This window comes from Rhizobium sp. BK289 (assembly GCF_014193575.1).
Lineage (GTDB): Bacteria > Pseudomonadota > Alphaproteobacteria > Rhizobiales > Rhizobiaceae > Rhizobium > Rhizobium tropici_C.
Genome location: NZ_JACHZO010000005.1, coordinates 1 through 57312 on the forward strand (window position 1 = coordinate 1; position 57312 = coordinate 57312).

Annotated in this window: 55 protein-coding genes and 1 tRNA gene (1 of these 56 only partly in view); 28 read left to right on the plus strand and 28 right to left on the minus strand. The window is 60.7% G+C overall.

The window, feature by feature from the left end:
- Positions 1-232 precede the first annotated feature (232 nt).
- The 13 genes from FHT84_RS10810 to FHT84_RS10870 all read right to left on the minus strand — a co-directional run bounded on the left by FHT84_RS10810 (position 233) and on the right by FHT84_RS10870 (position 16393).
- Positions 233-1624, minus strand: a complete 1392-nt coding sequence (locus FHT84_RS10810; RefSeq protein WP_113250956.1) for an amidase — start codon at positions 1622-1624, stop codon at positions 233-235.
- 23 nt (positions 1625-1647) lie between these two features.
- On the minus strand, positions 1648-2514 hold the full coding sequence (locus FHT84_RS10815; RefSeq protein ID WP_113250957.1) for an ABC transporter permease: 867 nt from the start codon (positions 2512-2514) through the stop codon (positions 1648-1650).
- Positions 2511-3464, minus strand: a complete 954-nt coding sequence (locus tag FHT84_RS10820; protein WP_183762203.1) for an ABC transporter permease — start codon at positions 3462-3464, stop codon at positions 2511-2513. The genes FHT84_RS10815 and FHT84_RS10820 overlap by 4 nt, the downstream gene beginning before the upstream one ends.
- An 87-nt stretch (positions 3465-3551) precedes the next feature.
- Positions 3552-5081, minus strand: a complete 1530-nt coding sequence (locus FHT84_RS10825; protein WP_113250967.1) for an ABC transporter substrate-binding protein — start codon at positions 5079-5081, stop codon at positions 3552-3554.
- Positions 5082-5237: 156 nt separating this feature from the next.
- Positions 5238-6155 carry a LysR family transcriptional regulator gene (locus FHT84_RS10830; protein ID WP_112341891.1) on the minus strand — a complete coding sequence of 306 codons (918 nt, stop codon included), beginning with the start codon at positions 6153-6155 and terminating at the stop codon, positions 5238-5240.
- A gap of 14 nt (positions 6156-6169) precedes the next feature.
- On the minus strand, positions 6170-7168 hold the full coding sequence (locus tag FHT84_RS10835; RefSeq protein WP_113250968.1) for a P1 family peptidase: 999 nt from the start codon (positions 7166-7168) through the stop codon (positions 6170-6172).
- Between the two features lie 212 nt (positions 7169-7380).
- Positions 7381-7575, minus strand: a complete 195-nt coding sequence (locus FHT84_RS10840; protein ID WP_015338438.1) for a hypothetical protein — start codon at positions 7573-7575, stop codon at positions 7381-7383.
- A gap of 510 nt (positions 7576-8085) precedes the next feature.
- Entirely contained in the window at positions 8086-11013 is a 2928-nt protein-coding gene (locus FHT84_RS10845) for an aminotransferase (protein WP_112341892.1), read from the minus strand.
- Positions 11014-11148: 135 nt separating this feature from the next.
- Positions 11149-11700 (minus strand): hypothetical protein, encoded by a 552-nt coding sequence (locus FHT84_RS10850; protein WP_145644346.1) that lies wholly within the window; start codon positions 11698-11700, stop codon positions 11149-11151.
- A gap of 99 nt (positions 11701-11799) precedes the next feature.
- Entirely contained in the window at positions 11800-12684 is an 885-nt protein-coding gene (gene purU / locus FHT84_RS10855; protein ID WP_145644345.1) for a formyltetrahydrofolate deformylase, read from the minus strand.
- Between the two features lie 211 nt (positions 12685-12895).
- Positions 12896-13921, minus strand: coding sequence for an acyltransferase (locus FHT84_RS10860; protein ID WP_112343503.1), 1026 nt, complete (start codon positions 13919-13921; stop codon positions 12896-12898).
- Positions 13922-13959: 38 nt separating this feature from the next.
- Positions 13960-15204, minus strand: coding sequence for a hypothetical protein (locus FHT84_RS10865; RefSeq protein ID WP_183762206.1), 1245 nt, complete (start codon positions 15202-15204; stop codon positions 13960-13962).
- Between the two features lie 106 nt (positions 15205-15310).
- On the minus strand, positions 15311-16393 hold the full coding sequence (locus tag FHT84_RS10870) for a glycoside hydrolase family 5 protein (protein WP_183762208.1): 1083 nt from the start codon (positions 16391-16393) through the stop codon (positions 15311-15313).
- A gap of 192 nt (positions 16394-16585) precedes the next feature.
- Between FHT84_RS10870 and FHT84_RS10875 the strand changes: the two genes are divergently transcribed.
- Together FHT84_RS10875 and FHT84_RS10880 are read left to right on the plus strand one after the other, a co-directional pair.
- Positions 16586-18271: a GumC family protein gene (locus FHT84_RS10875; protein WP_183762211.1), complete on the plus strand. Its 1686-nt coding sequence runs from the start codon at positions 16586-16588 to the stop codon at positions 18269-18271.
- A gap of 214 nt (positions 18272-18485) precedes the next feature.
- Positions 18486-20468, plus strand: a complete 1983-nt coding sequence (locus tag FHT84_RS10880; protein ID WP_183762214.1) for a nucleoside-diphosphate sugar epimerase/dehydratase — start codon at positions 18486-18488, stop codon at positions 20466-20468.
- A gap of 40 nt (positions 20469-20508) precedes the next feature.
- Here the strand turns inward: FHT84_RS10880 and FHT84_RS10885 are convergent, their stop codons facing one another.
- Positions 20509-21375 carry a glycosyltransferase family 25 protein gene (locus FHT84_RS10885; protein WP_183762216.1) on the minus strand — a complete coding sequence of 289 codons (867 nt, stop codon included), beginning with the start codon at positions 21373-21375 and terminating at the stop codon, positions 20509-20511.
- Between the two features lie 257 nt (positions 21376-21632).
- Here FHT84_RS10885 and FHT84_RS10890 point away from each other — a divergent pair, with 257 nt between their 5' ends.
- From FHT84_RS10890 to ugpC, 6 genes are all read left to right on the plus strand, one after another.
- A complete protein-coding gene (locus FHT84_RS10890) occupies positions 21633-21965 on the plus strand; it encodes a hypothetical protein (RefSeq protein ID WP_183762219.1) in 333 nt (110 codons plus the stop codon).
- Positions 21966-22159: 194 nt separating this feature from the next.
- On the plus strand, positions 22160-23317 hold the full coding sequence (locus tag FHT84_RS10895; protein ID WP_113251041.1) for a Gfo/Idh/MocA family oxidoreductase: 1158 nt from the start codon (positions 22160-22162) through the stop codon (positions 23315-23317).
- Between the two features lie 13 nt (positions 23318-23330).
- Entirely contained in the window at positions 23331-24215 is an 885-nt protein-coding gene (locus tag FHT84_RS10900) for a sugar ABC transporter permease (RefSeq protein ID WP_112343510.1), read from the plus strand.
- Positions 24212-25069, plus strand: coding sequence for a carbohydrate ABC transporter permease (locus tag FHT84_RS10905; RefSeq protein WP_183762223.1), 858 nt, complete (start codon positions 24212-24214; stop codon positions 25067-25069). Before FHT84_RS10900 ends, FHT84_RS10905 begins: the two co-directional genes overlap by 4 nt.
- A 36-nt stretch (positions 25070-25105) precedes the next feature.
- Entirely contained in the window at positions 25106-26335 is a 1230-nt protein-coding gene (locus tag FHT84_RS10910; protein ID WP_112343512.1) for an extracellular solute-binding protein, read from the plus strand.
- Positions 26336-26420: 85 nt separating this feature from the next.
- On the plus strand, positions 26421-27554 hold the full coding sequence (gene ugpC, locus FHT84_RS10915) for a sn-glycerol-3-phosphate ABC transporter ATP-binding protein UgpC (RefSeq protein WP_183762225.1): 1134 nt from the start codon (positions 26421-26423) through the stop codon (positions 27552-27554).
- Positions 27555-27735: 181 nt separating this feature from the next.
- On the opposite strand, the gene FHT84_RS10920 is transcribed toward ugpC, so the two are convergent.
- The 3 genes from FHT84_RS10920 to FHT84_RS10930 are packed head-to-tail and all read right to left on the minus strand — an operon-like array spanning position 27736 to position 30825.
- A complete protein-coding gene (locus tag FHT84_RS10920; protein WP_183762228.1) occupies positions 27736-28851 on the minus strand; it encodes a D-TA family PLP-dependent enzyme in 1116 nt (371 codons plus the stop codon).
- Position 28852: 1 nt separating this feature from the next.
- Positions 28853-30328, minus strand: coding sequence for a M81 family metallopeptidase (locus FHT84_RS10925; protein ID WP_183762230.1), 1476 nt, complete (start codon positions 30326-30328; stop codon positions 28853-28855).
- A gap of 11 nt (positions 30329-30339) precedes the next feature.
- The gene (locus FHT84_RS10930; RefSeq protein WP_112343824.1) at positions 30340-30825 is read right to left on the minus strand and encodes a hypothetical protein; all 486 of its coding nucleotides are present in this window, start codon (positions 30823-30825) and stop codon (positions 30340-30342) included.
- A 274-nt stretch (positions 30826-31099) separates the two neighbouring features.
- Here FHT84_RS10930 and FHT84_RS10935 point away from each other — a divergent pair, with 274 nt between their 5' ends.
- From FHT84_RS10935 to FHT84_RS10945, 3 genes are all read left to right on the plus strand, one after another.
- The gene (locus tag FHT84_RS10935) at positions 31100-31963 is read left to right on the plus strand and encodes a MurR/RpiR family transcriptional regulator (RefSeq protein ID WP_112343515.1); all 864 of its coding nucleotides are present in this window, start codon (positions 31100-31102) and stop codon (positions 31961-31963) included.
- 72 nt (positions 31964-32035) lie between these two features.
- Positions 32036-32812, plus strand: a complete 777-nt coding sequence (locus FHT84_RS10940; protein ID WP_183762232.1) for an SDR family oxidoreductase — start codon at positions 32036-32038, stop codon at positions 32810-32812.
- 23 nt (positions 32813-32835) lie between these two features.
- On the plus strand, positions 32836-34758 hold the full coding sequence (locus tag FHT84_RS10945; protein WP_183762234.1) for a family 20 glycosylhydrolase: 1923 nt from the start codon (positions 32836-32838) through the stop codon (positions 34756-34758).
- A gap of 124 nt (positions 34759-34882) precedes the next feature.
- Here FHT84_RS10945 and FHT84_RS10950 read toward each other — a convergent pair whose 3' ends face one another.
- Complete coding sequence (locus FHT84_RS10950; protein WP_112343518.1) at positions 34883-35065, minus strand: hypothetical protein; 183 nt, start codon at positions 35063-35065, stop codon at positions 34883-34885.
- A 380-nt stretch (positions 35066-35445) separates the two neighbouring features.
- Between FHT84_RS10950 and FHT84_RS10955 the strand changes: the two genes are divergently transcribed.
- A complete protein-coding gene (locus FHT84_RS10955; protein ID WP_112343519.1) occupies positions 35446-35712 on the plus strand; it encodes a DUF982 domain-containing protein in 267 nt (88 codons plus the stop codon).
- Positions 35713-35762: 50 nt separating this feature from the next.
- Here the strand turns inward: FHT84_RS10955 and FHT84_RS31680 are convergent, their stop codons facing one another.
- Complete coding sequence (locus FHT84_RS31680) at positions 35763-35891, minus strand: hypothetical protein (RefSeq protein WP_281024030.1); 129 nt, start codon at positions 35889-35891, stop codon at positions 35763-35765.
- A 206-nt stretch (positions 35892-36097) separates the two neighbouring features.
- On the opposite strand from FHT84_RS31680, the gene FHT84_RS10960 reads away from it, so the two are divergent.
- Complete coding sequence (locus FHT84_RS10960; RefSeq protein ID WP_246781522.1) at positions 36098-37099, plus strand: phosphatase PAP2 family protein; 1002 nt, start codon at positions 36098-36100, stop codon at positions 37097-37099.
- A 371-nt stretch (positions 37100-37470) separates the two neighbouring features.
- Here the strand turns inward: FHT84_RS10960 and FHT84_RS10965 are convergent.
- Both FHT84_RS10965 and FHT84_RS10970 read right to left on the minus strand, forming a co-directional pair.
- Positions 37471-37555, minus strand: a tRNA-Leu gene (locus FHT84_RS10965).
- 92 nt (positions 37556-37647) lie between these two features.
- Positions 37648-39078, minus strand: a complete 1431-nt coding sequence (locus tag FHT84_RS10970; RefSeq protein WP_183762238.1) for a phosphomannomutase — start codon at positions 39076-39078, stop codon at positions 37648-37650.
- A 181-nt stretch (positions 39079-39259) separates the two neighbouring features.
- Here FHT84_RS10970 and FHT84_RS10975 point away from each other — a divergent pair, with 181 nt between their 5' ends.
- Positions 39260-39688 (plus strand): BA14K family protein, encoded by a 429-nt coding sequence (locus FHT84_RS10975; RefSeq protein ID WP_183762240.1) that lies wholly within the window; start codon positions 39260-39262, stop codon positions 39686-39688.
- Between the two features lie 21 nt (positions 39689-39709).
- On the opposite strand, the gene FHT84_RS10980 is transcribed toward FHT84_RS10975, so the two are convergent.
- A complete protein-coding gene (locus FHT84_RS10980; protein ID WP_034514177.1) occupies positions 39710-40003 on the minus strand; it encodes a SelT/SelW/SelH family protein in 294 nt (97 codons plus the stop codon).
- Positions 40004-40229: 226 nt separating this feature from the next.
- Between FHT84_RS10980 and FHT84_RS10985 the strand changes: the two genes are divergently transcribed.
- The gene (locus FHT84_RS10985; protein WP_112343523.1) at positions 40230-40964 is read left to right on the plus strand and encodes a type 1 glutamine amidotransferase; all 735 of its coding nucleotides are present in this window, start codon (positions 40230-40232) and stop codon (positions 40962-40964) included.
- An 85-nt stretch (positions 40965-41049) separates the two neighbouring features.
- Complete coding sequence (locus FHT84_RS10990; protein WP_183762243.1) at positions 41050-41505, plus strand: GFA family protein; 456 nt, start codon at positions 41050-41052, stop codon at positions 41503-41505.
- Positions 41506-41514: 9 nt separating this feature from the next.
- Here FHT84_RS10990 and lepA read toward each other — a convergent pair whose 3' ends face one another.
- The gene (gene lepA / locus FHT84_RS10995) at positions 41515-43347 is read right to left on the minus strand and encodes a translation elongation factor 4 (RefSeq protein ID WP_112343525.1); all 1833 of its coding nucleotides are present in this window, start codon (positions 43345-43347) and stop codon (positions 41515-41517) included.
- A gap of 171 nt (positions 43348-43518) precedes the next feature.
- Here lepA and FHT84_RS11000 point away from each other — a divergent pair, with 171 nt between their 5' ends.
- Both FHT84_RS11000 and FHT84_RS11005 read left to right on the plus strand, forming a co-directional pair.
- Positions 43519-44091, plus strand: coding sequence for an XRE family transcriptional regulator (locus FHT84_RS11000; protein WP_112343526.1), 573 nt, complete (start codon positions 43519-43521; stop codon positions 44089-44091).
- A 17-nt stretch (positions 44092-44108) separates the two neighbouring features.
- Positions 44109-44630 (plus strand): GNAT family N-acetyltransferase, encoded by a 522-nt coding sequence (locus FHT84_RS11005; protein WP_112343527.1) that lies wholly within the window; start codon positions 44109-44111, stop codon positions 44628-44630.
- 9 nt (positions 44631-44639) lie between these two features.
- Here the strand turns inward: FHT84_RS11005 and FHT84_RS11010 are convergent, their stop codons facing one another.
- A complete protein-coding gene (locus tag FHT84_RS11010) occupies positions 44640-45245 on the minus strand; it encodes an HAD-IA family hydrolase (protein WP_183762245.1) in 606 nt (201 codons plus the stop codon).
- A gap of 137 nt (positions 45246-45382) precedes the next feature.
- Between FHT84_RS11010 and FHT84_RS11015 the strand changes: the two genes are divergently transcribed.
- Both FHT84_RS11015 and FHT84_RS11020 read left to right on the plus strand, forming a co-directional pair.
- Complete coding sequence (locus FHT84_RS11015; RefSeq protein ID WP_183762248.1) at positions 45383-46408, plus strand: histone deacetylase family protein; 1026 nt, start codon at positions 45383-45385, stop codon at positions 46406-46408.
- 98 nt (positions 46409-46506) lie between these two features.
- Complete coding sequence (locus FHT84_RS11020) at positions 46507-47421, plus strand: EamA family transporter (protein ID WP_183762251.1); 915 nt, start codon at positions 46507-46509, stop codon at positions 47419-47421.
- 96 nt (positions 47422-47517) lie between these two features.
- Here the strand turns inward: FHT84_RS11020 and FHT84_RS11025 are convergent, their stop codons facing one another.
- A complete protein-coding gene (locus FHT84_RS11025; RefSeq protein WP_112343531.1) occupies positions 47518-48276 on the minus strand; it encodes a CDP-diacylglycerol diphosphatase in 759 nt (252 codons plus the stop codon).
- A 201-nt stretch (positions 48277-48477) separates the two neighbouring features.
- Complete coding sequence (locus tag FHT84_RS11030) at positions 48478-48945, minus strand: truncated hemoglobin (RefSeq protein WP_112343532.1); 468 nt, start codon at positions 48943-48945, stop codon at positions 48478-48480.
- 256 nt (positions 48946-49201) lie between these two features.
- Between FHT84_RS11030 and mbfA the strand changes: the two genes are divergently transcribed.
- The gene (mbfA, locus tag FHT84_RS11035) at positions 49202-50185 is read left to right on the plus strand and encodes an iron exporter MbfA (RefSeq protein ID WP_112343533.1); all 984 of its coding nucleotides are present in this window, start codon (positions 49202-49204) and stop codon (positions 50183-50185) included.
- A gap of 191 nt (positions 50186-50376) precedes the next feature.
- A complete protein-coding gene (locus FHT84_RS11040; RefSeq protein WP_112343534.1) occupies positions 50377-50562 on the plus strand; it encodes a hypothetical protein in 186 nt (61 codons plus the stop codon).
- Positions 50563-50683: 121 nt separating this feature from the next.
- On the opposite strand, the gene FHT84_RS11045 is transcribed toward FHT84_RS11040, so the two are convergent.
- Both FHT84_RS11045 and FHT84_RS11050 read right to left on the minus strand, forming a co-directional pair.
- A complete protein-coding gene (locus FHT84_RS11045) occupies positions 50684-51283 on the minus strand; it encodes a transglutaminase-like cysteine peptidase (RefSeq protein WP_112343535.1) in 600 nt (199 codons plus the stop codon).
- Positions 51284-51517: 234 nt separating this feature from the next.
- On the minus strand, positions 51518-52330 hold the full coding sequence (locus FHT84_RS11050; protein ID WP_113251299.1) for an alpha/beta hydrolase: 813 nt from the start codon (positions 52328-52330) through the stop codon (positions 51518-51520).
- A 277-nt stretch (positions 52331-52607) separates the two neighbouring features.
- Here FHT84_RS11050 and infC point away from each other — a divergent pair, with 277 nt between their 5' ends.
- The 6 genes from infC to pheT form a co-directional block, all read left to right on the plus strand.
- Complete coding sequence (gene infC / locus FHT84_RS11055) at positions 52608-53144, plus strand: translation initiation factor IF-3 (protein ID WP_037149235.1); 537 nt, start codon at positions 52608-52610, stop codon at positions 53142-53144.
- A 320-nt stretch (positions 53145-53464) separates the two neighbouring features.
- On the plus strand, positions 53465-53668 hold the full coding sequence (rpmI, locus tag FHT84_RS11060; RefSeq protein ID WP_012759782.1) for a 50S ribosomal protein L35: 204 nt from the start codon (positions 53465-53467) through the stop codon (positions 53666-53668).
- Positions 53669-53705: 37 nt separating this feature from the next.
- The gene (gene rplT / locus FHT84_RS11065) at positions 53706-54110 is read left to right on the plus strand and encodes a 50S ribosomal protein L20 (protein ID WP_112343537.1); all 405 of its coding nucleotides are present in this window, start codon (positions 53706-53708) and stop codon (positions 54108-54110) included.
- A gap of 408 nt (positions 54111-54518) precedes the next feature.
- Positions 54519-55181, plus strand: coding sequence for a serine/threonine protein phosphatase (locus tag FHT84_RS11070; protein ID WP_113251300.1), 663 nt, complete (start codon positions 54519-54521; stop codon positions 55179-55181).
- Between the two features lie 35 nt (positions 55182-55216).
- Positions 55217-56299: a phenylalanine--tRNA ligase subunit alpha gene (gene pheS, locus FHT84_RS11075; protein WP_113251301.1), complete on the plus strand. Its 1083-nt coding sequence runs from the start codon at positions 55217-55219 to the stop codon at positions 56297-56299.
- Between the two features lie 16 nt (positions 56300-56315).
- On the plus strand, positions 56316-57312 hold the start of the coding sequence (gene pheT, locus FHT84_RS11080; protein WP_183762253.1) for a phenylalanine--tRNA ligase subunit beta. The gene runs 1427 nt beyond the window's last position; 997 of the gene's 2424 nt are visible here — the first part of the coding sequence; the start codon lies at positions 56316-56318; its stop codon lies off the right edge, out of view.

Sequence of the window (57312 nt, forward strand, 5' to 3'; positions counted from 1 at the left end):
CGACATATCTGCCGACCTCCATCGGCAGATAGTTTGAATCAGAATGTGAGCGATTTGAAAAGCAACTCGATTCAGTCAGTCAGGGAAACGCTCTAAAGCGTGATACCGAAAAGTGTAGGCGGTTTTCGGACGACATCACGCTCTAATTCTTTGATTCTATGGCGGCTTCAGATTTGAGGTCGACTCGACCTAAAATCATCCGGCTCTAGCCGGCTGTCCGCATGGCACTTGCTCATCCCGGTCGCTTCGGCCAGTTCGTCACGCCGCCGCTCCAATCCTCGAAGGCTTTGGAGAGACGAAGCACCAGCATGTCGGCGAAACGCGGACCGACGATCTGCAGGCCGATGGGCATGCCGGAGCGGGAGAAGCCGCAATTGATCGACGAGGCCGGCTGCTCCGACATGTTCCATGGAACCGTGAAGGCGATGTGTTCGAAGGGCAGCGCGGGATCGTTGGTGGGCGAGGCCCATTCGGCTGGATAGGAGACGATCGGATTGGTCGGCGAAAGCACGGCGTCGACTTCGGTGAAGAGCCTGCCGCAGCTCTTGCGCATCTCGATCGTCTGGTTGAAGCCGCGAACGGCATCGACGCCGCTGACATCGGCGCCGCCCTTCGCCCAGCTATGGATATAGGGCAGGATCGAGTTGCGGCGTTCCTCGCTCAACCCCATGATGTCGCCCCAGAAACGCGCCCGCCAGAAAACATCGAGTCCGTCGAGCATCTGACGGGTCAGCACCGGTGCAACGTCGATGATGATCGCGCCCGCTTCCTCGAAGCGTCTGGCGGCGGCAAGGACCGCGTCGCGTACCTCGTCCTCTACGGCCAGGCCGCATCCAGCATCCAGCATCAGGCCGATCTTCATTCCGCTGACGTCGACGCCGAGATCCATCCAATCGATCTCGTTCGGCGGCAGGCTGGTGCCGTCGCGCCAATCCGGACGCGACAGCGTCGCCATCGAGAAGGCGGCATCCTCGACCGTGCGGGTCATCGGCCCGGCGCATCGCCCGACATAATAGGGATCGACGGGAATGCGGCCATGGCTCGGCTTGAAGCCGAAAATGCCTGTCCAACCCGCGGGAAGCCGCACCGAGCCACCGATGTCGGTGCCGATATGCAGCGGCCCATAGCCGGCTGCTGCGGCAGCGGCCGCGCCGGCGCTGGAGCCGCCCGGATTTTGGCTGGGATTCCACGGATTGCGGCTGAGTTTGTGAAAGCTGGAGAGGCCGGAGGAAAGCATGCCGTAATCGGGACAGGTGGTCTTTGCGAAGATCACTGCGCCGTCCTCGCGCAGCCGGGCGGCGATCGGCGCATCCTCGGCTGCGGGAACAAGTTCGACGGCAGCCGTGCCGAGCGGCACGGGCTGGCCCTTGGTGGCGATCAGTTCTTTCAGCGTCACCGGAATGCCGTCCAGCGTCCCAAGCGGCGCGCCCTTTGCCCAGCGCTCCGTGGAGGCGGCCGCCTGCCTGCGTGCATCGTCAGGATCATAGGCATAGAGAGCAGCGATTGTCGGCTCCCACGCCTCGATATGTTCTTCAAGCGCCAGCCAGTATTCGCTGGGGGACAGGCTCTTGTCGGCAAATTTGCGCCGGAGGTCTTGGATGGAAAGATCGGTCGGTTCGGTCATGATCTATACTCTTCATGTCTCAATCAGCGCGTCGCCTCGCGGGGGTCGAGGAGATCGCGCAGCCCGTCGCCGAGCAGGTTGAAGCCGAGGACGGTGAGCGCGATGGCAAGGCCCGGCAGTAGGGCCAGCCAGGGCGCGACGTGGAAATAGGTCTGTGCGTCGGCCAGCATGCGGCCCCAGGTCGGCGCCGGTGGCGGCACGCTCAAGCCCAGGAAGGCAAGCCCGGCCTCGGTCAGGATCGCAAGGCCGAGCTGGATCGTCGCCTGAACGATGATGCTGCCCATGATGTTCGGCAGGACGTGACGCAGCGTGATGGCAAGCTGCGTATTGCCGATGGCGCGCGCCGCCAGCACATAGTCCCGGCTCCAGGCCTGCAGGGCCGAACCGAGCGCGACGCGGGCAAAGACAGGCACCATGAAGACCGCGATGGCGATAATGGCCGTGGAGCGACCCGTCCCAAGGAATGCACCGAGGATCATGGCCGAAAGGATCGGTGGCAGGGCAAAGATCACGTCGCAGGCGCGCATGATCAGCGCCTCGAACAGGCCGCGTTGCGCGGCCGCCGAAACACCGATGATCGTTCCGATCGTCCCGCCGATCGCGACGGCCGATACGGAGATGGATAGCGAATTCCAGCAGCCGGCCATCAGCATCGACAGGACATCGTGGCCGAGCTGATCGGTGCCGAGAAGGCCGAAGCCGAAGGGTGGCTGCAGCTTGTGGGTGATCTGCATCTTCGCCGGCGGCACCGGCGTCCAGAACAGCGAGACGATGGCGATGCAGACAAGCGCGAGGATGATTGGCGCGCCAACCATGAGATTAGTCCGCCGCAGTGCCCGAAAACGGCGGCGGGAGAGCTGAGAGGCCGGTCTGGCCTGGACCGTTGTCACCGCGCACCTCCCGCCCGCAGTCGGGGATCGATGGCAAGATAGGAAAGATCCACCAGGAAATTCACGACGATGACGAGCCCGGCAAAGAACAGCACGACATCCTGCAGCACGATGATATCGCGCTGGCTGAGCGCCTGATAGGCGAGGCGGCCGAGGCCGGGCAGGGTGAAGACATTTTCGATCAGCACGGCGCCGGCAACCAGAAAGGTGAATTGCAGTCCGAGAATGGTCAGCACCGGCACCAGCGCATTCGGCACCACATGCCCCCAGAGCACGCGGCTGCGCGATAGGCCTTTGGCGGTCGCGGTGCGGGCAAAATCCTCATGCAGCGTGTCGAGCACGGCCGAGCGCGCGACCCTTGTCAGCACCGCCGCTTGCGGCAGGGCCAAGGCGATGGCGGGCAGCACGAGCGATTTCAGGGCTGGCCACGCGCCGCTACTCCAGCCGGGAAAGCCGCCGGCCGGCATCCAGCCGAGCGAAGTGGCAAACAAAAGCACCAGCAGCAGGCCGATCCAGAAGCCTGGCACGGCAATGCCGATCTGCGAAAGCAGCGTTGCGACGATATCGAAGACGCCGCCGCGTTTGGCGGCAGCCGCGACGCCAAGCGGCATGGCGACGAGGACGGAGAGCAGGATGGCAAGGGCGGCGAGCGGTAGGGTGATGGCAAGCCGCTCGGCAATCAGGCCGGCAACCGGTACGCCATATGTATAGGATCTGCCGAGATCGCCCGTCAGCGCACCGGCAAGCCACTGCCCGTAGCGGATGATCAGCGGCTGGTCGAGGCCCATCTCATGCCGAAGCGCCGCAAGCGTTTCCGGTGTGGCGGAGGTGCCGAGCGTGATGGCGGCGGGGTCGCCCGGCAGCAGCGCCATGACGGCAAAGACCAGCAGCGAGATCGCGATCAGCGTCAGGATCAGTCCGAAAATCCGGCGGGTGAGCAATAAGATCATAGCATGTCCGTGGCCGATCAAGCCGGCATCGAAATGATTTGCGGCGGGCGAAGCAATCCGCCCATCCGCGCCTGCAGGCAAAAGAGCTCAATCTTCCCAGGAAACGTTGGTCAGCACGTTGGACGGGATCGGTTCGTTCTCCCAGAGACCCTTCAGCTTCTTGTCCCAGACGCCGAGCTTCGGCATGACGAACAGGAAGAGCGCCGGCACATCCTCGGCAAGAATGCTCTGCGCCTCGCCATAGAGCTTGTTCTGCTCGGCGGGATCGGTGGTGAGCTGAAGCTTCTTCATCAGCTCGTTGAAGACGGGATTCTTGTAGTTGAAGTAATAGGGATCGCGCGAATAGATATCGATATCGAGCGGCTCGGCATGCGCGACGATGGTCATGTCGTAGTTGCGGCCGCTGAAGACGTCCTGCACCCATTTGGCCGGGAATTCCGTCGGCTCGATATTCATCGTCACGCCGATATCGGCAAACATGGCCTGCATCACCTGCGCGCTGCGCGGCGCATAGGCCATTTGCGGCGTCTTGATCGTGAAGGTAAAGCCGTTTGGGTAGCCGGCTTCTGCAAGCAGCGCCTTGGCTTTGGCGGTATCGTAGGGCAGCGTGCCGGTCAGGTCCTTGTAGCCGGGATCGTTCGGCGTGTAGTGGCTGCCGATCGCGGTGCCTAAGCCGGACCATGCGCCTTCGATGATCGTCTTGCGGTCGAGCGCCATCATCAGTGCCTGGCGCACGCGCTTGTCGTCGAACGGCTTGCGCGTGTTGTTCATGCCGGCCACGACCTTCAGCTCGGTATTGCCGATCTTGGTCGTCAGCCTGGCATCGCCCTCGAAGGAACTCATAAGCTCCGGCGCGGCGAATTCCGGAAAGGCATCGACATCGCCGGCCTTGAGTGCGGCGGCCTCCGCCTGCGGGTCGGCGATGAAGCGGAAGGTTGCCTTCTCAAGCTTCACGTCGACAGACTTGTTCCAGTAGTCCGGGTTCTTGACGAGGTCGACATGGTCGCCCTTCGTCCAGGAGGAGAATTTGAACGGACCGGTGCCGACAGGTGATGTCTTGTCGTTGGCCGTGGATTTCGGCCCGACCATGACGGAGCTCGGCCAGCCGAGCCAATAGAGCAGGCTGCCGGTCGGCGAGGACAGATGCAGCACCAGCGTTTCCGCATCCGGCGTGTCGATCGAGGCGATAGTTGCAAAGAAGCGCTTCTGCGGATTGACGGATTGGGCGCCGCGGGCGCGATCGAGCGTGAACTTGGCCGCGGTCGAATCGAAGACCTGGCCGTCATGGAATTTCACGCCGGTCTGCAGCTTGAACGTATAGGTGAGGCCATCGGGCGAAATCTCCCAGCTCTTGGCGAGCTGCGGCACAATCTTGCCGTTTTGGTCGATGGCAACCAGCCCTTCGAAGATATTCTGCCAGGTGACCTGACCGATCGCGACAGGCGCGGCGATCGTCGGATCGAGCCCTGTCGGCTCGACGCTCATGCCGAGATTGAGTGTCGTCTTCGCAGCCTCGGCCTGTGTCAGGCCCATCATCAGCAGGCCGGTAGAAAGTGCCGCGCCAAAGGCAAGCCGGCGCGCGACGACGCCCAGGCTCGGGCGTGAAAACTTGGTCATGTCGGTTCCCTTGCTTTTTGCCCGCATGTCCGGCTTCCCTCCGGCCTGCGGTCTTTTTCAGGATAGTGTCATCTCATAGGCGCACACACAATTCCGAAAATGTGTGCTCGGTGTAGCCGAAACCGCTACACCGATTTATCTTCTACAGTGTTGGGTTCAATCCTGCCTCCCCTTGGCGGAAAGTTGCTGGCGCATGAAGCGTTCGATGAAATCGAGCAATTTGCCGGCCGCAAACGAGAGCTGGCGATCGGGCGCGACACAGAGATCGACCGGCGTCCGCACCCCTTTGCCACCCGCAACGGGCCGTGCGACGAGCTGCCCCGCCTCGATCTCTCTTTGAACGGTGAGTGCCGGCAGCATGGTAATCGCCGCGCCGCGCAGCACCAGCTCCTTCTGCATTTCCAGCGAGCCTGTCTCAAAAACGGGATCGAGCCTCAGCCCCTCACGTTCGAACAGCGCGTCGAAGGCCTGCCTTGCGCCGAAGGAGCGATCGGGGACGGCAAGCGCGTGTGACGCGATTTCGTCTAGTGTGATCTCGCTGGCGGCAGCAAGCGGATGGGAGGAAGCGGCGATCACCTCATAGGTCAGTTCGGAACGCAGGCGCACCTTTGTGCCGGAAAGCGGCGGGGCAAACAGCGTCACCGCAATATCGGCCTCGGCATTGTTGACGGCTTCGATGGCGCCGCGAGCACTTGTGATGGTCACGTCGAATCGCAGCCGCGGATAGCGCAGGCTGAACTCGGCCAGCGCCGGAGCAAGGATGTTGGCGACGGACGCGCCGTTGGCATAGATGCTGACGGTTCCGCGCTGCAGGCCTTTCAGGTCTTCGATCAACTGGTGAACATGGTCGAGCTCGCGCAGCGTCCGGCCGGCGCGTTCCGCCAGCAATTCGCCGGCAGCCGTCAATTTGATGCCGCGGGCACTGCGCTCGACCAGCTGCGTGCCGAAATGATATTCGAGGTTCTCGATCTGGCGGCTGATGGCCGTCGGCGCCACGTTCAGGTTTTCGGCTGCCTGGCGCATCGAGTTGGTGCGCACCAGCTCGTCGAAATAGATCAGCGCGCGGATCTGCATGCGCGGATCTCCGGTTAAACGGCGGACTTGGCGAAACGATCCCGCCACGCCGCTTGCCCACCTTCGACCGGCAGCGCCGTCGCCTCATAGACGCCGCGGGCGATGGCGCGCGTCATGACAATCGTGGCGAGGTGGCAGAGCTCCATGAAACCAGGCATATCGTCGCGCGCATGCCTGCCGGTGGAAGCGGCAAATACGGTATCGCCGTCGAGCGGCAGATGCGTCGGCAAGAGCGCACGTGCAAAGCCGTCGTGAGCGCAGATGGAGAGGCGATGCGCCTCCGCCTTGGTCAGCTGGGCGTCGGTGATGACGGCACCGATGGTCGTGGCGGTAATGTTGGTGCCCTTTAAACGCAGGCGCGAATCGACCGCTTGCGGCATCCCAAGGCCGCCAAATTCGCCATTTTCCTCAAAGGAAGCCGCCCAGAAATGTGGGCCGTCGCCGATGGTGGCGGAACCGAGTGCATTGACGGCGACGATGGCGGCGACCGTGTATCCCCTGCTGCTGACGGCGCTTGCCGAGCCGAGCCCGCCCTTGACCGTTGCCGTCGTGGCGCCCGTTCCCGCGCCGACGGTACCGAGCGCGAAGGAGCCCTTGCTCGCGGCCTTGAAGGCAGCATAGCCGAGATCGCGATAGGGCGAGTGCAGCCCCCAATCCTTGTTGCCGCCGTTGATGAGATCGAACAGGATTGCCTGCGGCACGATAGGCACCAGCGCATCGCCGACCTTCAGGCCGCGGCCGATTTCCCTCAAGCCCGCCTGCACGCCACCGGCAGCATCGAGCCCGAAAGCCGAGCCACCCGAAAGCACGAGCCCATCCACGGCGCCCACCGTCATCGCGGGATCCAGCAATGCCGTGTCCCGCCCGCCCGGCGCGCCGCCGAGGACGGTGGAGGATGCGACCGCCGGCTCATCGAAGATGATGGCGGTGACACCGGAACCGAGCACAAGATCGGTGGCGTGACCGACGGCGACGCCTTCGACATCGGTCAGAAGATTGAGATGATCGGCCAATGAAAAATCCTTCGCCATTCAACGCGCGAGGTCGTCATGGCGATAGGATCGTAAAGAGAGGGAAAAGACAAGATAGGCGGTTAAGGTTGGTTCGAAAGCCGAGACGGCATTCGTTCATCAACCGCGGTGAAAAAGATTAGCCCTCACCCTGAACTTGTCGAAGGGCGAGGGCGGGTGATGGGGATGAGAAAAATTGAAAGCGAGCCGATCCATCAAACATGGATCGGCTTGGCCTGTTGGCGGGAGAGGAGATCGCGGATCGCAAGCTTCACTTCGTCCGCGTTTCTGAAATGCTGCTCGTCCAGATCATGGACATGGTATTTGACAGCGATGAACTTGAGCCGATCCTGGTCGGGAACGACGATACCGACGGGAACGCCGGCGTATTCGATAACTTGCTTCTTCATAAATAGACTCCCACTGCGCTTACGGCGCAGATATGGCGAATTGACTGTTTGATTCCGGTAGGGAGGACGAACGTCACATTCGACAGCGCGGGCGGGAGAGTGCGCCCGAGCGGTCATTGCCAAGCACGGACCGCCGAAGGATCGAAGCGATGACTTTGGTATTCAGCATGTCACTTCCTCAGTTGGCGTTGTACTTGCTGGAGCTCCGACAACGGAGCGCCACGGTGCGGTGAACTATTATCTAGTATATTAGTAGATAATAGCGATTTCATCTTCAGAAACATATTCCGAAAGATGTCAAAATATCGACGATCGGGAAAATAAAATTCCGAGCCTGGCGGGTTGCGGAGAAGGTTGTGTTAAATGCCTTCGCATTGCTACCCGTGCGGCACGGCTCGCCGATCACCGACAGACAGATAGGAACTGGCGCGAGATTCGACAATGCCCCCGCGGCATTAATATGCGCGCGCCGCTAAAACACCTCAATGGTTAACGGCGCTCGAGAGCCCATCAAAAACCGTCTTCGAGCGCCGTCTCCAGGGCTTTCACGAAGAAATCGGCGCTTTCCGGCGCGAGGCAGAGCGGCGGTTTGATCTTCAACACATTCAGGTGATCGCCGGTCGGCTGCATGATGATCCCAAGGTCGAGCAGGCGTTCGCAGATTGCAGTCGTCTCTTCCGTAGCCGGCGCAAGCGTCTCCCGGTCGCGGACGAATTCCACGCCGAGATAAAGTCCCGTGCCATGGACGGCGCCGATCAGCGGGAAGCGATCCATCAAAGCGATCAGCCCTGCCTTCAGCCGGTCGCCGACGACGCGGGCATTTTCCTGCAGCTTCTCGTCCTTGAGGACATCGAGAACGGTCAGGCCGACGACGCAACTGACCGGACTGCCGCCGGCGGAGGAGAAGAAATAGCCTTCCTTTTCCAGCGAATCGGCAATCTCGCGACGGGTGATGACGGCGCCGAGTGGGTGGCCGTTGCCCATGCCCTTGGCGATGGTGATGATATCGGGCACGACGCCTTGCGTTTCGAAGCCCCAGAAGTGCTCGCCGAGCCGCCCGTAGCCAACCTGCACTTCATCGGCGATGCAAAGGCCACCGCGCTGCCGGACGGCATCGTAGACGCCAGCAAGATAGCCATGCGGCAATGCGATACCGCCGGCATTGCCATAGACCGGTTCCGCAATGAAGCCGGCGAGGCCATCGCCCTTGTCGTCGATGGCTTTCAGTTTCGCTTCGACGTCGTCGAGGTAACCTCCAGCAGAATCGGGGCCGCGGAATGGTCCGCGATAGGTATTGGGCGACAGGACGGGATGCACCCAGTCCGGTCGCGTCGTCAGCGCCTGTGGATTATCGGCAATCGAGGTGGATACGGCGTCGCTGGCGACAGTCCAGCCGTGATAGGCCTCCAGCAGGCAGAGCATGTTCCTCCTGCCCGTGTGCGCCCAGGCAAGGCGGATCGCGAGATCGTTTGCTTCCGAGCCGCTATTGACGAGGAAGATGCTCTCCAGTCCCTCAGGCGCCAGTGTCGCCAGCCGCTCGGAAAATTCCGCGACGGCGGCATAATGGAAACGGGAGTTGGTATTGAGCCGCGACCACTGCTGCGCGATCGCCGCCGTCAACCGAGGATGAGCATGGCCGAGTGTCGTCACATTGTTGACCATGTCGAGGTAGCAGCGTCCCTGCGTGTCGAACAGGAATTCGCGCCAGCCGCGCTCGATCTGCGGCGGCAGCTCGTAATAGTGCTTCTGCGGCTTGGCGAAGCGCGCATTGCGCAATGACAGCAGCGTGGATGCATCTGGTCTCGGCGCTTCGCAGGCGGCGTTGAGAAGAGCGACGGGCGAGGGGCAGATAGCCGACCAGCCGTCTACCTGATCCGCGGCCGCAAAGAGCGGCGGCATAAGATTGGCCACGCGGCAAAGCTGCACGCGCAATCCTCCGATCGCCGAACCCTCGCTGCCGATCGTGCCGACTGTCGCGCCCTGTTCGATGGCAGCTCCATCCTCGAGAGCGCTCTCGACGCCGTCCAGATGAAGGCTTATCTCTTCGCCGGCGAGCACGAGGTGCTGCCCCTGCCGTTGCAGAAGGCCGGAGAAGGGAGCCGCAACCGTGGCGCCGGCCGGCAGGCAGATATCGCAATGCAGGGCGAAATTCTGCGGCGGCGCCATGTTGAGCGGAGCGGCGAGGGACAGGCGGAATTCGCCGTAGCGGGTTGCCGCCGCGCCTGATGTCATCGCCGTCTGGGCGAGCAGCCGCCAATCCATGTCGGGCTTTTGCCAGTTGCCGTCGGCGAAATCCGGGCCGGTGACGGAAAGATCGATTGCGGCGATCTGCGAGGAATCGATATCGGGCAGCAGCGGCGACCAGCTTTCCATGGCGATCGGAGCGATGTCGAAGCCGATTGCCCGCAGGATTGCGGCCTCCATCACATCCGGTTGCGCGCCGGTCGCCACATCGAAGATCTCGCGCTCGAAATCGAGATTGCCGCGCACATAGTCATTGTCCGGGTCGATCGCGAGCTGCTGTTCGGTACTGGCGGTCAGAATGACGGCGCGCGCGACGATCAACGGCCACAGCGCCTTGGCCTCGACCTCTTCCAGCGGATAGATGGCATGATAGGCCTTGATGGCGGGAAGGATACGGAAGGGATTGCCTTCCGCATGATGCAGCAGCGATGCGCAGGTAACGGCAAGATCGCCCACCAGCCAACCCTGAATGATGTCGCCGAAATCGATGACGCCATCGGGCACCAGCTGCCCACGTGCGTCGGGATGGCTGACGACATTGTCGTCGGTGACGTCATGATGCACGGGCTGTATGCGTAGATCGCCTGCAAGCGGCTGGATGCGTTTGACGGCGGCCACCATCGCCTTGGCGATGCGGTCGCGCGCTTCATGGTCCGTGATGGCCGACAGGAGCTGAACCGCCACGGGTCCCGCGCGGCGCAGATCCCACTGCAGGCTTCGGTGAAGGCCGGGATGATCGAAATCGGCGAGATTGCGGGCAAGCCGGGCCGACAGCGCGCCGAGCCCGGCGGCTGAAGCCGGCGGCAGATGCTTGCGCCGTGTCAGCGTCTGGCCGGGGAGAAAGCCGAGCAGCCGGACGAGGTAATCCTGCTCCCGCAAGGTGATGGTCAGGATGTCGCGGCCGTTCAGCGCCGGCACGATCTCGGGCACGCGCGGAGAATCCGGTTTGGCATGCAGGTGGCGGATAGCGGCATTCTGTGCCTCGAATTCGACCAGCTCATATTCGGCCCGGCAAATCTTCAGCACATAGGCATTCTCGCCGGCATCGATGCGGTAGTTGCGATCCTGCTGGCTGCCGAGCTCCGTCAGTGCCCCGCTCAAGCCGTAATGCGCATACAGTATCTCCGCTGCTTCCTCCGGCGTCACGTCCGGTCTTGGCAGTTGCATACGATTCACAAGCGCGGCGTCGGCCATGGCATCCCCCCGGAAGGTTCATTTGCATCGACACTAAACCATTCCATCCTAAAGAAAATTACCCAAAACAGATAGGGTGGTCGCGCAATGAGCGGAAAGATAGGCCGCCGCATGCAGCCGGCGAGGCATGATCGCCTACTCGACCTCGATGGAATAGCTGCAACCGGCGAGCGTCTTGCCCGGATGAGCCTCATCGGTCGAGACATTCAATGAGATACGGGTGTGAAGTACGGTGTCGGAATTTTCCTGCTGGTCCTTGCGCGACAGGATTTCCTTTTCACCGAGGAACTTGTTTGGCCGGTCGACCGCAGCCGTTACGCCAAGCTGTTTCGCCAGGGAATGCGGGTCGGCTTCGTCGAGCACGGCGAGCGGCCCGGTAGAGGCGAAGGCAACTCTGTTCGTCTGCCGTCCGAAAACCGTCAAGGGTGCTGAAAGCTGGAATTCCCGCAGAAAGGGATTGTCTGACGACAGTTCGCTGATACCGAACAGCTTCATGGCCTTGGCGCTTTCCGGCCCGGTCAGCCACATGGCGAATTCGTTGTAGCTCGGCACGTCATAGGTCGTGCATTCGATCAGCTTGGCGAAATCGATCTTGGAGGGGTCCTGCGCTTCGGTCACGCCACGAGATGCCGGAGCCCACAGGAGGAACGCCGCCAGCAGCAGCGTTCCATTGCGATAGAATGACATATCCCCTCCTTGATCTCCGAGACGATTCGATACCGGGTGATATCAAATCGCGTGTGGGAGCGAAAAGGGAAAGAAGCCCGCCGAAAGCGCGCTCGCGCCTCACCCCATGCGCTCGGAGGCATAGGAGCCCGGGCTTGCCGGGAAGACGACGGTGCGGTTGCCGTTCAAGAAGGTGCGATAGTGGATATGCGCATGGATGGCGCGGGCCAGTACCTGGCTCTCGACGTCGCGGCCGATCGAGACATAATCCTCAGCCGACTGCGCATGCGTGATGCGAGCCGTGTCCTGCTCGATGATCGGACCCTCGTCGAGATCGGCCGTCACATAATGCGCCGTCGCCCCGATCAGCTTCACGCCGCGCTCATAGGCCTGCTTGTAAGGGTTCGCTCCCTTGAAGGACGGCAGGAAGGAATGGTGGATGTTGATGATGCGGCCCGACATCTTCCGGCAGAGAGCATCCGACAGAACCTGCATATAGCGGGCCAGCACCACGAGCTCGGTGCCGGTCTGCTCGACCAGTTCCAAAAGCTGGGCTTCGGCCTGCGGCTTGTTATCCTTCGTCACCTTGATGTGGTGGAAGGGGATGTCGTGATTGACGACCACCTTCTGGTAATCAAAATGGTTGGAGACGACGCCGACGATGTCGATCGGCAATGCACCGATCTTCCAGCGATAGAGCAGGTCGTTCAGGCAATGGCCGAAGCGCGAGACCATGAGCAGCACCTTCATGCGCTTCTTGGCATCGTGGATCTCCGCATCCATGGCGAACTTCTCGGCGATCGGCTTGAAGCCTTCGGCAAGCGCCGGCCCACCCACCCCTTCCTCGGAGATGAAGGAGACGCGCATGAAGAACTTGCCGGTATCGAGATCGTCGAACTGGCTGGAATCGACGATGTTGCAGCCCTGCTCGGCCAGATAGTTCGAGATCGCCGCAACGATCCCACGCGTCGACTTGCACGTCACTGTCAATACATAGCTCGTCATGTCTCTTCCCTCGTAAAGCGGCTTGATCTTCGCCGCTCGCTTATCGCAATCAGCCGGCAGGGAAAAGTGTCCCCGATCCGAACGTGGGGCAAAGCTTATGACAGGCGGCGGAAAATTCCGTTCCCATTGCGCCGTCCAGCCGCGTATCCCCGTCGTCCCGACGGAAGACGGCACGAATCTGATGGGGAGCGCTGATTTGATAGGACGACAGTCACGCGGCGACCGCGCGCTTCCTTCTCCATTTTCTCCAGCGGCTGGGCGTCGTCAGCTCATGGACGACGGCGCCGCCGATCGCCGAGCAGAGGATACAGCCGGTGACGAAGACCGGCGCATTCGCCAGAATGTCGATATTCAGGTGGACGCAAACGACGCGCAGCAATGCGAGCGTGAAGGCGTGGGTGATATAGATGCTGTAGGAGGCATCCCCCAGGTAATTCAGCGTGGCGATGACCGGGAGCTTCGAGAAGTCGATAGAGACGGCCGAGTACAGGATGACGACGGCCGGGATGCCCCACATGTAGGCGCGCATGCTGGCATCGCAGAGCGTTTCGTTGATGAGCAGGAACGAGAATCCCATCACCAGCGCCGGCCAGGCGACGGCCTGCGGCAGCAGGATCTTGTCGAGATAGAGCTTGGCAAGAAAGACGCCCGCCAGAAACTCATAGATGATCGGATCGCTGTAGAATTTGGCGGCGGTCGTATCGCCTGGGAGAATGCTGCAGACGGCGATGATCGCGGTCATCGCGGCAAAGAGTGCGGCGAAGCGCCATTTTTCGCGCACGAGCAGCAGCAGGCCGAAGATGAGATAGAAGAACATCTCGTAGTTCAGCGTCCAGCCCGGCACGACGACGGGGACGGTCAGCGTGAGATCAGCCGGATTGCGCCAGGGAAGGAAGAAGAGGGAGGCGATGAGATGCGGAAGGTCGAAGACAGTCGACTTCAGCAACGTCGGAGCCACCAGCGCCACGCTGGCGGCAAACAGGGTCGCCAGCCAATAGAGCGGCACGATGCGCTGGATCCGGCGCCGGTAGAAATCCAGCGGGCGAACTTCGCGCCCGGCTGTGGTCAGCCACATGACGAAACCGCTGAGCACGAAGAATATGTCGACGCCCGTCTCGCCGAAGAGATGGAAAACCGTCTGGAAGCCAGGCTGGACCTTCGGCACCTGCAGCACCGAATGAAAATAGACGACCATCAGCGCAGCGATGGCACGCAGATACTGCAGCTGAACAAGCATCCCGATCCTCACCCGGCCGTTGCCGACGCGAATCGTCGTCAGCCCGGCACTCTGCTTTCGTTTAAGGTCTCCGACTGCGCCCGAACGGCGCGCGGTCTGTCGGAGACACGCATGTAACCGACGAGCAGCCAGAGCAGTCCGGCGATCTTTATGGAAAAGATTGCCGTACCGCCGATCATCATATTCAGAAAAATGAAAAGAGAGAGTGAATGCGCGCAGCGCCTTTGCGCCGCCGTCCTTCCTGCCGGATAGAGGCAGACGAAGAGCCAGAAGACGATCAGGCCGAAGATCGTCGACCCGTAGATGAGATAGACATAGCCGCTGTCGGCGAATTCGCCGATGCGCGAGATCGACAGGCCGAGCATGGATTGGATATCGAGCTCCAGCATCTTCTTGATCGTGACGCCGATCCGTCCCGTGAAATTGTCTCCGACCTCGTCCGGCTTCATGAAATGCACGAAGAAGCCCACCAGGATGATGACCGGCATCAGGATAAGACTGAAACCCTTCGGAATCTTGGGAAACAGAAAATAACCCGCAATGCTGATGCAGGAGAAGATCAGCATCGTGCGGGTATCGTTGGTGAGCAGGATCAAAAGCACCGTCGAGATAAAAAGCGCTTTTTCGAGCAGGGCGAGCTTCGGCCAGAATGAGAGCAGGTAGATGACGATGACCCCGCAGAAATTGGCGAGCGACACCTGCTCCAGGAAGATCGAGGACGAACGGTGATCGATGAGGCCGAAGGAGAAACGCCCCTGGAAGCCGAGGGCATTGGCAAAGAGGCCGGTCGAATTGAAGCTCGCCTGCTTGATCCCGCGCGTATTCTCGAAATATTCGCCGGGATGGAACAGGCTGACGTAGAAGGGCGTGCTGACGACTTCGCAGACGAGGAACAGCAGCACCGCCGCGCAGGCGATCCGGAAGGCAAGCCTGACCGTTCGCTCGCTCGCCCAGCTGCCGATGCCGGCAAAGCAGAAGATGATCAGGATGTTGCGGAACTGGTCGATGAAGGTCAGGCGATTGAAGACGGTGATGTAGATCGTGATGACAAGCGTGAAGACGAGGAAAAGGACGATCGGCAGGTCTTCTTCATAGATTCCCTTTTTCAGAATGAAAGCCACGCTGGAGATCATCATCAGGCCCTCGCAGAGCACGACATGCGAGACCGAAAGCGGCATGATGTTGTGGTTGATATAGGCGAGGATGCAGTTGTAGAGCACCGAAAACAGCGTGATCGCCAGGATCGGATAATCGACGCGCTGTTTATCGGTAGGGCTTCTCATCTGTTGTCCGGGGCTGCCGCACGCTTTGGCCGGCACGACGATAGCAGTCTCATGATTCGCGACAAAGCGCCAATCGCCTGCCTGCGCCGCCGGTTCTCACCGTCGATCAGCCCGCCGGCTTCACGGCCGCGCAGCTCGGCGCCAGCGCTGCCTTCTTGCCGGCGGCAGCCGTGATCGTCTTCATCTGCGGCCGGTCCTTGCCGTTACGCGGCTGCACGTTCAACGGTTCGTCCGCCGGCCACCATTCGCCCGCAGCCCAATAGCTCCAGCCGAGCCAGACGTCGCTATGATCAGCCATGATGCCGAACACGGCCTTCAGCCCGTCGAGGCAGGGCTGGGTGCCGGGCACGCCGAATTCACCGAGAAAGCCACGCTTGCCGTTCTTGCGCAGCCACTCCGTGACATCAAGCAATCCCTTTTGGGCACTGTCGCTGCCATCGCAGACGGCGTGTGTGCCGGAGCTGTCGGCATCGAGATACTGATGGAATTCGAAGGCGTAGAAATCGAGCGGGTCCTTGACGCCGAGCATGACCGTGCCATTGGCGCCGCCGCCCAGAACGTCGGTGGACCAGCTGTGCGCCCCCGTCCAGTTCGTGCCGGGCACGAGAATAAGGTTGCGCGCCCCGACGGTGCGGATGCTGCGGATGGCCGCATTCGCCGCCTCCAGCCAGTCCGGCGCCTTGATGTCGTGCGGCTCGTTCATCAGGCCGAATAGGACGCCCTTGCGGTTGGCGAATTCGATCGCCAGCCGTGCCCAAAAATCACCGAAGGCAAGATCCGTTGCAGGCGCCTGCGTCAGCTGGGTCTTGTCGTAATAGCCGAAATTGTGCGGATCGAGGAGCACGGCCATGCCGTGCTTCTGGATGAGATCGACGGCATCCTTCAGCCGCTGCAGCTCCGCGCCGTCGAAAGGTTGCCCCAGCACCGGCTGCAGGCGCTCCCAGCGGAAGGGCAGGCGCACGATATTCATGCCCTTGTTCGCGAAATAGCCCACGGTCTCTTCCGAGTTATATGTATAGTTGACGCCGAACGCCCCGTCGCGATCGCCATATTCGGCGCCGGAAAGATTGATGCCGCGGTAGCAGAGCTGCGAGGCGGCAAAGCCGTCATCGGCTTGCGCGACAATGGAAGCAATGGCCACCGTAGCGGCAAGCACGCGATGCAGCAGTCTTGTCATCGGTCCGGTCATTCCACGCTCCCGTTGGCGGTGAAGGCGCTGTTTTCATAAGGCTGGTCGCGTTGAACAATGGTGAATGGAAAGCGCTGCCATTGCCGCTGCCTCGACTTCCTCCGAGTGTCCTTAATGTTCCGTTAGCCAAACATTTCTAAACTCCTTGCATCCGCTGGGCGCAACAGGTCTGCGGAGCGTAGAAAGCCTGGCATGAGCTCAATGGAACGAAACAAGCGATCGGACCAACTTTCGGGTTGGCGCGGCATTGAGCCGTCTGACGGATACCGTCAGGGCCAACGTTCGCGCAGCCCGCTGCTGCGTCCGCGCGATTTCGTTTCCGGCATCGAGCCTGCCGCGGCGGCTCGGCCGATCGACATGGCGACAATCAACATGGCAACACAGGGAGCGAGCAAGAGCGAGCCGTCGCCGCGCGAATTTCAGCCCGATGTAAAACCGCAGCCGGCCGCCGAGCCGGTTGCCGCCGTTGCCCCGATAATGGAAGCCGCAATGATTGCGACGCCGCCGAGTGCCGCCGCACCGCCGGTGCCGGCAGTGATGGCTGAGGTGCCGTTGCTCGATCTTCGCTCGGCCGTTGCCTCGATCTGGGCAAAGAAGTTCGTGGTCCTTGCTCTCGCCGGCGCGGGCGCCGTGCTGGGAGCGGCCGTCATTCCGCTGATACCTCAGAAATTTACGGCCGAAACCAGTCTCTACTTCGATCCGCGACCGGTCGGCACTTCCGATTCCGCCCAGCAGGCTCCCACGGCGCCGGAATTGATCACGACGATGATCGACAGCCAGACGCAGATCCTGTCTTCGGGCAAGGTGCTCGGCCGGGTCGTCGATGCGTTGAAGCTCGATCAGGATCCGCAGTTCGATGGCGGCGCCACCGGCGAGGCGGCGAAATATGTCGCGGCCGCCGCGCTGGCGAAAGCCGTGCAGATCGCCCGCGAGGCAAGCACCTATGTCGTAACAGCGAAGGTGACGACCGGCGATCCGCAAAAGTCGGCCAGGATCGCCAACCAGCTCGTGGCCTCCTTCATGGAAGAGGAGAGCAAGGCCGCGTCGAACAGCTATAAGAGCAGCAATACCGCGCTGGATTCCCGGCTCGAGGATCTGCGCCAGCAGGTACTATCGGCCGAGAAAGCCGTCGAAACCTATCGTGCCGACAATGACATGGTGGCTGTCGAGGGCAATCTGATTTCCGACAAGCGCCTGACCGCGCTGAACGACATGCTGGTCACCGCCCAGCAGAAGACGATCGAGGCGAAGGCCCGTGCCGACGCGGCCGGCAAGTTGAGCTTCGATGATGTGGTTTCCAACAATCCTTCCTCCGGGGCGACGTCGAACGCATTGAGCAGCCTGCGGCAGCAATATGCGGCGTTGGCGGCCAATGTCGGCAGCCTTCAAAGCCAGCTTGGCGCCCGTCATCCGCGCTTGCTCGCCGCCAAATCCTCCCTGGAAAGCCTTGGCGCGGAAATCCGGGCCGAATTGCAGCGGCAGATGACCTCGGCCCGTGCGGACTATGAACAGGCGCAGAAGGCCGAGCAGGACATCGCCAAGGAACTTGCGGTGCAGAAAGCCTCGCAAGTCAATACATCCGGCAAGCTCGTCGGCCTGAACGAATTGCAACGCAAGGCAACCGCTGCCCGCGATCTCTATGAATCGCTTCTGAAGCGGTCCGGTCAGGCGAGTGACGCGCAGGACCTGTCGCAGAGCAATATTCGCGTGATCTCCGAAGCGGAGCCGCCGCTGAAGGCGGATGGACCGAGCCGGAAGGTGATGATGGTCGCGGGCCTGATCGCCGGCGCGATGTTCGGTGCGGGCCTCGGCATGGCTTTTGCCATTCTCCTCGGCCTGTTTCGGCACCCCGTCATCCGCGGCTATTTCGGCAAATGAGCTCTCTTCCGGCTTTTTGCGCCAGGGCTTCTTCAGGATCGGGGGATGCAATTGCGCGCCGGCTGTTCTAAATGTAAATCGGCTCCGCGAATGATTGGATCCTGCTGATGGAAGCGCGATACAGTCGTCAGGGATCGTATGATGCTTTGTGAGACAATTTATGCGAGAAAAGCGGTGCGCTGCTCCGATGACTGGCGCCGAGGAAAACTGACTGATGGTGCCCGCTGATAAGCTCGTTTTGCCATTTCTGGCACTGCCGCGTTCCACCAAGCGCGCACTGGCGCTGCTGGTCGACGCCAGCCTTTGCGTGCTCACGGTCTGGTTCGCCTATTGTCTGCGTCTCGACGATTGGGTCATTCTCGAAGGCGTCGAATGGCTGCCGGCCATCGTCTCCCTGCTCGTCGCCATACCGATCTTCATCGTCCTTGGCCTTTATCGCGCCATTTTCCGATATGCGGGCCTTTCGGCTTTCGTGACTGTCGTCAAGGCGGTGGCTATCTATGCGCTCGCCTTCATGACGATTTTTACCGCGATCAGCGTGCCGGGCGTGCCCCGTACGGTCGGCATATTGCAGCCGCTGCTGCTGCTGATCGCAATCGGCCTGTCGCGCATGTGGACACGCTATTGGCTCGGCAATGCCTATCAGCGGCTCCTCAATCGCAATCAGCTTGGCAAGGTGCTGATCTACGGCGCCGGCGCTTCGGGACGGCAGCTTGCGGGTGCGCTTGCCAACAGCGCCGAGCTGAATGTCGTCGGCTATCTCGATGACGACCGCAACCTGCATGGCAGCATCATGGGCGGCCTGCCGATCTACGCTCCAGACGATCTGTCGGCGCTCGTGGTCTCGGGCGAAATCAAGGGCGTGCTGCTTGCCTTGCCGAACGCCACGCGGCAACGTCGCAATGAAATCCTCGAAAACATGCGCAAGGCGCGCGTAACGGTCAGGACCATGCCCGATCTGACTGCGCTCGCCCAGGGTCGCGTCGCGGTCTCGGATCTGCGCGAACTCGATATCGAGGACCTGCTCGGTCGCAATGTGATTGCCCCAGACCGCGACCTGCTCGAGAAGAATATACGCGGCAAGGTGGTCATGGTGACCGGAGCGGGCGGCTCGATCGGCAGCGAGCTCTGCCGTCAGATACTGAAAAACGAGCCATCCTCGCTCTTGCTGGTGGAACAGAGCGAATTCGCACTCTATGCCATTCACGGCGAGCTTGAGAAATCGGCTGCCTCGGCCGGCCATGCCGATGTACGCATCATCCCCTTTCTTGCCTCCGTCAGGGACGGCCAGCGGCTCAGGCAGATCATGGAGGCATGGCGGCCAAAGACCGTGTACCATGCCGCCGCTTACAAGCACGTACCGCTCGTCGAATACAATCCCGTCGAGGGCATCCGCAACAATGTGCTGGGAACGCTGATCGCGGCCGAAGCCGCCCGCGATCATGGCGTCGAGAGTTTCGTCCTCATCAGCACCGACAAGGCAGTGCGTCCGACCAATATCATGGGCGCGAGCAAGCGGCTGGCGGAAATGGTGCTGCAGGCGATGGATGCCGACCGCAAAGCAGATACCGACAGCACCAATTTCGCCATGGTGCGCTTCGGCAATGTGCTGGGCTCCTCCGGTTCGGTCGTGCCGCTGTTTCGCCAGCAGATTCGCGACGGCGGGCCGATCACGCTCACCCATCCCGATATCACCCGCTACTTCATGACCATCCCCGAGGCATCGCAGCTGGTCATCCAGGCGGGCGCGATGTCGGCAGGCGGCGACGTCTTCCTGCTCGACATGGGTGAGCCTGTGCGCATTGCCGATCTCGCCCGGCGCATGGTGGAACTGTCCGGTCTGACGGTGCGGGATGCGGACGAGCCGGAAGGCGATATCGAGTTGGAAATCACCGGCTTGAGGCCTGGCGAAAAGCTCTATGAGGAACTTCTGATCGGCGATAACCCGCAACCGACGAGCCATCCGCGCATCATGCAGGCGAAGGAAGATTTCCTGCCCTGGCCGGAGTTGTCGAAGCGGCTTGCAGCGCTGGAGGCGGCGCTGGAGAAAAATGACATCCCCCTCGCCAGAACGCTGCTGCAGAAGCTCGTATCCGGCTATGCGCCCAGCAGCGAAGTGGTCGATCTCGTCTATCGCGAACGCGAGACGGATTTGACGGTCGGCCAGCCGAATCTCGATAATGTCGCGCAGCTATAGATGCAGCCTGAGGAATTGAGCGGCGGCCGTCCTATCAAGCTCAGCGCTCGCTCAAGCTCGCCGCTGCTTCCTTGACGGCGTAGCGCCAGCGCCGCATCTGATCGCATGTGCGGAACCAATGCGCCGTCAGCCGCAACAGGGGATGGCGCTTTACGGCGCGGTAGTGAATACGCTTGCCGATGGTCGTGGCGGCGCGGTGCGGGCTGAAGTCGACAAGATTTTCAAATGTCGTGAAGGTTTCCACGCCGGTCGACCAGCCGCGCTCAAGAGCGACGTCATAAGGAAGAAGCATGGGCTTCAGCGTCGTCAGCAGCTTCTTGGCGGCCTTGCGGTTGACGATATAGCAGGCAGCCGACCCCTGCGGGCCGTGCATGCAGCGGCCGACGACATCGTTTTCAGTGGTTTCGCGGATCGCTTTGAAGCCGACGAGGCGGTGATTGACGAGCTTGACGAGGCGCGCGCCTTGAACGCTTTCCATGGCTGCGATCGCGCGTGGAATCAGCCGTTCATTGAGCTCGACGTCGTCTTCCATGATGATCGCCATCTTGTCGCCGCTGGCGACAAACTGCTCCAAAGCAAGCAGATGGCTGCGATAGCAGCCGTATTCGCCGGGCAGAAGCTTGCGTCCGTTATGATAGATGAAGGACTTCGGATGGAAATCGATGCGATCACGCTCCGCGATCACACGACCGTCGACGGCGGGAATGCGCGTGATGTTCAGGTCGTATTCCATCGCCTGGCTGCATAGGCGTTCCCAACGCTCGCGCGACCGATCGAGGTTTATGACATAGATGCGAAGCTGCTGAGCGGCTTCGTCAGCGATGTCGGGATCGACAAGGCGAGGGATACGATTAATCTGTTCGAGAATGACTGTTACTCCTGCAAACAGAAACCGCGGCGACAGCAACTAAGAAGACTTTTCTACTACTATATAACATGCTTATGACTTGTCGCAAATGCCGGTTGCGCGCCCATGTTGTATTTGCGGATAAAAGCATTTTATTTGGTGTAACGCAGCGTGAACGAATTTCCGTCGCTACCCCATCGATCATTTGAACGCGATTTCGACGGGCGGCCTGTTGGCGCGCGACAGCGGCGTCATTATATTCATGCGGCCGGATGCTGAAGTGGCTAATTCGCATGGGTAAAGGATTGTCGCAAGTCATGTTGACCAAATCGAAAATCGCCATTGTTACGCTGTTTCTGGCAGGTCTTGCGCCGACTGCAGCCTTTGCAGAGAACCCGCTTCTACCCAAGCCATATGTCGCTCCAGTCTATCCTTACAAGAACCTGCCGGGCGTAACTGCGCCAAAAATGGCGGCAGACGAAAAATTTCAATGCCGCACGACCACGTTGCACGCGGATTATTTCCGCGAAGGTCTGTTTTACCGGAGCCTTCCGCGCCTCGGTTATGTCTGCGATCAGGATGGCGTGATTTCCAGCAGCACCAGAAAACCGAACTATCAATACTGGCAATATAACGGCCCTGACAGATAACGGGTCCGGCTCTGCCGAAATAAGCGGCAATCCAGTCAAATCGCGCGCGGCCTCATCCCTGAGAGCTGCGCTTTTTTAGGCGATAATCTGAAAATAAATTTCATGTTTTTGAGTAAATGCGCGAACGTCGTTGACGAATGCGAAAATTTGCCCCAAGCTTACGAAAATAAATTACGTAATGGGAACATAAAAGCATGCGAGTGGGAATCATTGGGCTGGGATTCCGCCTGGGATATCTGGGCTATGTCTTCAAGGCGATCGACGAAAGCTTCGAGATTGCCGGATATGTCGATCCCGCGCCCGCAGGCCTGCCCGGTTTGATCGAGAAGGGCATATCGGCCGGAAAGGCCTATGCGACGCCTCAGGAGCTGATTGCCAACGAGAAGATCGATCTGCTGATGATCGGCTCGCCCAATCACATGCATCTCGATCACATCCGCATCGGCCTCGAGGCCGGCCTCAAGATTTTCTGCGAAAAACCGATCGTCACGACCATTAAGGACAGTATCGAGCTTGCCCGCCTGATGGCGAAGTTCGGGCACGAGCGGCTGATGGTCGGTCTCGTGCTGCGCTATTCGCCGATGTACCGCGATCTGTTGGCCGCGCAGGCGGAAGGAAAGCTCGGCCATGTCGTTTCCATTGAGGCCGCCGAGCATATCGAGCCCTATCATGGCGCCTTCTTCATGCGTGACTGGCGCCGCTACGAACATTATTCCGGCAGTTTCATGCTGGAGAAATGCTGCCACGACCTCGATCTTTACAATGGTGTCGTCGGCGCGCGGCCGGAGCGGGTGGCAAGCTTCGGTGGCCGCAAGAGCTTCATCCCGGAAAACGATCCGGCACGGGAAGGCATCAACGATCTCGAGCTCTTCCATCGCAAGCCGAGCGGTTGGATGGGGTCGGACAAGGTCTTTGACAGCGACGGCGACATCATCGATTATCAGGTGGCGATCGTCGAATATGCCAATGGCGTCGGCATGAACTTCCATACCAATCTGAACGTGCCGGATCAGTTCCGCCGCTTTGCCATCATGGGTTCGCGCGGCATGGCCGAAGGTGATTTCATCCGCGGCTATTTCAACGTCCATGAAGTGCTCACGGGCAATAAGGTGATCGAAAACTCCTACGCGGCCACCACGCTTTCGCAGCATTACGGCGCCGACGAGCAGATGGCGGCCGATATTATTGCGCATGTCAAATCCGGGCTGCACCTGCCGGTCTCGACGCTGAATGCGCTGGAAGCGGGCATTCTGGCGCTCTCGATGGACGAGGCGCGAATGAAAAGAGCCGTCGTGGACCTACGTCCGGTCTGGGACGAATTCGACGAAGCGCTCTATTCGAGAGCCGCCTGAGGAGGGGCGCAAGATGGGTGTTCAACGCAGCACAGTCATCTTCGCCTGGATCCTGCTTCTTCCGGCTCTCCTCTATGTCACCGTCGTCGTCGCCTATCCGCTGGTGGACACCGTCATCCTGTCCTTCACCGACGCGTCGTTGAAGAAGGTGACGAATTGGGTCGGTTTCGAGAACTACGGCAAGATCTTCAACGAAACATTCGCATCGGTCATCGTCCGCACCTTCATCTGGACGTTCTTCTCCGTGTCGATCAAGATGATCATCGGTACCCTGGGCGCGGCGCTATTGAATTCCGCCGTCCCTGGCCGTGCGCTTTTCCGGATCCTGACCATGCCGCCCTGGATCGTGCCGATGGCGATCGGCATCTTCATGTGGGGCTGGATGTATAATGGCCAGTTCGGCATGATTTCAGGTCTGCTGCAGCGTTTCGGCATCGTCGACAGCCCGGTCGCCTTCCTGGCCTATGGCAGCTCGGCCTTCTGGGCAACGATCGTTACCGACGTCTGGATCGGCGTGCCGATGGTCACGCTCTATATGCTGGCGGCCATGCAGGCCGTCCCGCACGATCTCTATGAAGCCGCCTGGACCGACGGCGCCGGCCGTTTCTATCGTTTCCGCCGCATCACCTTGCCGCTGCTGGTGCCTTCGCTCGTCACCATGTCGATGCTCTCGCTGATTTCGACGTTCAACTCCTTCGACATCATCTGGATTCTGACCCGCGGTGGCCCGAATGGGGAGACGACGACGATGATCATCGACACCTATCGCACCGCGATCGGCTCCTACAAATATGGCGAGGGTGCCGCGCGTGCCGTGTTGATCTGCATCTTCCTGTCGCTCTTCTGCCTTGCCTATTTCCGCCTGACCAGCCGCTTTTCCGCAGGAGCCAAGCGATGAGCCAGCCCGCCATGATCAATCGCTACAAATGGTACGAGATCATCGGCATTTATGCCGGAATCCTTCTGTTCCTGGCTTTCGTGCTGGCACCCTTCATCGAAGGGTTCCTGGTGTCGCTGAAGCCTCTCAGCCAGCTATTCTCGTCGCCCTACCATTTCATTCCGGAAAACGGTTCGTTTACGGCCTACCGGACGATGTGGACCAGCGTGCCGGGCTTCGCCTGGTACATTTTCAACTCGTTTCTGATTTCCGGATCGATCACCATCATCGTGCTGATCCTCGTCGTGCCGGCCGCCTACGCCTTCGCACGTTTCGAATTCAAGGGATCCGGCCTGCTGCTCGGCGCGTTCCTCGCGGTCAAGATGTTTTCCGGCGCCGTGCTGCTCATCCCGCTGTTCCGGCTCATGCGCTCCTTCGGCGTGCTGAACACCTATTTCGCCATGATCGTGCCGGGCGTCGCCTTCATCATCCCCACCGGGATCTGGCTGCTGCACACCTATATCAGGCGCATTCCGCGCGAACTCGACGAGGCAGCCTATGTCGATGGCGCGAGCCAGTTCTATACGCTGCGCCGTGTCATCCTGCCGATCGCGATGCCCGGCATCGTCGTCGTTGCGATTTCCTCGTTCATCGAGGCTTACGCGCAGCAGTTCATCTATGCGCTTACCTTCAATTCGAAGACGGAATACATGCCGCTGCCGGTCGGGCTCTTTGCCTATTTCGGCCGGCAGGAGGTCGTCTGGAACGAACTCATGGCCGCAAGTTTCGTCGGCATCGCGCCGGCTCTGGTCGTGATCTTCTTCCTGCAACGGTATCTCGTCAGCGGTCTGACCGCCGGCGCGGTGAAGCAATAAAATCAATCAACCACCAGAGAGAACGGGAGCTTAAACGTGACATTCCATTTCAAGACGGGGCTTCTCGCCCTTGCTTTGCTCGGCTCCACCGCGCTTGGCGCCGTCAACGCCCAGGCCGCCGACAAGGAGATCAGCTGGATCTATTGCGGTGACAGCATCGATCCGATCCATGTGAAGTACATCAAGCAGTGGGAAGACAAGAACCCCGGCTGGGCGGTCAAGCCGGAACTCGTCGGCTGGGAATTGTGCCAGGATAAGGCGACGACGCTTGCTGCTGCCGGTACGCCGGTCGCCATGGCCTATGTCGGTTCGCGCACGCTCAAGCAGTTCGCGGAAAACGATCTGATCGTTCCGATCCCGATGACGGATGACGAAAAGAAGAGCTATTATCCGGGCATTGTCGATACTGTCACCATCGATGGTCAGCAATGGGGCACACCGGTGGCCTTCTCGACCAAGGCTCTCTACTGGAACAAGGACCTGTTCAAGCAGGCAGGTCTCGATCCGGAGAAGCCGCCGACCACCTGGGCCGAGGAAATCGCCGACGCCAAGACGATCAAGGAAAAGACCGGCATCCCGGGCTACGGCTTGTCGGCCAAGACCTTCGACAACACCATGCACCAGTTCCTCCACTGGGTTTACAGCAACAACGGCAAGGTCATCGACGGCGACAAGATCGTTCTCGACAGCCCGGAAGTGCTGGCCGCCCTCCAGGCCTATAAGGACATCACGCCTTACTCGGTCGAGGGACCGACGGCTTACGAGCAGAACGAGATGCGCGCCATCTTCCTCGACGGCAAGGTCGGCATGCTCCAGGCGGGGTCGGGTGCGGCCTATCGCCTGAAGGAAACGAAGATCAACTGGGGCGTCGCGCCGTTGCCGCTCGGCCCCTCGGCCAAGGGCCCGGGCACTTTGCTTATCACCGACAGCCTTGCAGTCTTCAAGGGCAGCGGCGTCGAGGACAAGGCGATCGAATTCGCCAAGTTCATCACCTCGCCTGGCCCGCAGGGCGAGTACGAGTTGCAGGGCGGTGCCGGCCTCACGCCTCTGCGCCCGTCGGCTCAGGTCGACGAGTTCGAAAAGAAGGATCCCTTCTGGAAGCCCTTCATCGACGGCATCAGCTATGGTGGTCCGGAACCGTTGTTCAAGGACTATAAGGGCTTCCAGAACGTCATGATCGAGATGGTCCAGTCGGTCGTAACCGGCAAGGCCCAGCCTGCAGACGCCTTGAAGAAGGCCGCTGCCGATCTCGAGCAGTATAAATAAGTCTGCAAGTCACCGGGCCGCGCGCGCACCACGCGCGGCCTTTGGAGCCCTGCCCGCCCTTGGCGGCGCCGCGCGGAGACAGAGTTTGGGAAAGCTGCACCTTAATCAGGTCAAAAAATCTTATGGTCATTTTGAGGTCATCAAGGGCGTGGAACTCGACGTCAACGACGGTGAATTCATCGTCTTTGTCGGTCCGTCCGGCTGCGGCAAGTCGACCTTGCTGCGCATGATCGCAGGTCTTGACGATGTGACCGGCGGCGACATCAAGATCGATGGCGCCCGCGTCAACGATCTGCCGCCCGTCAAGCGCGGCATTGCCATGGTCTTCCAGTCCTATGCTCTCTATCCGCATATGTCGGTGTTCGAGAATATCGCCTTCCCGCTGCGAGTGGAGAGAATGCCGGAAGACAAGCTCAAGACCAAGGTCGAGCATGCCGCGCGCATCCTGCACCTCGATAAACGGTTGCAGGAAAAGCCGGGCCAGCTGTCCGGCGGTCAGCGTCAGCGCGTCGCCATTGGCCGCGCCATCGTGCGCGAGCCGAAGATCTTCCTCTTCGACGAGCCGCTGTCCAACCTCGATGCCGCGCTGCGTGCCGACATGCGCATCGAGCTGGCGAAGCTGCACCGCCAATTGCAGGCGACCATGATCTATGTGACGCACGACCAGGTCGAAGCCATGACCATGGCCGACAGGATCGTAGTCTTGAATGCCGGGGAGATATCGCAGGTCGGCGCGCCGCTGGAGCTTTACCACAAGCCGGCGAATACCTTCGTTGCCCGCTTCATCGGCAATCCGAAGATGAATTTTCTGCCTGTCACCTGCGCTGGCGTCAGCGACGCGGGCGTGGAGGTGGATTACAAAGGTCAGAAGGCCCTGCTGCCGGTGACACCGCGCCCTGGCTTTGCCGGCAAACCGCTGACGCTCGGCATCCGCCCGGAGCATGTCCAGCTTGGCGACGGTGATCTGACCCTGACCATCGTGCCGACGGTCGTGGAACGGCTCGGCGCCCAAACGGTCGCCTATGCCACGGCTGATGGCATCGATGAGAATTTCTGTGCGACGCTGGAGGGCAGTGCGGCCATCCGCATGGACGTGCCGCTCAAGACCGGTATCCGCCTCGCCGACTGCCATCTCTTCGACGAGAACGGCCAGGCATTCGAGCGGCGGGTGGAACTGGCCGAAATCGACATGGACCTGCTGAGCCGAGCCGCCTCCTGACGGGAGCAGGCCCGGAAGCAACCCATCCGCCCTCGTGGTTCGAGACGGCCCTTTGGGCCTCCTCACCAGGAGGGCTGATCGATCTCGCCCAGCCCTATGCTCGGAACTCGCTCCGCCCTCATCCTGAGGCCGTCGAAGGACGAGGGTGGCCCCCGATGCAACCCGCGGGTAGCGGATCGCCCTACCAGACCAGGCCGCGAGCCGCCACATCCTCGACGCGGGTCACCACGCCATCGCGATGAAACACCATCTGGTCGAAAAGATTGGAGACGACGCAGGTGTGGTTCGGGATGATGCGGATCTTGTCGCCGATCTCAGGGCGAGGGCCGGTGCACTTCGACAGGTCGATGACGCCGTGCTCCTCGGAAAGCCCCTTGATGACGGCGTCGGGATAGCCGACCACCTGGCCATAATCGGCAAAGCCGAGAAGATCCGAGGTGAGCGCCTTCGAGCCGGCATCGATGACGGCCCGGTCTTCCGTCGGCCTTGAGACGACGGTGGCGAGGATATGCATCGCGCAATCCTCTTCGCGGCAATGGCCGGCCCGCACCATGGAACGGTCATTATAGATGTAGGTGCCGGCACGATGTTCGGTTGCCGCGGTCACGAGATGCGCTTCGAAGAGGCTCGGCGTGCCGCCATTGCTGACGATCGGGCATTCGATCCCTTCGCCCTGCAGGAGTTTCACGGCTTCCGACAGGAATTCCTGTGTCGCAGCGGCGTTGTCCGGCTTCGGATAGGTCATCAGGCCGCCGAAGACGAGGCCTGGCTGGCCGCCGATATGCTTGCCGAGAGCGGCAGCCTGCTCGGGCGATTGCACCCCGCAGCGCGCGCCGCCTGTGTCGCATTCCACCAGCACGGTGAGCGGTTTGCGGGCGGCGAACCAGGCGGAAAGACCATCGACCGTCACCGCACTATCGGCTACGACCTTGAGGCCGGAAATGCGGTCGTTCAGAGCGGAAAGCCGTGCGAGCTTTTCAGCTCCAAGAATATTGAAGGTGATCAGAATATCCTCGAAGCCCGCATCGGCGAAAGCCTCCGCCTCGGTGATCTTCTGGCAGTTGATGCCCTTGGCGCCGGCGGCGACCTGCGCCTGCGCGAGCGCGGGGATCTTGTGCGTCTTGATATGCGGGCGGAAATTCAGGCCATGCTCGTCCATGTAGGACTGCACGCGGGCGATGTTCGCAGCCAGCCGATCTTCGTCGATGACCGGGCGCGGCGTCGAAAGCCCATCGATCCGGTCGCCGGGCTTGGGACTGATCTGCGAGGCGATGTCATGAGAAATGTGATGGGCCATGTCAGGCACCTTTCCGTTCGTCTGCAAAGGGATCCGGCACCATCGGCCAGATGTCCTTCCGCGCGCGGCGATAGGGCGTGCGCGCCGGATTGTTGGGATAAGGCGTTCCCGCCGAGCAGTAAAGGATCTGCGAGGCGATCTTGGAGAAGGACGCATAGAAGTGATTGGTCGACTTGATGACCAGGATCTTTTTGGTCGTGGGATCGATGCCCATGACGGAGAACAGGCTCGGATCGAAGCTCTGGGCACGCGTCGAATTCAGGATGATGTCGATACCATCGAGCTGAATATGCGCGGCATCGCCGAAGGGGGCGAAGCTTTCGCCGAAGCGCATCTCTGCATTGGTGACAAGGCGGACGATCTTGACGCGGCCGTCGATTGGATTGCCCGTGCCCGGCGCCGATTTCGCGCCGAAGCGCAGCGGGATTTCCGCGCCTTCGCCGGCAGCCATGCAGATCTGCACGGCCATCGGATCCCAGATCGTGCCGATCGCCGTGTCGGTAGCACCGCGATCGAGCAGTTCCTGCAGCACCACCGTGGCGTCTCCCGCCGTGCCGCCGCCGGGATTGTCCCAGAGATCGGCAATCACGACCGGACCCGCGGTTGCAGCCATCGCCTGGCTCACGGCCTGCTTCTCGTCGATCTGCGGCATGATGAAGGTGCCGCGCCTGGAGAAGAGCTCCAGCCCGAGGTCGCGGGCGATTGCCGATCCCTTATCCGGCTTACCATCAGTGACGACGAGCAGCTTCGTGCCCATATCGGGCACGTCGCCGGCCATGAAGCCGTGAATGACCGAGATCGACAGGATGTCGGCATCGCTCTTTTCCATCGCCATGATCTTGTCGACGAAGGAGCGCATCGGCTCGCGCGATGTCGGGAAGACGTCGATCATGCGGCAATCGAACACCGACATGACCGGCTTGACGCGGCCTTCCAGCGTATCGATGGCAATGCGCCAGAGATCTTCGGCGCGATCGACGAAATCCGTATGCGGGAATTCCTTGAAATAGACGAGGAAATCCACGGCCGCGAGGCGCTTTTCGGTCAGATGGCTATGCGGGTCGAGTTCGGCACAGACCAGGATATCAGAGCCCACGATCTCGCGGACGCGCGACAGGAAATCGCCCTCCGTGTCCTCGTAACCATCCGCGACCATGGCGCCGTGCAGCCCGAGAATGACGGCATCGACAGGCATGGCCGCCCGCAGCTGGTCGAGAATCTCGTCCCGCAGCTCCTCGTAGGTCCGGCGGTTCACCAGCCCGGCCGGATCGGCCCAGGCGGCGGTGCCCTCGATCACGTCCCAGCCCTTTTGCGCGGCAATGCGCCGTCCCACGGTGATCGGCGCCGAACACAGCGTCGGCGTTTCCGGATGCGTCCCGGGGGGAGCATAGAGAGAGGCTTCGAAAGCACGCCGGTCGATGCAGATGGGGGAGAAGGTATTCGTCTCGGTCGCGAGGGTCGCGGTAAAAATGCGCAACGCCGTCGCCTCTATTCCATCGGGTTCGGCAGATAACCGGTAAAGCCGCAGATCTTCCAGCGGCCCTCATGCAGGCGGCAATAGTAAAGCGTCTGCCATTTCAACACGTCGATGCCGCCATCCGACTTCTTCAGGCTGCCGTCGAATTTCTTGCGCACGAGAGCCATGTCGCCCTCGATCTCGATGTCTTCGAGCGTCGTCGTGGTGAAAATGGCCGTACGCGGATCCTCGGCGAAGGACTGGGTGGCAAAATCGCGCGCCTGGCGCAGCCACTCGTCGCGATAGGCGGATAGTGTCGGGAAAGCGAGGCGCCACTTGTCGGGGCTGATTTCGCGGCGGCCGTCGATGCCGATGAAGCCCTCTTCGACGAAATCGGCTGATACCATCGACCAATCGGCGGCGAGAAAAGCGTCGATATCGCGCGAAACGAGCATTTCCCAGATCGAGTGCCGAGCGACGTCGCTGGCCGGGAAAGGATTCTTGAAAGGATCACGCATTGTAACCGCCGTCATTTAAATTCTTTTCATAATTTTCGATTTTCGCTGGTCAAATTCCGCTTTCTATGGTCACTTGTCAACGCACCAAGAAAATAATTTGCAGGAACTGGATGGCGGCCATCACACGTCAGGGTTTCTGCCGGATGGGGACGAATGGCAATGCGCGCCCGCCCGTAAGCCTGTCCACAGGCAAAGGCGGGAACGGTGAGATTGAGATGGATTGCGTCGCTTACTACGTGTCAAACGTTTGGAAAACTGCGACAAAGGGGGGCTGATGGATATCTTCACGACCATGCAGGACGAGAGGGGCCGGCTTTCACAATCGGAAATCCGCATTGCCGACATCGTTCTCAACGATTTCGAATTCGCCGTTAATGCGTCCATCATCGAGCTTGCGGGTAAGGCGGATGTCTCGCCGCCCACGGTGACGCGCTTCTGTCGTCGCCTCGGCTGCGAAAGCTTTTCCGATTTCAAGGTGCAGCTCGCGCGCACGGCCTATGTCGGCATGCGCTATCTGAAGCCCGAGCCGAAGAGCATAGCGCCGGCCGACGTTGCCCAGGACATTATCACCAAGGCGCAGAATGCGCTTTTCCTGCTACATCGCGGCCTGGATGTCGCCGCTATCGAGCAGGCGGCGAACCGGCTTGCCGGTGCCGAGATGATTTACGCCTTCGGCTCAGGCGGTAATTCCTCGATGATCGCCAGCGAGCTGCAGAACAGACTGTTCCGCTTCGGCCTGCGGATTACTTCAAGTTCCGACCACAGCATGCAGCTGATGATGGCCGCCGCCGCCAAGCCGGCGGATGTGCTGATCGGTTCGTCCTTCTCCGGCCGTAATGCCGAGCTGGTGCGCGCCTTCACGCTGGCGCGCGAAGCCAAGGTGCCGACGATCGCGCTGACGCAGAGTGGCAGCCCGGTGGCGCATGCCGCCGATATCACGCTGCCGGTCGACCTGCCGGAAGGCGACAACATCTATCGGCCGACATCGACGCGCATCGCCTATCTCGCGGTCGTCGATATTCTCGCCAGCCTGGTCGCCCATCGTATCCAGCCGCAGGCGACGGTGATATTGCGCCGTATCAAGCAACAGCTCGTGACCCATCGCGACGGCGACGATCGCCAGCTTCTCGGGGACTAGCCCGTCTGGAGCTACCGACAAACAACAATAAGGAGCGGCAACGTCCGCTCGGGAACGCATTAGAGGAACCATATGAGCAGATCCGTTGCCATCGTCACTGGGGCGGCCGGCGATATCGGTCGTGCCATCGCAAAACGCCTGGCGGATGACCATGATGTCATCCTGCTCGTCGATATAGACGAGGCGGCAGTGCAGACGGCGGCGCTGGCCCTCGGCCCCGCGGAACGTTTCGTGCCGCTCAAGGCGGATATCACCAGCGACGGCGATGTTGCCGCCATGGCCGAGGCGGCATCGGGATTGGGCGGATTGAGGACGCTGGTCAACAACGCCGGTGCCGCCCGCGCCGTCAGCCTTCACGATACGACGCCCGCCATATGGCGCGCCGACAATGCCCTCAATCTCGAGGCGGCGTTCCTCTGCTTCCGAGCGGTCGAGGACATGCTGAAGGCGTCGAAAGGGTCGGTCATCAATATAGCCTCCGTCAACGGCATGGCCGTCTTCGGCCATCCGGCCTATAGCGCCGCCAAGGCCGGGCTTTTGCATTTCACCCGGCTGGTCGCGGTGGAATACGGCAAGTTCGGCATCCGTTCGAATGCGGTGGCGCCCGGCACCGTGCGCACCCAGGCTTGGGAAGTGCGCGCCGCCGCCAATCCGAATGTCTTCGAGGAGGCGAGGCGCTGGTATGCGCTGCAGCGAGTCGTCGATCCCGTCGATGTCGCCAATGCCGTCTCCTTCCTCGCAAGCCCGCTCGCCGCGGCGATCACGGGCGTCTGCCTGCCTGTCGATTGCGGCCTGACGGCAGGGCAGGCGGAACTTGCCCACACCTTCTCACAGTCCGAACACTACTGAAGCTCTCTGTCAAGGGGAACATAATGCAGCCGTCCTCCTCCTATCATTTCGAAAACACCTGGTCTCCCGAGGGCGGAAAGCACGGTCGGCTGACCCTGACGCTTTTCAATTTTTCGGATGCGCCTCTTTCGAATTTTCGCCTTGCCTATACGACGCTGACGCGCCTCGTCGATCCGCAAGCCTGCGACAATGCCGTCTTCGTGCGCCGCAACGCCAATTTTCATGAGTTCGCGCCGCCGGCTGGCCTGTCCATCGCGCCCGGAGAGAGCTGGACATTCACCGTCTCGGCACTTCATAGGGTCGCGCGGCATTGCACCGACGGCGCGAAATCCGCCTATGTGACGCTGGCGGACGGCACCCATGTCACGGTCTTGACATCGGATCTCCTGCTGGCCGATCGCGCCAGCGAGCCGCCGCCGGTGCTGCTGCCGGAAGGCCGGCTGGAACTTCCCTTCGCCATCCAGCCCTGGCCGGCAAAGATCGATGTCAAGCCGGATCAAGATTTCCCTGTGGCACTCTATCCAGCGGAAGGCTCAGATGCTGCGAGTGTGAAGGCGCTCGCCACCGCGCAGGCGCTGTTCCGCCGTCTCTTTCCTTCCAATCACATCCCCTTCAGCCTCATTGCCGCGCCTGGGGGCCGGGCGCTGCGTTTCGTGGAGCGGCCGGCGCTCGCCCGCGAAGCCTATGAGCTTTCCTTCTCCGGCGATGAGGTCGTGCTTGCCTTCTCCGCCGCTGCGGGCCGTCTCTATGGCCTGACGACGCTGGCGCAGCTTCTCGATGGCGCGCGGCGCGAGCCCGGCAAGTTCCGCTTCCCGGTTTCCGGCGTGATCGCCGACCGGCCGCGTTACGGCTGGCGCGGCTGCCATCTCGATGTCTCCAGGCAATTTACCCCCAAGGCGGACGTCCTGCGCCTGCTCGACATTCTTGCCTGGCTGAAGCTCAATATCTTCCATTGGCACCTGACCGACGACGAGGCCTGGCGGCTCGAGATCCGCGCCTATCCGCAGCTGACCACCACGGGTGTGCTGCGCGGGCCGGACGAGCCGCTGTTGCCGCAGCTCGGCAATGCCGCCGAGCCGGTCGGCGGCTTCTATTCGCAGGATGACGTTCACGAGATCGTCGCCCACGCCACAGTGCTCGGCATCGAGGTGATCCCCGAAATCGATATACCCGGCCATAGCACCGCCACCCTCATTGCCCTGCCTGACCTGACGGACGGGCAGGAGGCACCCGACAGCTATCACTCCGTTCAGGGCTTCCCAAACAATGCGCTTAATCCGGCGATCGAGCTCACCTATGAGTTCCTCGGCAAGGTCTTCGACGAAATGGTCGAGCTCTTCCCGTCCGAATATATCCATATCGGCGGCGATGAGGTCGCCAACGGGTCCTGGCTCGCCTCGCCGCTCGCACGCGGGCTGATGGAGCAGGAAGGCATTTCGGGAACGTTTGGGCTGCAGTCCTATTTCCTGAAGCGCATCAAGGCCATGCTCGGCGAACGCGGCCGCAAGCTCGCCGGCTGGAACGAGGTCGCCCATGGCGGCGGTGTCGATCCGGAAGGCTCCCTGCTGATGGCCTGGGAAAAGCCCGAGGTCGGCATCGAACTCGCACGCGAGGGCTATGAAGTCGTCATGACGCCGGGTCAGGCCTATTATCTCGACATGGTGCAGGCCGATGCCTGGCAGGAGCCGGGTGCGAGCTGGGCAGGCACGGTGCCGCCCGCCCATACTTATGCCTATGAGGCAGAGGGTGAGTTCCCCGATGAGCTGAAGCATTTGATGAAGGGCGTGCAAGCCTGCATCTGGCAGGAGAATTTCATCTCCCGCGACTATTTCAACCGTCTGGTTTTCCCGCGCCTGCCGGCCATTGCCGAGGCGGCCTGGACGCCGAAGGCGCAGAAGGATTGGCTGCGCTTTGCCGCCATCGTCCCGCTGAGCCCGAAGCTTTAGAAGGGCGCCCCGACCTTCGCTCACGCTTCAGGCCGCCGAGATGGATTTTCGGCGGCTTTTTCGTGGGCTGGCTGCTATCAAGGCAACGGTCGACAGGATTGCGCGGTCATCGCGCAGGAGCGTTTTACCCCGCGCGCAGGGTCGCCATATCGGTCGGGAAGAAACCCGCCCACGCCATCACTGTCATGGCGGTGATGATGAGCAGATACCACATGGCGACATAATCCCCGACCAGCCGCCGGTTTAACGCGGCAAAGAGAAGAGCGACGCTGAAGGCAAGCCAGAGCAGATTGCAGACGTGGTTCATTTTGTTGTTCCCCTTATTCGTCTTACCTCCCTGCTTCAGAAGCTAGCCAGTCGGGAACGCGCCAGCTAGCGCTGTAGCGGGATGGAGGTTTGCGCTGAGCGCGAAGCGCGGATGGAGCGATCGGCGCTTGAGGCATGGGAAAGAAGTACCCGGCAGGCGAGTCGCGTCCTGCATCGGGCCTGAGCCGATGCTGCTGCAGGAGAATCTCAACGGCGCGCCCACAGCTCAGGAACATCTCGCCACCGCTCCCGTTATCGCCTCATGGCGTCAGGAGAGGAGTTGATTTCATGGATTATTATACGACGATCGCCGCATGCGTCGGCACCGGATCGTTTCTGATCGCAGTATTGATAGCGCTCAACGGTTGAGGAGGCGTGACGATGGAATATGGTGATTGGAACAACCCCGTCATAGTCGACCTCGGCGGTGCCGGTCGCTATGCGATCATAACCAACGCGCTCGATGCGGCCAACTGCATGAGCGACGAGTGGCCGGTAAGCGGCGGACCTGCCGTGGACGAGGCCGTTCTGGTATGTCTCGATGCAGTGCTCGGCAAGGCCTCGGCCGAGCAATCCCGGAGGGCTTTCCTGGAAGCGGCAGAAGAGGCAGGGCTTGATGTCAGACCGGACACCGAAAGCCTTCACTAGCGTAATATGAAGCACCCTGATGAAGGACGTGGCGCTTGAATCTGAAGCGCTTAGATCATCCAGAAGATCAGGCTGAGGATCACGATAACGGCGAGGATGAAACCCATCATCCTCCCGAGCCCTTCATTGACGTTACCATTGCCGACGATCAGATCGTACCAGTCGCTCTTATGGTCCATCGAAAATCCCTCAAGGTTTCCCCCATTAGGTCGACCTCTTCTCCGGCAGTCAATGATTTAAAGATTAGGCTGAAAGGCTGGCCGTGGACGCGCATGCGATACACGAGGGAGCCACCCGCAAGCCAAAGCCGGAAGTGACGATAACAACAAATTGGTAATACAACCTATGATAATGATTTGCTGTTTGAATCAGAAAGTTTGATTTGATGTCTGGTCAATCTATTTCTATTGCGTTGATGGCACAAAACGGTGCAAGCCGATGCTGGATCATTCTCTTTAGCTTCTGCTCTTTGTATGTCGGGCTCGCGGCGATTGCCTGGCCCTCCCGCTATTTCACTTTGTTGGGCATCTACGCGCAGACATTCCTTACCGGTATCCCGATGATTCTGTTCGCTGGCCTCATCGCCGGTGGCGTCTTGGCGGACAAGACGGCCCCGTTGCGGGGCGCGGTGCGCATTCTTCGAAACCGCGGGCCGCAGATGACGGCTGTCGTCCTGGGTTTCCTGCTGTTCCTTACGGCTTTCACCACCTTCAAGATCGCGATCTCTGAAATCAGGCCTTTCTATGCCGATCCCCTGCTTGCCAATATCGATCGAGTGATCTTTGGCACTGATGCCTGGCTCCCCAGCCACATGATGGTCAACAGGCAGATGCTTCCTGTTCTGGCGTTCCAATATGAAGTCACTTGGAAGGTGATGTGGTTCGCCATGTTCGTCTTCATCGGCCTTTGGCGGGATCGGACGCGCGGTGCCAGATACCTGCTCGCCCACGCTCTGACACTGATCATTTGCGGGACAGTCCTCGCGACGGCCCTGTCGTCAGTCGGCCCGATCTTCTATGACCGGATCTACGGCGGCGATCGTTTCGCTGATCTCGCCAAGATCTTGCAGGGTCAAGGCGATGCCATGGATACCTGGCGGACCTCAAACTACTTGTTCCTGGCATATCAGAGCGGGCAGCCTTATCTCGGTAGCGGCATCAGCGCCATGCCAAGCATTCATGTGGCGGTTGCCGCACTGAATGCCTTCTTCCTGACGAGCCTGAACCGCTGGCTGGGCATCATTGCCTGGAGTTTCTTTGCCGTAATCGCTTTCATGTCGGTCTACACCGGCTGGCATTACGTCTCGGATGGCGTTTTGTCGGTCATAGTGGTTAGCATGATTTGGTACGGCATAGGCAAAGTGTCGAGATCTGACGCTGACGGTTGAGCGACATGGTGAGCTGATTTTCAGCCACTCGCGGAAGGTACAGGTTTTCTGTTTCTCGTGGCGCTCGTCGTCATGGCGCCAACTCTCCGCGTCCGAGGGCTTCACCGGCAGGTAGAGGCCGATTGAATTGGCAAGCCTGCAGCTCTTTTCACGCATCCTCGCTAAAGCGACGGGATCCGAGGCACGGCCGGGAATTTGACGGTGAATTCAGACGGTATTCGGAGCTGTGGGTTGGCAGTGATTGCAATCCGTCCCGAAGAAACAGATTGACACAACCTCATACAGATTTCCGATTTTGCGGGAGATCTCAATGAGTTCATCATACGGATTCAAAAAAATCCGCATCGGATAAAACCGATTGAAAAATGGAATGGTGCCCAGAAGAGGACTCGAACCTCCACGCCTCGCGGCACAGGTACCTGAAACCTGCGCGTCTACCAATTCCGCCATCTGGGCGACGGACACGCATGTAAGGGGGTGGCCGTCCGGTGTCAACAGGGTTTTTGAAGTTTTAGTGTCAATCGCGAAAAAAGCGGCTGAAGCCCGGGTCAAACCCGGGCTGCAGCCCATGCGCTGATGAGGCCAAGTCCCTGTTCCAGCAGGGCCTTTGCCTCGCTTTCGGTCGAAGCTTCCACATAGCAGCGCATTTCCGGCGCATTGCCGGAAGGGCGGAAATGGATGATTCGGTTATCCACAAGCGTGACCCTGAGTCCGTCGATGTCGCTCTTGGACGCGACGGTCGCGATCGGTTTCAGGAAATCCGCGAGATTGGCGTCGGAAGCACGCAGATAGGCCATCAGCGCTGCGCTGGTCTCGACCGGAAAATTCTCCAGGCGGTCGGCGGCGGCAAAGGGCAGGCGGTAGCTGCCGGCAACCACCGAAAGCGGCTCGCGCGCCTTTGCGGCGGCATAAAGCGTCGCGAGGATCGGCAGGAAGCTGTCGCGAGTCGGCAGCGGTTCGAAGGGTTTGCCTTCGACGCTGAAGCGGCTGGCCGTCAGCGTGCCGCCATTGGCCTCGAAGCCCATGACATTGGCCTTGCCGGCCGCAACGGCCTCGTCCATGCCGGCGATCACATAGGGCGAGCCGACGCGGGTGCGGATAACGGAGTAGGAGCCGGCCGATTCGATGCCAGAATTGGACGTAACCGGGGTGACCACCACCTGCGCGCCGAGGAAGTTTGCGGCGATGAGGCCGAGCAGATCGCCGCGCAGCGGCTCGCCGGTCTCATCCGCCACCAGCGGCCGGTCGCCGTCACCATCGGCTGAGACGATGGCATCCAGCCCTTGTTCCGGTGCCCAGCCTTTCATGAGGCGGATCGTTTCGGGCGAGACCGCTTCGGTATCCACCGGAATGAAGCTCTCCGAGCGGCCGAGCGGCACGACGCGGGCGCCATAATGCGAAAGCACCTCACCGAAAAGATCGCGCGCCACCGTGCTGTGCTGATAGACGCCGACGGTAAGTCCGGCGAGGCTGCCTGACGGCAGCAGGCTCTTATTGCGCTCCAGGAACAGTACGGCGGTCTCCGCCGTGCGATTTTCCGCCGTGGCTGGCGTTTCGTCGAGAACGGAATCGCCGATCGCAAGCGCCTCCTCGCTGATCGCCACTTCGTCGCGCTTGTCGATCTCGCCGTCCGGCCGGTAGAATTTGATGCCGTTGCGGTCGGCCGGGATATGCGAACCAGTGATCATCAGCGAGGCCGCCTTCAGCTGAAGCCCGTAAAGCGCCAATGCCGGCGTTGGCAAGGTGCCGCAGTCGATGGGCGTCAGGCCCGCCCTCTTCAGCGCGCCGATGCAGGTGGCGGAGATTGCCGGGCTCGATTCGCGGAAATCACGGCCGACGAGGACGAGATCGCCCGATTTAGCATGGCCGCTCTTCAGCAGATAGCGGGCAAAGGCGGTGGCATAGAGAGCGGATGCCCGTCCGATGAGGTCTGCGGATAGGCCGCGAAGGCCGCTGGTGCCGAATTTCAAGCTGCTCACAGGCAATCTCCCTAGCAATGATCGGGCTGTTATGGAGCAAGCGGCGTCGGCGATCAACTGATTGCGAGCAGTTGGCCGCGAGAGGCGGTAGCACTGGTTTTACCTTGCCTGCGACCCCAGATAGGTTAACGGCTGCCGCGAAAAGCATGCGGTTTCGCCGCGGAGCGGATAGGAGTTTATCATGACTGTTTGCGGCAGGATCGCGCTCGGATATGTTCTTGCACTCGCCGTGCTGGCGCAGGCGGATTTTGCGGCTGCCGCTTCGAATTCCCCGAAGATCGTCATTCCGCCGCGCAGCACGAATTCCGTCATCTGCGATTCCCGGGGCTGCTTCGGCTTCGGGGAGCGGCAGTTTTACACGCGCCCCGGCCAGCCGCTGCCGATTGCGCCGCCCTATACCGGCGGGGTCAACCGCTACGACGCTCCGCGAGTTCAGATTCCGCCGCGTGAAACCTATACGCCGCCGAGGACGGTCTATCCTTCGCCGGCCCAGCAGCGCACGCGGCATCAGACATGGTGCGCCGAACGCTACCGGACGTACAATCCCGGCACCAACCTCTATTCCACGATCAATCGCGGCTTCCAGCCGTGCCGCGCGCCCTTCGACTGACAGCTCGGCGGCGAAATCGGCTCAGCTTTCCAGCGATGCGCGATCGGTATGGCCGAGATCGCGCTCGGGATCGATGACATCGCGCACCCGCTGCTTCAGCTCCTTCGGTCCCGGGAAGCCGCCATCCCGCTTGCGCTCCCACAACAGCTCGCCGTCGATGCGGATTTCGAAGACCCCGCCGGTGCCGGGGATCAGCGCTACTTCGCCGAGGCTGTCGGTGAAGGTCTGCAAGAGCTCCTGTGCCATCCAGCCGGAGCGCAGAAGCCAGTTGCATTGGGTGCAGTAGAGAATGGTGATCCTGGGCTTGTCGCTCATAGTCATGATCCTTCGCTGTTTGCTGAGATCTAGGCTCAACTTTAGTCCGCTGCAAGCCAAAGCAATTTCAGGAAGAGTGCCAGGCGGTTTTCCGTCCGGAATTGCACGGGGAAAGACGGCCAGAGCGGTTCGGCATCTCCGTCGAGCGCTGAAACGCTCCAGCCACTTGCCTCTCCCGCAGCCTCATGCTCATCTCCGGTGGTAACATTGCTTGGGAATCATCGGTATGCGCGTCGCCATCATCGAAAATATGAAGAACACCCCGCTCGGCGCTCTCGGCATTGCGCTCGAAGAGGCCGGGGCCGACGTCGAATGGTTTCGCCCCTGGAGCGGCGAAGCGCTACCCGGGGAGACGGCATCCCACGATGCGCTCGTCGTGCTCGGCGGCGAACAGAGCGCGCGCGACGACGACACCCATCCCTATCTGCCGGAGCTGGCGAGGCTCATGCGCCGTTTCGAGGGGGAGGACAAGGCCGTGCTCGGCATCTGCCTCGGCAGCCAGATCCTGGCGCGTGCCTACGAGGCCGAAAATCTGCTCGGCACCGCCCATGAGTTCGGCTGGAAGACGATCGGCCTGACTGATGAGGGCAGGAAAGACCCGCTGCTGGCCAATGTCGGCGACGAATTCACCATTTTCGAGTGGCATTCCGACACCTTTACCTTGCCTGATGGAGCCACGCGCCTCGCGGCCAATGGCGTGACGCGAAACCAGGCCTTCCGCATCGGCCGCGCCACCTATGGCACGCAGTTCCACTTCGAAGCCAACGCTGCCGTGGTCGAGCGCTGGCGCGGCGAATTCAGGGAAACCATCGAGCGCAAGGAGCCCGGCTGGCTTGAGAGCTATCCCGAGCTTGTCGCCAAGTACGCCGCTGCCGCTGAGACGGCGGGTCTTGCTATCGCTCGCGCTTGGGTGCGGACGATCAGGGTGCAGGCAGAGCTTCCGCAGGCCGCGGAGGCTTGAGGGTCGCTGATGATCGGACACGTCCAATCAATCCGATGGCGACATGCCATACACCGGCAGTTTTGAAATGGGAGGAAATGACATCATGAGCACGCTGGAACTACCGAGCGAGGGCGGCTGCCGTTGCGGGCAGGTGCGGTTGAAGATCAGCGCCAAGCCGATGCTCACCATGGCCTGCCATTGCACAGGCTGCCAGCGCATGACCGGCGGTCCCTATTCGCTAAGCGCCGCCATCCCCACGCAGGGTTTCGATGTGACTGAGGGCGAGCCTGTCATCGGCGGCCTGCACGGCGATGTCATCCATCACTATTTCTGCCCGCATTGCATGAGCTGGATGTTCACGAAGCTCGAAGGCGTCGACTGGTTCGTCAATGTCCGCGCCACCATGCTCGACGACACCAGCTGGTTCACGCCCTTCGTGGAGACCTGGACGAGCGAAAAGCTGCCATGGGTGACGACGCCTGCCAAGCACAGCTATGCCGCGCTGCCGGCGATGGAGGAGTATGAGGGGCTGACGAAGGAGTATATGGGGCAGGGGTGAGGCTGGTCCTCACTCATCCCCCATCTTCAGGGCGGCAATGAACGCTTCCTGCGGGATTTCGACCTTGCCGAACTGCCGCATGCGCTTCTTGCCTTCCTTCTGCTTGTCGAGCAGCTTGCGCTTGCGGGTGGCGTCGCCGCCGTAGCACTTGGCGGTCACGTCCTTGCGCAGCGCCTTCACCGTTTCGCGGGCGATGATGCGTCCGCCAATGGCGGCCTGGATCGGAATCTGGAACATGTGCTGCGGGATCAGATCCTTCAGCTTCTCGCACATGACGCGGCCGCGCTTTTCGGCGGCGGAGCGGTGCACGAGCATGGAAAGCGCATCCACCGGCTCGGCATTGACGAGGATCGACATCTTGACGAGATCGCTCTCGCGATAGTCGGTCAGGCTGTAGTCGAAGGAGGCGTAGCCCTTGGAGATCGACTTCAGGCGGTCGTAGAAGTCGAAGACGACTTCGTTGAGCGGCAGGTCGTAGGTGATCATGGCGCGATTGCCGACGTAGGTCAGCTCGGTCTGGATGCCGCGGCGGTCCTGGCAAAGCTTCAGGATCGAGCCGAGATAATCGTCCGGCGTCAGGATCGTCGCCTTGATCCACGGCTCACGGAATTCGGAAATCTTGACGACGTCGGGCATGTCGGCCGGGTTGTGCAGCTCGATCTCGGTGCCGTCGGTCATGGTGAGCTGATAGACGACGGAAGGCGCCGTCGCGATCAGGTCGAGATTGAATTCGCGCTCCAGGCGCTCCTGGATGATTTCGAGATGCAGCAGGCCGAGGAAGCCGCAGCGGAAGCCGAAGCCGAGAGCGGCGGACGATTCCATCTCGAAGGAGAAGCTGGCGTCGTTGAGGCGCAGCTTGCCCATGGCCGAGCGCAGGTCCTCGAAATCGGCGGCATCGACCGGGAAGAGGCCGCAGAAGACGACGGGCTGCGCCGGCTTGAAGCCCGGAAGGGCCTCGGCGGTCGGGCGCTTGTCTTCGGTGATGGTATCGCCGACGCGGGTATCGGCCACTTCCTTGATCGAAGCGGTGATGAAGCCGATTTCGCCGGGCCCGAGGCTGTCGACGGCGACCATCTTCGGCGTGAGAACGCCGACGCGCTCGATCTGGTACTTCGCGTCCGTGCCCATCATGCGGATGGTCTGGCCCTTGGTGAGGGTGCCGTCGATGATGCGCACGAGAACCATGACGCCGAGATAGGTGTCGTACCAGCTGTCGACCAGCAGCGCCTTCAGCGGTGCCTTTTCGCCACCCGCGCTCTTCGGCGCCGGCAGCTTGTGCACGATGGCTTCCAGCACGTCGGGAATGCCGAGGCCGGTTTTGGCCGAAATCAGCACGGCATCGGAGGCGTCGATGCCGATCACTTCCTCGATCTGTTCCTTGATGCGGTCGGGTTCGGCGGCCGGCAGGTCGATCTTGTTGAGGACGGTAACGAGCTCGTGATTGTTGTCGATCGCCTGATAGACGTTGGCAAGCGTCTGCGCTTCCACACCCTGCGATGCGTCGACGACAAGCAGCGATCCCTCGCAAGCCGACAGCGAGCGCGAGACTTCATAGGCGAAGTCGACGTGTCCGGGCGTGTCGATCAGGTTGAGAATATAGGTCTCGCCGTTCTTGGCCTTGTAGTGCAGGCGCACGGTCTGGGCCTTGATGGTGATGCCGCGCTCGCGCTCGATCTCCATATTATCAAGCACCTGCTCCGACATCTCGCGTTCGGCGAGGCCGCCCGTCGTCTGGATCAGGCGATCGGCCAGCGTCGATTTGCCGTGGTCGATATGGGCCACGATCGAGAAGTTGCGGATATGCGAAAGCGGAGTGGTGGAATTGGTGCTCATGCGCGCCATATAGCAGCGCCGCCCCGCGCCGCAAAGCGGAAAAGCGGGGCTTTGGCGGCTATCTTCACGTTATGTTAGCCTTTTTCGGTTCGCCGTCGAGCAATGTCGAAGCATACTTGATTCCATCATGCGATCGTGTATTTCTCATATAGTAGAATCACGAAGCGTGAGACATGAGTCATGGCGGATGATGATCTGGAACTGGCGATCGGCGCGCGCATCAAGGAACTGCGCATCGCCCGCAGCCTGACGCTGGATGAGCTTGCCAATGCCTCGGCCGTCAGCCGCGCCATGATCTCGCGCATCGAGCGGGCGGAGGCGAGCCCGACGGCCTCGCTGCTGTCGCGGCTCTGCGCGGCGCTTGGCCTTTCGCTCTCGGCTTTCTTTGCCGAGGAGGACGAGGAGGTGTCGCCGCTTGCCCGCCATGCTCAGCAGGCGATCTGGCGCGATCCGGGGACCGGCTACGTCAGACGGGCCGTCTCGCCGCCGGGAACGGGTTCGAAGGTCGATGTCGTGGAGGTCATCTTCCCCGCCGGAGCGCGCGTCATCTTCCCGCCGAATACGGCAAGTGCCGGTATGACCCAGCATGTCTGGCTGTTCGAGGGCGAGATGGAGGTGACGCACCGCGACGTCGCCCATCGCCTGATGCCTGGCGATTGTCTCTTCATGGGCGTCGGCGATGGCCACGCTTTCCATAATCCTGGCGAGGTACCGGCGCGCTACAGCGTCATCCTCGACCGCGGCCGTTCATAAGCCCAAGGATCTTTTTCATGACCGATATTCGTCTTCTCTCCGCTGTTGAAGCTCGCATTGTTCTGCCGGATCTCTGCGATGTGCTTGCCGATTGCGTCAATGGCGGTGCATCCGTCGGCTTCATGCAGCCCTACGGAACGGCCGATGCCTTACCCTACTGGCAAGGTGTTGCCGATAGCGTCGAAAGCGGCGCGACGCTGCTTTTCGTCGCCCTGACCGAGGGCAGGGTCGTCGGCACGGTGCAGGTAGGTGCCGCGCAAATGCCGAACCAACCGCATCGCGGCGATCTGAAAAAGCTGCTGGTGCACAGCTCCGCGCGGGGCAGGGGTCTTGCCCGCCTCTTGATGGAGACGGCAGAGCGCGAAGCCGTCCGCATCGGCAAGACCCTGCTCGTGCTCGACACCGCGACCGGCAGCGATGCCGAGGCGATCTATCCGCGTCTCGGCTGGCAGCGCGTCGGCGTGGTGCCTGATTATGCGATGTGGCCCGAGGGCGGCCTTTGCGACACGACCATTTTCTATAAGCGCATTGCGGCCTGAGAAGGCTATTCAAGCTGAGAAGGCGGTAATGGCATCCTGCAAAGTCGATCCCGCTGTCCATTGCATCGCCTTCCAGCCGAAGTGCCGTGCGGCTTTGATATTGGCCTCCACATCATCGATGAAGCCGATCTCGCTTGCGGATATCCCGACACGTTCGGTTGCCAGCCGGAAGAATTCGGCTGCTGGCTTCTGATAGCCGAGGGCGGCGGAATAGAAGATGCCGTCGAAGCGGGAGGAGAGCCCGAGTTCGCCCATCAGATAGGCGGCGCGCATATGCTCCTGGTTGGTCGCGAGGAACATCCTTGTTCCCCCGGCCCGCAGTGCGGCCAAGTCTTCGAGCAGGTCGTGGTCCAGGCGGGAGTCATTCTCGAACCAGTAGTCGATCAGAGTTCGAGCGCTGAGATGGGGAGCGATCCTGCCGAGAACTTCTGCAAGCTTCGGCTCCAGCGCATCGCGGCCGGTGACGATATCGACGCAGCAGGTTTTGAAGAATGCCTGTTGCAGTACCTCGAGCCGCAAGCCTAGATCGCGCTCCAGATAGGTGAACAACGGCAATCCATCGCTCGGCCGGGCGTATACCAACACGCCGTCGACATCGACCATCAGGAGTTTCATGCTGCTGCCCTCAGTTCATCAAGCGCGCGTGGAAGGTGTCGTCGTTTGCGATTGCGTTCAAGACCGCATCCCGCTCTTTTTTCTCTACCGCGATGCATGTAAGCCTTTGCCCCACCAAGGTAACGGAGGAAGTGAACATGCGGGTCATCTATTCGGAGGATCATAAGCTCAGGGATGCAAAGACCGAGCTGCATGATGGCCAGCTCGTCACGCCCTTCGAAGCACCCTTCCGCGCCGAATGGATCCTCGCCGCCGTCAAGGAGGCCGGCTTCGCCGATGTCGTCGCGCCCGATGCCTATGGATTGGAAACGGCGCGCAAGGTCCATGATCCCGCTTATCTCGATTTCCTCGGCGTCGTCTGGGAACGCTGGGTCGCCGCCGGTTATAAGGGCGAGGCGATCGCCAATTCCTTTCCCGTCAGGCGCACCAGCCAGCGCGTGCCGGAAAATATTGTCGGCATGATCGGCCATTATGCCAATGCCGCCGATACCTCGATCACCAAGGGGTCCTATGAGGCGGTGCTTGCCTCGATGCGCTGCGCCCTGACCGGCGCCGATTGGCTGAATGCAAGCAATCGCTTCGCCTTCTCGCTCTGCCGCCCGCCCGGCCATCACGCCGGCTTCGATCTCTTCGGCGGCTATTGCTTTATCAACAATGCCGGCGTTGCCGCTCAGCGCCTGCGTGACCACGGTGCGGCCAAGGTGGCGGTGCTCGATGTCGATTTCCATCACGGCAACGGCACGCAGGACATGTTCTACCGGCGCGGCGATGTCTTCACGGCGTCGCTGCATGGTGATCCTATCCACGCCTTTCCCTATTTCCTCGGCCATGCCGACGAGGAAGGCGAGGACAATGGGTTGGGCGCCAACCGCAATTACCCCATGCCGCGCGGCACGCCCTGGGAGGCCTGGTCGGCGGCACTCGACGACGCGCTTTTCCGCATCAAGGTCTTCGGTGCGGAGGCGATCGTGCTCTCGCTCGGCGTCGACACCTTCGAGCGCGATCCAATCTCCTTCTTCAAGCTGACCTCGCAGGATTTCATTCGCATGGGCGAGCGCATCGCTGCCGCCGGCCTGCCTGTTCTTGTCTGCATGGAGGGCGGTTACGGCGTACCGGAAATCGGCCTGAATGTCGCCAATGTGCTGAAAGGCCTTGAAGCCTGAGCAGGTCTTGTATCAAGGCACCTGATCGCAGCATGAAAAGTTTGAATTTGCCACTGCATGGTCACGCCTCTAAAAACGCCGCCTAGTTGGGGGTGGTTATGGAACAGAAGCTTGTCGACAGCGGATCCGATGGCGGCGCGGCGCTGATGCCGGATTCGGATGCTGCGCCATCGACCGGCGGCATTGTCGCCGGCGTGCTGATGTGTGTGATGTCGATGTCGTCAATCCAGTTCGGCTCGGCCTTGTCGGCTCCGATCATCAACGCCTATGGGCCGGTGGGGGCCACATGGCTGCGGCTCGTCTTCGCCTCTATCGCGCTGGCGCTGATCGTTCGGCCTAAGATCATGAGCTACAGCCGCTCGCAATGGCTCGGCGTGCTGGCGCTTGGCTCCGTATCGGCGTTTATGACGGCTTCCTTTTTCTCGGCGATTGCACGCATTCCACTGGGTCTCGCCGTCGCCATCGAGTTTCTCGGGCCGCTGCTGGTCGCAACCCTCGGCTTCGGGCTCAGCCGTCAGCTTCTCTGGCCGATCTTAGCCGCCATCGGCGTTCTGCTCCTGGCCTATGATGGCCAGGCATGGGTTGGCAATCTCCCCGGCATCCTCTTCGCCATTGGCGCAGGTGCGGGCTGGGCCTGCTATATCCTTTTGACGAAGAAGGTCGGCAATGCCTTTCAAGGCCTCGAAGGCCTTTCCATGTCGCTGCTGGTTGCAGCCGTTGTTTCGACCCCCTTCGGCTATGCCTCCGCCGCTTCGCATTTGACAGGTTTCGGTCTCCTCGAAATAGCCGGGCTGGCGCTGCTCGTTCCGCTACTGCCCTATGTGCTGGAAATGGTGGCGCTGCGACGCATGCCGACCTCATCCTTCGGGATCCTCATGAGCCTCGAGCCCGCCATCGGTGCCGCTGCCGGCTTTGTCATCCTGGCGCAGCCGATGACGCCATCGCAGATGTTCGGCACGGCGCTCGTGGTATCTGCCAGCATCGGCGCAACGGTTTTTGCCACGAAAGGGTGATTGGCGGCGGGCTGGTTTGTCGGTCGATTGGTAGACTTCGCGTTTGCGGAGGCTAGCACCCCTCCCCACGAACTCAAATCTGGACGTTCATCACCCCTACCGTGCTGCATCTTCCAGTGCACACCTGGGATCGATCATATCCTCTGCGGACCCGCGGACCTTGTTTGCTCCCATTATTCTCGCCAGGATATAGAAGCCGTGCTGGCCGTCGGGCGATGTCGAGCCGAAGACGCCAACCACGACGTTTTCCATATTCGAGCGAGCACCATCCACACCGTCTGCGACAAGCTTCAACGGGTTCAAATCGGAGAGGTCATCGGCTGCATGGAATGTGGCCCACCAGCCGGCCTTCGTCCTCAAATTTGTAAACCGACTGCTTCCAATCTCTGTCGCATGGGTCTTCAGCAATGTGCGAAAGCGGGGCGTCTCGCATCCCATGTGGATATGAAGCCGATCCTGAGTGCGCCAATTGGCAGCATTTATCGCCAGCGCGAAATTCCGTGAGGAGTCCTTCCAGGCGCGCTGACCCAATCCGTCGGCTCGCTCTCTCCAGGCGGCATCGAAATAGTTCGGTGCGTCCGCTGCCAGAAGGCGGGGATCTTCGATGCCGGGCACATCGGCCAACGGCGCGAGAATGGTCCGCTCTTTGTCTGCCGGCTCGCGAAGAACGACATAGGAAGACAACGGGTCCTTGGCTTTAACTATCTTGAGGCACGGATACGGCGATCCGGTCAGGGCAGAATTGACCTCGCAGGCTCTAATCACCAGCCCCAGAGCGGAGCGGCTGGCGAATGAGCTCATGATGACGACGGCGATACCGAGAGAGATAGAGAGAGCGACAAGCCGGTGCTTCATGTGTGATTTCGATTTCCTTCTGGGGAGCCGATCATTCCCGAAAACCTGCCTCTCATGACGCTTTATCCCATTGGCACACTGATATTTCCAGAAGTCCTATCTGGCAAAACAGAAAATGTTGAACATGAAACACCGCGCATGGACCGTCTACGGCGCAAACTTGCCACAACGATGTCACCGTTCATCTGCCCGCGACGTACTTTAAACCGTCTTCCTTGCGGGATCGTCCAGTGCCGGATTGTAGAAGAGCGAGAGCGTCAGGCTCTTGGCGATGCGTTCGGCCGTCGCCATGAACCAGTCCCTTGCTTCCGCCGATGGTGCGATATCGGCAAGCGTCTGCGAGAACAGCGCCAGCCATTCCGGAAAAAGCTCGGCCGCCATGCCTTCGACGCCGAGATGCGCCTGTACCGGCTTGCCACCATAGGCGCCGTTCTTGAAGGCGATCGACGACCAGAAACGCTTCATCCTGTCCATATGATCGGGCCAGCGCCCGGCAAGCCGTCCGTCGAAGACCGGTCCGAGCTGTGAATGCGCCTGCACGCGGCCGTAGAATGTATCGACGAGCCTGTCGATGAATGCGGCATCGATGCCCATGCGAGCCATTTCCGCCTCGGCCTTTTCACGGATGCCCGCAAGATGGGCGGCGCGGCCCTGTAGTTCCTGTTCCATAATCGTCTCCGGGTGCGCCGGCGGGATATCGCGGCGGCCAGCGTTCGTTCCCTATGTATGCAATTCGCTGTTATAGCCAAGCCGTCATGCAAGCGTTGCGGCATTCTGTCAAAATCATCTCGCTTTTGACCGTAGACCTTCGCCGCAGCCGACGAATTCTCCGACACGATTTACACTCCTTACGGCGCATGCGCGCTTGACCGGCGCAATGCCACAATTTAGAATTAGAATAATTCTAAATTTAAGAGGTTACCCGATGCTTTTAGGCTTATTCCGCCCGTCGAAACGTTCCTTTACCTCCCTGTCCGAGCAGGAGATCCTCGCCATCGCCATCGCCGCCGAAGAGGACGATTCGCGCATCTATCTCGCCTATGCCGATATTCTGCGCCCCAATTTTCCCGAGTCGGCCAAGGTTTTCGAGGATATGGCCGAGGTCGAGGATACCCATCGCAAGACACTGATCGACATGCATCGCCAGCGTTTCGGCGAGCGTATTCCGCTCATCCGGCGCGAGCATGTTCGAGGATTTTACGAGCGCAAGCCGGACTGGCTGCGCAAGAACCTCTCGCTCGATGCCATGCGCGACGAGGCGGAAGCGATGGAGCAGCAGGCCTATCATTTCTATGTCGAGGCCGCCAAGCAGGTGTCCGATGCCTCGACACGCCAGCTCCTCGGCGATCTGGCGCTGGCCGAGCAGGGACATGAGGATGTTGCCCGTATGCTCGGCGACAAGCACACGCCGGAGACGGTCAAGCAGGAGGAGGATGCCCAGGCGCGTCGCCAGTTCGTGCTGACCTATGTGCAGCCTGGCCTTGCCGGCCTCATGGATGGTTCCGTCTCGACGCTCGCGCCGATCTTCGCCGCCGCCTTTGCCACGCAGCAGACATGGCAGACCTTTCTTGTCGGCCTGTCGGCGTCTGTCGGCGCTGGCATCTCCATGGGTTTCACCGAGGCGGCGCATGATGACGGCAAGATCTCCGGTCGCGGTTCGCCGATCAAGCGTGGCCTTGCCTGCGGCATCATGACCGCTATCGGCGGTCTCGGCCATGCGCTTCCCTATCTCATCCCGCACTTCTGGACCGCGACGATCACCGCCGCCGTCGTCGTCTTCTTCGAGCTGTGGGCCATCGCCTTCATCCAGAACAGATATATGGAGACTCCCTTCCTGCGCGCGGCCTTCCAGGTCGTCCTTGGCGGTTCGCTCGTGCTCGGCGCCGGCATTCTGATCGGAAATGGGTGAGACGCGTTCGGCAAGCTTATGTGCCCAAGCGAGGGTCGGCGGGTGAGATATGGGTGATCTTTCGTCTCCCTGGGCAGAGTGGAGATAGGCGATCTTCACGAAATGTTAAAATTCGGAACGCCTGCCGCCGCCATCGGTTAGCAACACGAGGCCGCTCTTGGCCTCGACAGCAAACCAAAGGAGATAATCCAATGGCAAACCAAGGTGGAACCCACGAACAGCATGTGAAGGCTGGCCAGCAGAGCCACAAGAACATGGAGAGCAACACCAGGAATGCTTCGTCCACCGGCTCGCGCGAGCAGCACTCTGGCGGCTCCCGCGGCGGCACTCACGAGCAACACGTCAAGGCAGGCCAGCAGAGCCATAAAAACAGCTGACGTTCGTGGTGACAGTTCATTCGCCCTTACCGTAGAGTAGGGAGCGTTTTTACCAATGATGAAAAGCGAAAGGCCGGTCCGATGGGCCGGCCTTGCTGCATGATGCAAATTGCTTTTGCGCTTACTTGACGGCGCCGACCAGAACGTCGTTGTCGTTCTCGATGGTAACCCAACGCCCGGCATTGAAGCTCGCTTGACGCTTCAGGTAGGAATAGGGGGTCTTGTTCCAGATCTTGATCTGGTCCTCGAGGTTGTCGAGGATGTAATCGCCCTGCTTGGTACGCAGCGTCAGCACCGCATGGCCCTCGCCATCCGGCTTGCGCACGACCGTCATCAGCAGGTCAGAGGCGGAAATGCCGCTCTGTATCAGGAGCTTGCGCTTCAGCAGGGCAAAATCCTCGCAATCGCCGGCGGTCTTCGGATATTCCCAATATTCTTCCTGGCCATAGACTTCCATATCCGTTGCCGGTTGGATGGTCTTGTTGACGCGCAGATTGATCTGGCTGACCAGCGCCCATGAGGCGGCATTCATGTCGAGGGGACCGGCATTGCGGGTCGGGCCGCATTCGTCGGCATGTCTCTGGCAGAAATCGTAGTGCCCGATCGGCTGGGAGGTCACGTTGCCAACCGTCATCGACGCACTCTGTTGAGGCGCCGGCACAGCCGACGACGACATCGCAACTATAGCAGCGAAGGCAATCAATACGCCCTTAATACGCACGCCCACTATCCTTGTATCGTCCCTGCATTTGTTAACAAATTGTTAATGTAGGGGGGCGTGGGAAGTCAATCGTTACTTAAGTGTTAACGCCGGAACCGGCTCACATGGTTAATTTCGGCACAATCCAAGGGATAGCTGCCATAATTCCATGCCTCTTATGATTATGGAAACGCACGTAGATATAACCCCGGCAGCGATGCCTGCTTGAACTATTTCGCGCGTATCTGCTTGTTTTTATGGCGTATTATGCAGAGCCAAGGTCTCGGCGACGGCGAGCATGCGCTCCAGATCCTGGGGGCGCGACAGGCGATGGTCGCCGTCGCGCACAAGCGTTAACACCACATCGTCTGCCGGCAGGTGCTCGACGAGCTTTAACGAATGCGCGAAGGGCACGTCGGCATCCTGCATGCCCTGCAATATGTGCACCGGGCAGCCGGTCTCGATGATGCCGGTCAGCACACGATTGGTGCGGCCGTCCTCGATAAGGGCGCGGGTGAAGATGTTCGGCTCGGGGCTGTAGTCCGAGGGTTCCTCGAAATAGCCGCGTTCCTCCAGCGAGCGCCGCTCCACCTCGGAAAGATTGGGTTCGATGAGATCGATGGTGAAGTCCGGTGCAGGCGCTATGAGCACCAGCCCGGCAACGGAGGGCGCCTTCCTGCGCTTGCGCAATTCCTGGATGACCCGCAGCGCGATCCAGCCGCCCATCGACGAGCCGACAAGAACGATCTTCTTCGGCTTCGTATGATCGATGACGGCAAGCGCTTCTTCCAGCCAGCGCGAAATCGTGCCGTCGGTGAATTTGCCGCCGGATTGGCCGTGGCCGGAATAGTCGAGGCGGATGCAGCCTATCCCCAGTCGCGCCGCCAGCGCATCCAGCTCCACCGCCTTGGTACCGCTCATGTCGGATCGATAGCCCGAGAGCCAGACGAAGCTGACGTTCCTGGCGCCCTTGCCGGCGGCGCGCTGGATGATGGCGATCTGGCGTTCGTTCTCGCCCGTGCCGACGGGAAGGAAGGTCGGTTGGATGGCTGTGGCTGTCTCGGACATGAAAAGCTCCTGGATTTTCTGCCCTATAGAACAGATTCGCGTCCGCGTGACCTGAAAAATCCTCGATCTTTTCGCTGGAGTTTCTATATAAAGGGGGAACGATACTGTGTCCTTGGCGCATCTGCGCCTGCGTGACACTCTGCTGACACGCAGGAGGTGCTTTTTTCCTGCTGTCATGCTATTGACTTCAACACAGCTTTTACGACATTTCCGTCAGTTGCGCCGGCGGGGAGCGAGAGGCTGCAGCTATCCGAAACAATTCGTGGAGAATACGACCATTCGCAGACCCTTCAAAACCGATGCGCCCGTAAAGGACGGGCCACGTTCCAACAGGGAAATTCGCATTCCCAAAGTTCAGCTCATTGCAGCTGACGGCCAGAATATGGGTATCGTCCCAACCGACCAGGCATTGAGAATGGCAGAGGAGGCCGGTCTCGATCTGGTAGAGATTTCCCCCAATGCCGAACCGCCTGTGTGCAAGATCCTCGATCTGGGCAAGCTGAAATATGCCAACCAGAAGAAGGCCGCCGAGGCGCGCAAGAAGCAGAAGATCGTCGAAGTCAAAGAAATCAAGATGCGTCCCAACATCGACACCCACGACTATGAGGTGAAGATGAAGGCGATCGGCCGTTTCTTCGAGGAAGGCGACAAGGTGAAGGTGACCTTGAAGTTCCGTGGGCGTGAAATGGCCCACCAGGAACTCGGTATGAAGCTTCTTCAGCAGGTCAAGGAAGATACGCTCGAGATCGCCAAGGTCGAAGCCGAGCCCAAGCTCGAAGGCCGCCAGATGATGATGGTGCTTGCGCCCAAGTGAGGCGCAGGTCGAAATAAGAGGTCGGAGCCGTCCCATTGGGCGGCTTTTTCCTTTTTGCGGGCCGCTCGCGCGTTGTCATCGATCTGCAAAGATTCCCGCGCCGGCCCCGTTGCACTTCAAGGCGAGTGCGGTTATAAGCGCGCGTCCGAACTGACCGGCAGGGCATGCCGTGGCAGTTCAGAATGCTGGCTGAGCGGTTCGTCACCGTTTCAGCCGTTCAACAACAAACGCTCCGGCACCTTGTTGCAGCCCGGCCTGTCCGGACCTGTGGGAAGGGCTTTTAAGCAAAGCGCGCCAGGAAGCATCGAAGGAGTAGCAAAATGCCCAAGATGAAGACGAAGTCCTCTGCCAAGAAGCGGTTCAAGATCACCGCATCCGGCAAGGTCAAGGCAGCCGCTGCTGGCAAGCGCCACGGCATGATCAAGCGTAGCAACAAGTTCATTCGCGATGCCCGCGGCACCATGGTTCTCGCAGAGCCGGATGGCCGTAAGGTTATCAAGAACTACTTGCCGAACGGTCTCTAAGACTATTCGTAACGCTATAGACTAAGGAGATCATGAAATGGCACGCGTAAAAAGAGGCGTTACCGCCCACGCCAAGCACAAGAAGGTTCTGAAGGCAGCCAAGGGCTTCTACGGCCGTCGCAAGAACACCATCCGTACAGCCAAGGCCGCCGTCGATCGTGCAAAGCAGTATGCTTATCGCGACCGCAAGGTTAATAAGCGCAATTTCCGCGCCCTCTGGATCCAGCGTATCAACGCTGCCGTCCGCGAGCATGGCCTGACTTACGGCCGCTTTATCGACGGTCTGAACAAGGCTGGTATCGAGGTCGACCGCAAGGTTCTCTCCGACATGGCGATCCATGAGTCGGAAGCTTTCGGCGCGCTCGTCGCTGCTTCGAAGAAGGCGCTTGAATACCTCAAGGAAGCCGGCACGAAGAACGAGTTCGAGGCTGCTGTCGGCTAAGGCTGCCTTCGAGACATTTTTGTGTCAAATTTGTGAAACCCGCGCTTGTGTAACCAGCGCGGGTTTTGTATTTTCTGAGATACAATCAATTTGCGATGATCACCTTGGGGCTTCCCGGTATCGGGGTAGGTGAAGTTGTTAGGCCAGACGACATTAGAGCAATTTCAGCAAAAGTGCGCAGCGATTTTCCGCCCGCAACTGCGTAAAAACAAGAGGATAGAGCGTCTTCGCGATTCACAGGAAAGCGGAAAGGCTCCAAATTCCATATCCAATCTCACCGGCAAGGATATCGAGACCTTACTGACGGCGCTGGTGAATGGATCGAGGCGCGTCGAACGCGTTTCTCTCTCGTCATGCGGAGTATGGATCAAGCGATACGGCACGGAAAGACCTTCGGTCTGGCGCCATTTGCAGACCATCCTTTCGCGCATCGTCCCAATCGCTTTCCTGCGTCCCTGCGCCTATCTGTCTCCGTGGCAAATGGCGGAGCGGGAAACGGGCCGCATCGTCCTGTTCAAGGAGCGGGGTATTCCCGTTCCCGACCTTCTCTATGTCTCGAATGGCGCGATCATGCTTGCCGACGCGGGCATGACGGTGCAACAGCGCCTGCGGCAATTGCGGGATAGCGATCCCGTCGCCCATGATGATCTCATGGTCGTCTGCGCCGCTGAACTCGGCCGGCTGCACGCTAAAGGCCTTTGCCATGGCCGGCCCTATCCGCGTGATATGTTCTTTGTCGGCAACCGGCTTGGCTTCATGGATTTCGAGGAAGACCCGCAGACCGTCATGCCGCTTGAGGTGGCGCAGGCCCGCGACGTCTGGCTGCTCTTCCTGCAGATCGCCACCGGCGCCCGCCTTGGCCTGCAAACGCAGAACAGGGCTTATGAAGCCTGGCTCGAGCACGCGCCGGCGGCCGCGCGTGCCGAGCTTCAGCGCATGATTCGCTTTCTTGGCGGTTTTTTGTTCCTTGCCCGGTTGATTGGCCGCGTGCACATGGGTAGTGATCTCCAGCGCTTCATCGTTGCCACAAGCTTTCTGATGCATGCGTTTACCAATTATTCCGTGGACTGAGTGCCCGATGGCCGTGGTCCGCAAGGCAGGACCAGATGACGGAACTCGTAACGCTTGAAACCCAACTCATGGCCGAAGTGGCGGCTGCGACCGACGAGCAGTCGATCGAAGCCGTCAGGGTCGCCGCGCTCGGCAAGAAGGGCTCGGTTTCGGAACTGCTGAAGACGCTGGGTTCGATGTCGCCGGAAGAACGCCAGACACGCGGCGCGGCGATCAATGCGTTGAAGAACGCCGTCACCGATGCCATCAATGCCCGTAAAAGCGAGCTGCGCGATGCCGCGATTGAGGCGAAGCTCAAGGCCGAGACCGTCGATGTCAGCCTGCCGGTCCGCTCCTCGCCGGCCGAGCGCGGCCGCATCCATCCGATCAGCCAGATCGTCGACGAGATCACCGCCATCTTCGGCGACATGGGCTTTTCGATTGCCGAAGGTCCCGATGTCGAGACCGACTACTATAACTTCACGGCGTTGAACTTCCCGGAAGGGCACCCGGCACGCGAAATGCACGACACCTTCTTCTTCCAGCCGGATGAAAAGGGTGAGCGCAAGGTGCTGCGCACGCACACCTCGCCGGTGCAGGTACGCACCATGGAAGCGCAAAAGCCGCCGATCCGCATCATCATCCCCGGCAAGACCTACCGCCAGGATAGCGACGCCACGCATTCGCCGATGTTCCATCAGGTCGAAGGTCTCGTCATCGACAAGACGGCGAATGTCGCCAATATCCGCTGGGTGCTGGAAGAATTCTGCAAGACCTTCTTCGAGGTCGACAATGTGACGATGCGCTTCCGTCCGTCCTTCTTCCCCTTCACGGAGCCGTCTTTCGAGGTCGATATCCAATGTGACCGCTCCGGCCCGATCGTCAAGTTCGGCGAAGGCACGGACTGGATGGAAATCCTCGGCTGCGGCATGGTGCATCCGAACGTGCTGCGTTATGGCGGTCTCGATCCGGACGAATATCAGGGCTTTGCCTGGGGCATGGGCCTCGACCGCATCGCCATGCTGAAATACGGCATGCCCGACCTGCGCGACTTCTTCAACGCCGATGTCCGCTGGATGAACCACTACGGCTTCCGCCCGCTCGACATGCCGACCTTGTTCGGCGGTCTGAGCGCGTAAGGAAGGGATAAAGCACATGAAATTCACACTCTCCTGGCTGAAAGAGCATCTGGAAACCGACGCCTCGCTCGACGAGATCTGCGCCCGCCTGACGATGATCGGGCTGGAAGTGGAAGAGGTCGACGACAAGGCTGCGTTCAAGCCCTTCGTCATCGCCAAGGTTCTCTCGGCCGAAAAGCATCCCCAGGCCGATCGCCTCAAGGTGCTGATGGTCGATACCGGCAGCGGCGCGCCCGTTCAGGTCGTCTGCGGCGCCCCCAATGCGCGCGCTGGCCTCGTCGGCGCCTTCGCCGCCCCCGGCACCTATGTTCCCGGCATCGATGTGACGCTTGCGATCGGCAACATCCGCGGCGTCGAGAGCCGCGGCATGATGTGCTCGGAAAAGGAGCTCGAAATCTCCGACAGCCATGACGGCATCATCGACCTTCCGGAAGATGCGCCAGTCGGCACGAGCTTCGCCGCCTATGCCGGCCTCGACGATCCGGTCATCGAGATCAATCTGACGCCGAACCGCCCGGATTGCACTGGCGTCTATGGCATCGCCCGCGATCTCGCCGCCTCCGGCCTCGGCACGCTGAAGCCGCGCCTCACGCCAACTTTCCCTGTCCAGGGCGAAACGCCGACCGAACTCAAGATCGTGCTGGACGATGCGCGCCTGTGCCCCGGTTTTGCGCTTCGTCTCGTGCGCGGGGTCAAGAACGGCCCGAGCCCGAAGTGGATGCAGCAGCGCCTGCTCGCGATCGGCCTCCGTCCAATCAGCGCGCTGGTCGACATCACCAACTACATGACCTTCGATCAGGGCCGGCCGATGCACGTCTTCGATGCCGCCAAGGTCAAGGGCAATCTGGTCGTGCGCCGCGCCAGGGACGGCGAAACCGTGCTGGCGCTCGATGAGCGCGAATACAAGCTCAATTCAAGCAATGTCGTCATCGCCGATGACAATGGCGTCGAGTCGATCGGCGGCATCATGGGCGGCGAGCATTCCGGCTGTGACGAGAACACCACGGACGTGC

Coding starts and splice junctions, on each gene's coding strand:
- FHT84_RS10990 (WP_183762243.1), top strand. CDS start 41,050: ATGAGCACGCTGGAACTACCGAGCGAGGGCGGCTGCCGTTGCGGGCAG.
- FHT84_RS10875 (WP_183762211.1), top strand. CDS start 16,586: ATGAGCTCAATGGAACGAAACAAGCGATCGGACCAACTTTCGGGTTGG.
- lepA (WP_112343525.1), bottom strand. CDS start 43,347: ATGGCGCGCATGAGCACCAATTCCACCACTCCGCTTTCGCATATCCGC.
- FHT84_RS10940 (WP_183762232.1), top strand. CDS start 32,036: ATGAGCAGATCCGTTGCCATCGTCACTGGGGCGGCCGGCGATATCGGT.
- purU (WP_145644345.1), bottom strand. CDS start 12,684: ATGACGAGCTATGTATTGACAGTGACGTGCAAGTCGACGCGTGGGATC.
- rplT (WP_112343537.1), top strand. CDS start 53,706: ATGGCACGCGTAAAAAGAGGCGTTACCGCCCACGCCAAGCACAAGAAG.
- FHT84_RS10840 (WP_015338438.1), bottom strand. CDS start 7,575: ATGAAGAAGCAAGTTATCGAATACGCCGGCGTTCCCGTCGGTATCGTC.
- FHT84_RS11040 (WP_112343534.1), top strand. CDS start 50,377: ATGGCAAACCAAGGTGGAACCCACGAACAGCATGTGAAGGCTGGCCAG.
- pheS (WP_113251301.1), top strand. CDS start 55,217: ATGACGGAACTCGTAACGCTTGAAACCCAACTCATGGCCGAAGTGGCG.
- FHT84_RS10830 (WP_112341891.1), bottom strand. CDS start 6,155: ATGCAGATCCGCGCGCTGATCTATTTCGACGAGCTGGTGCGCACCAAC.
- FHT84_RS10930 (WP_112343824.1), bottom strand. CDS start 30,825: ATGCGTGATCCTTTCAAGAATCCTTTCCCGGCCAGCGACGTCGCTCGG.
- FHT84_RS11030 (WP_112343532.1), bottom strand. CDS start 48,945: ATGGAACAGGAACTACAGGGCCGCGCCGCCCATCTTGCGGGCATCCGT.
- FHT84_RS10975 (WP_183762240.1), top strand. CDS start 39,260: ATGACTGTTTGCGGCAGGATCGCGCTCGGATATGTTCTTGCACTCGCC.
- FHT84_RS10945 (WP_183762234.1), top strand. CDS start 32,836: ATGCAGCCGTCCTCCTCCTATCATTTCGAAAACACCTGGTCTCCCGAG.
- FHT84_RS10845 (WP_112341892.1), bottom strand. CDS start 11,013: ATGGCCGACGCCGCGCTTGTGAATCGTATGCAACTGCCAAGACCGGAC.
- FHT84_RS10850 (WP_145644346.1), bottom strand. CDS start 11,700: ATGTCATTCTATCGCAATGGAACGCTGCTGCTGGCGGCGTTCCTCCTG.
- FHT84_RS11020 (WP_183762251.1), top strand. CDS start 46,507: ATGGAACAGAAGCTTGTCGACAGCGGATCCGATGGCGGCGCGGCGCTG.
- FHT84_RS11025 (WP_112343531.1), bottom strand. CDS start 48,276: ATGAAGCACCGGCTTGTCGCTCTCTCTATCTCTCTCGGTATCGCCGTC.
- FHT84_RS10900 (WP_112343510.1), top strand. CDS start 23,331: ATGGGTGTTCAACGCAGCACAGTCATCTTCGCCTGGATCCTGCTTCTT.
- FHT84_RS10980 (WP_034514177.1), bottom strand. CDS start 40,003: ATGAGCGACAAGCCCAGGATCACCATTCTCTACTGCACCCAATGCAAC.
- FHT84_RS10960 (WP_246781522.1), top strand. CDS start 36,098: ATGTCTGGTCAATCTATTTCTATTGCGTTGATGGCACAAAACGGTGCA.
- FHT84_RS11050 (WP_113251299.1), bottom strand. CDS start 52,330: ATGTCCGAGACAGCCACAGCCATCCAACCGACCTTCCTTCCCGTCGGC.
- FHT84_RS10865 (WP_183762206.1), bottom strand. CDS start 15,204: ATGAGAAGCCCTACCGATAAACAGCGCGTCGATTATCCGATCCTGGCG.
- FHT84_RS10950 (WP_112343518.1), bottom strand. CDS start 35,065: ATGAACCACGTCTGCAATCTGCTCTGGCTTGCCTTCAGCGTCGCTCTT.
- FHT84_RS10810 (WP_113250956.1), bottom strand. CDS start 1,624: ATGACCGAACCGACCGATCTTTCCATCCAAGACCTCCGGCGCAAATTT.
- FHT84_RS10955 (WP_112343519.1), top strand. CDS start 35,446: ATGGAATATGGTGATTGGAACAACCCCGTCATAGTCGACCTCGGCGGT.
- mbfA (WP_112343533.1), top strand. CDS start 49,202: ATGCTTTTAGGCTTATTCCGCCCGTCGAAACGTTCCTTTACCTCCCTG.
- FHT84_RS10860 (WP_112343503.1), bottom strand. CDS start 13,921: ATGCTTGTTCAGCTGCAGTATCTGCGTGCCATCGCTGCGCTGATGGTC.
- FHT84_RS10890 (WP_183762219.1), top strand. CDS start 21,633: ATGTTGACCAAATCGAAAATCGCCATTGTTACGCTGTTTCTGGCAGGT.
- FHT84_RS11010 (WP_183762245.1), bottom strand. CDS start 45,245: ATGAAACTCCTGATGGTCGATGTCGACGGCGTGTTGGTATACGCCCGG.
- FHT84_RS11000 (WP_112343526.1), top strand. CDS start 43,519: ATGGCGGATGATGATCTGGAACTGGCGATCGGCGCGCGCATCAAGGAA.
- FHT84_RS10985 (WP_112343523.1), top strand. CDS start 40,230: ATGCGCGTCGCCATCATCGAAAATATGAAGAACACCCCGCTCGGCGCT.
- FHT84_RS10880 (WP_183762214.1), top strand. CDS start 18,486: ATGGTGCCCGCTGATAAGCTCGTTTTGCCATTTCTGGCACTGCCGCGT.
- FHT84_RS11015 (WP_183762248.1), top strand. CDS start 45,383: ATGCGGGTCATCTATTCGGAGGATCATAAGCTCAGGGATGCAAAGACC.
- FHT84_RS10820 (WP_183762203.1), bottom strand. CDS start 3,464: ATGATCTTATTGCTCACCCGCCGGATTTTCGGACTGATCCTGACGCTG.
- rpmI (WP_012759782.1), top strand. CDS start 53,465: ATGCCCAAGATGAAGACGAAGTCCTCTGCCAAGAAGCGGTTCAAGATC.
- FHT84_RS11005 (WP_112343527.1), top strand. CDS start 44,109: ATGACCGATATTCGTCTTCTCTCCGCTGTTGAAGCTCGCATTGTTCTG.
- FHT84_RS10905 (WP_183762223.1), top strand. CDS start 24,212: ATGAGCCAGCCCGCCATGATCAATCGCTACAAATGGTACGAGATCATC.
- FHT84_RS10920 (WP_183762228.1), bottom strand. CDS start 28,851: ATGGCCCATCACATTTCTCATGACATCGCCTCGCAGATCAGTCCCAAG.
- FHT84_RS10825 (WP_113250967.1), bottom strand. CDS start 5,081: ATGACCAAGTTTTCACGCCCGAGCCTGGGCGTCGTCGCGCGCCGGCTT.
- FHT84_RS31680 (WP_281024030.1), bottom strand. CDS start 35,891: ATGGACCATAAGAGCGACTGGTACGATCTGATCGTCGGCAATGGTAAC.
- FHT84_RS10870 (WP_183762208.1), bottom strand. CDS start 16,393: ATGACCGGACCGATGACAAGACTGCTGCATCGCGTGCTTGCCGCTACG.
- FHT84_RS10935 (WP_112343515.1), top strand. CDS start 31,100: ATGGATATCTTCACGACCATGCAGGACGAGAGGGGCCGGCTTTCACAA.
- FHT84_RS10895 (WP_113251041.1), top strand. CDS start 22,160: ATGCGAGTGGGAATCATTGGGCTGGGATTCCGCCTGGGATATCTGGGC.